Origin of the sequence: Nocardia sp. NPDC004068 (assembly GCF_042874315.1) — a bacterium.
Lineage (GTDB): Bacteria > Actinomycetota > Actinomycetes > Mycobacteriales > Mycobacteriaceae > Nocardia.
Map to the genome: position 1 here is coordinate 113,401 of NZ_JBIAMW010000015.1, position 53,791 is coordinate 167,191.

The 53,791-nt window shown below is 68.8% G+C and carries 55 protein-coding genes and 2 pseudogenes (1 of these 57 cut by a window edge); 28 read left to right on the plus strand and 29 right to left on the minus strand.

Annotation, left to right across the window (positions count from 1 at the left end):
- Positions 1 to 249, minus strand: partial view of a helix-turn-helix domain-containing protein gene (locus tag ACFYTQ_RS30780; protein WP_387368603.1) — the start only. Its footprint begins 609 nt before the window's first position; 249 of the gene's 858 nt are visible here — the first part of the coding sequence; its start codon is at positions 247 to 249; the stop codon falls past the left edge of the window.
- Positions 250 to 385: 136 nt separating this feature from the next.
- On the opposite strand from ACFYTQ_RS30780, the gene ACFYTQ_RS30785 reads away from it, so the two are divergent.
- Both ACFYTQ_RS30785 and hisN read left to right on the plus strand, forming a co-directional pair.
- Complete coding sequence (locus ACFYTQ_RS30785; RefSeq protein WP_387368605.1) at positions 386 to 976, plus strand: NADPH-dependent FMN reductase; 591 nt, start codon at positions 386 to 388, stop codon at positions 974 to 976.
- A 360-nt stretch (positions 977 to 1,336) separates the two neighbouring features.
- Positions 1,337 to 2,122 carry a histidinol-phosphatase gene (gene hisN, locus ACFYTQ_RS30790; protein ID WP_387368607.1) on the plus strand — a complete coding sequence of 262 codons (786 nt, stop codon included), beginning with the start codon at positions 1,337 to 1,339 and terminating at the stop codon, positions 2,120 to 2,122.
- Position 2,123: 1 nt separating this feature from the next.
- On the opposite strand, the gene ACFYTQ_RS30795 is transcribed toward hisN, so the two are convergent.
- Complete coding sequence (locus ACFYTQ_RS30795) at positions 2,124 to 3,551, minus strand: glycosyltransferase family 39 protein (protein ID WP_387368609.1); 1,428 nt, start codon at positions 3,549 to 3,551, stop codon at positions 2,124 to 2,126.
- Positions 3,552 to 4,120: 569 nt separating this feature from the next.
- Between ACFYTQ_RS30795 and ACFYTQ_RS30800 the strand changes: the two genes are divergently transcribed.
- Together ACFYTQ_RS30800 and ACFYTQ_RS30805 are read left to right on the plus strand one after the other, a co-directional pair.
- On the plus strand, positions 4,121 to 5,512 hold the full coding sequence (locus tag ACFYTQ_RS30800) for an acyl-CoA dehydrogenase family protein (RefSeq protein WP_387368611.1): 1,392 nt from the start codon (positions 4,121 to 4,123) through the stop codon (positions 5,510 to 5,512).
- A 27-nt stretch (positions 5,513 to 5,539) separates the two neighbouring features.
- Entirely contained in the window at positions 5,540 to 6,778 is a 1,239-nt protein-coding gene (locus ACFYTQ_RS30805) for an acyl-CoA dehydrogenase family protein (RefSeq protein ID WP_387368613.1), read from the plus strand.
- Between the two features lie 95 nt (positions 6,779 to 6,873).
- Here ACFYTQ_RS30805 and ACFYTQ_RS30810 read toward each other — a convergent pair whose 3' ends face one another.
- The 5 genes from ACFYTQ_RS30810 to ACFYTQ_RS30830 are packed head-to-tail and all read right to left on the minus strand — an operon-like array spanning position 6,874 to position 10,871.
- Positions 6,874 to 8,130: a tyrosine-type recombinase/integrase gene (locus ACFYTQ_RS30810; protein ID WP_387368615.1), complete on the minus strand. Its 1,257-nt coding sequence runs from the start codon at positions 8,128 to 8,130 to the stop codon at positions 6,874 to 6,876.
- Positions 8,130 to 8,324 (minus strand): helix-turn-helix transcriptional regulator, encoded by a 195-nt coding sequence (locus ACFYTQ_RS30815; RefSeq protein WP_387368617.1) that lies wholly within the window; start codon positions 8,322 to 8,324, stop codon positions 8,130 to 8,132. The genes ACFYTQ_RS30810 and ACFYTQ_RS30815 overlap by 1 nt, the downstream gene beginning before the upstream one ends.
- An 8-nt stretch (positions 8,325 to 8,332) precedes the next feature.
- Positions 8,333 to 10,057: a replication initiator gene (locus tag ACFYTQ_RS30820; protein ID WP_387368619.1), complete on the minus strand. Its 1,725-nt coding sequence runs from the start codon at positions 10,055 to 10,057 to the stop codon at positions 8,333 to 8,335.
- Positions 10,054 to 10,401: a hypothetical protein gene (locus ACFYTQ_RS30825; protein WP_387368621.1), complete on the minus strand. Its 348-nt coding sequence runs from the start codon at positions 10,399 to 10,401 to the stop codon at positions 10,054 to 10,056. Before ACFYTQ_RS30825 ends, ACFYTQ_RS30820 begins: the two co-directional genes overlap by 4 nt.
- Positions 10,401 to 10,871 carry a hypothetical protein gene (locus ACFYTQ_RS30830; RefSeq protein WP_387368623.1) on the minus strand — a complete coding sequence of 157 codons (471 nt, stop codon included), beginning with the start codon at positions 10,869 to 10,871 and terminating at the stop codon, positions 10,401 to 10,403. Before ACFYTQ_RS30830 ends, ACFYTQ_RS30825 begins: the two co-directional genes overlap by 1 nt.
- A gap of 126 nt (positions 10,872 to 10,997) precedes the next feature.
- Between ACFYTQ_RS30830 and ACFYTQ_RS30835 the strand changes: the two genes are divergently transcribed.
- From ACFYTQ_RS30835 to ACFYTQ_RS30845, 3 genes and pseudogenes are all read left to right on the plus strand, one after another.
- On the plus strand, positions 10,998 to 11,840 hold the full coding sequence (locus tag ACFYTQ_RS30835) for a GntR family transcriptional regulator (RefSeq protein WP_387368625.1): 843 nt from the start codon (positions 10,998 to 11,000) through the stop codon (positions 11,838 to 11,840).
- Positions 11,837 to 12,493: an HAD family hydrolase gene (locus ACFYTQ_RS30840; protein WP_387368627.1), complete on the plus strand. Its 657-nt coding sequence runs from the start codon at positions 11,837 to 11,839 to the stop codon at positions 12,491 to 12,493. Before ACFYTQ_RS30835 ends, ACFYTQ_RS30840 begins: the two co-directional genes overlap by 4 nt.
- Before the next feature lie 626 nt (positions 12,494 to 13,119).
- Positions 13,120 to 13,212 (plus strand): annotated as a pseudogene (locus ACFYTQ_RS30845) (hypothetical protein); the annotation flags it as partial.
- Between the two features lie 163 nt (positions 13,213 to 13,375).
- Here the strand turns inward: ACFYTQ_RS30845 and ACFYTQ_RS30850 are convergent.
- Entirely contained in the window at positions 13,376 to 14,293 is a 918-nt protein-coding gene (locus ACFYTQ_RS30850) for an HNH endonuclease (RefSeq protein ID WP_387368629.1), read from the minus strand.
- A gap of 180 nt (positions 14,294 to 14,473) precedes the next feature.
- On the opposite strand from ACFYTQ_RS30850, the gene ACFYTQ_RS30855 reads away from it, so the two are divergent.
- The 12 genes from ACFYTQ_RS30855 to ACFYTQ_RS30910 all read left to right on the plus strand — a co-directional run bounded on the left by ACFYTQ_RS30855 (position 14,474) and on the right by ACFYTQ_RS30910 (position 27,157).
- Complete coding sequence (locus tag ACFYTQ_RS30855; protein WP_387368631.1) at positions 14,474 to 14,812, plus strand: hypothetical protein; 339 nt, start codon at positions 14,474 to 14,476, stop codon at positions 14,810 to 14,812.
- Positions 14,813 to 14,925: 113 nt separating this feature from the next.
- Entirely contained in the window at positions 14,926 to 16,593 is a 1,668-nt protein-coding gene (locus tag ACFYTQ_RS30860; RefSeq protein ID WP_387368633.1) for an acyl-CoA synthetase, read from the plus strand.
- Positions 16,594 to 16,764: 171 nt separating this feature from the next.
- Entirely contained in the window at positions 16,765 to 18,423 is a 1,659-nt protein-coding gene (locus tag ACFYTQ_RS30865; RefSeq protein ID WP_387368635.1) for an acyl-CoA synthetase, read from the plus strand.
- 182 nt (positions 18,424 to 18,605) lie between these two features.
- A complete protein-coding gene (locus tag ACFYTQ_RS30870; RefSeq protein WP_387368637.1) occupies positions 18,606 to 19,154 on the plus strand; it encodes a hypothetical protein in 549 nt (182 codons plus the stop codon).
- 212 nt (positions 19,155 to 19,366) lie between these two features.
- On the plus strand, positions 19,367 to 20,827 hold the full coding sequence (locus tag ACFYTQ_RS30875; RefSeq protein ID WP_387368639.1) for a PepSY-associated TM helix domain-containing protein: 1,461 nt from the start codon (positions 19,367 to 19,369) through the stop codon (positions 20,825 to 20,827).
- Between the two features lie 130 nt (positions 20,828 to 20,957).
- Positions 20,958 to 21,644, plus strand: a complete 687-nt coding sequence (locus ACFYTQ_RS30880; RefSeq protein ID WP_387368641.1) for a hypothetical protein — start codon at positions 20,958 to 20,960, stop codon at positions 21,642 to 21,644.
- Between the two features lie 86 nt (positions 21,645 to 21,730).
- Entirely contained in the window at positions 21,731 to 22,201 is a 471-nt protein-coding gene (locus ACFYTQ_RS30885) for a DUF1360 domain-containing protein (protein WP_387368643.1), read from the plus strand.
- Positions 22,202 to 22,544: 343 nt separating this feature from the next.
- A complete protein-coding gene (locus ACFYTQ_RS30890; protein WP_387368644.1) occupies positions 22,545 to 23,555 on the plus strand; it encodes a hypothetical protein in 1,011 nt (336 codons plus the stop codon).
- A gap of 17 nt (positions 23,556 to 23,572) precedes the next feature.
- Complete coding sequence (locus ACFYTQ_RS30895) at positions 23,573 to 23,998, plus strand: nucleoside 2-deoxyribosyltransferase (protein ID WP_387368646.1); 426 nt, start codon at positions 23,573 to 23,575, stop codon at positions 23,996 to 23,998.
- On the plus strand, positions 23,995 to 24,588 hold the full coding sequence (locus ACFYTQ_RS30900; protein ID WP_387368648.1) for a hypothetical protein: 594 nt from the start codon (positions 23,995 to 23,997) through the stop codon (positions 24,586 to 24,588). The genes ACFYTQ_RS30895 and ACFYTQ_RS30900 overlap by 4 nt, the downstream gene beginning before the upstream one ends.
- A 163-nt stretch (positions 24,589 to 24,751) precedes the next feature.
- Positions 24,752 to 26,371 (plus strand): hypothetical protein, encoded by a 1,620-nt coding sequence (locus ACFYTQ_RS30905; protein ID WP_387368650.1) that lies wholly within the window; start codon positions 24,752 to 24,754, stop codon positions 26,369 to 26,371.
- Positions 26,372 to 26,470: 99 nt separating this feature from the next.
- Entirely contained in the window at positions 26,471 to 27,157 is a 687-nt protein-coding gene (locus ACFYTQ_RS30910; protein ID WP_387368652.1) for a hypothetical protein, read from the plus strand.
- Here the strand turns inward: ACFYTQ_RS30910 and ACFYTQ_RS30915 are convergent.
- Positions 27,135 to 27,392, minus strand: a complete 258-nt coding sequence (locus tag ACFYTQ_RS30915; protein WP_387368654.1) for a hypothetical protein — start codon at positions 27,390 to 27,392, stop codon at positions 27,135 to 27,137. The two genes, ACFYTQ_RS30910 and ACFYTQ_RS30915, sit on opposite strands and share 23 nt — an antisense overlap.
- 12 nt (positions 27,393 to 27,404) lie before the next feature.
- Positions 27,405 to 29,120 carry a sodium:solute symporter family protein gene (locus ACFYTQ_RS30920; protein WP_387368656.1) on the minus strand — a complete coding sequence of 572 codons (1,716 nt, stop codon included), beginning with the start codon at positions 29,118 to 29,120 and terminating at the stop codon, positions 27,405 to 27,407.
- Positions 29,121 to 29,525: 405 nt separating this feature from the next.
- On the opposite strand from ACFYTQ_RS30920, the gene ACFYTQ_RS30925 reads away from it, so the two are divergent.
- Positions 29,526 to 31,007, plus strand: a complete 1,482-nt coding sequence (locus ACFYTQ_RS30925; protein WP_387368658.1) for a diguanylate cyclase domain-containing protein — start codon at positions 29,526 to 29,528, stop codon at positions 31,005 to 31,007.
- Here ACFYTQ_RS30925 and ACFYTQ_RS30930 read toward each other — a convergent pair.
- A complete protein-coding gene (locus ACFYTQ_RS30930) occupies positions 31,004 to 31,783 on the minus strand; it encodes a DUF6319 family protein (protein ID WP_387368660.1) in 780 nt (259 codons plus the stop codon). The genes ACFYTQ_RS30925 and ACFYTQ_RS30930 overlap by 4 nt on opposite strands.
- Before the next feature lie 214 nt (positions 31,784 to 31,997).
- Complete coding sequence (locus ACFYTQ_RS30935) at positions 31,998 to 33,218, minus strand: oxygenase MpaB family protein (RefSeq protein ID WP_387368708.1); 1,221 nt, start codon at positions 33,216 to 33,218, stop codon at positions 31,998 to 32,000.
- Between the two features lie 96 nt (positions 33,219 to 33,314).
- Here ACFYTQ_RS30935 and ACFYTQ_RS30940 point away from each other — a divergent pair, with 96 nt between their 5' ends.
- Positions 33,315 to 34,100, plus strand: coding sequence for a DinB family protein (locus ACFYTQ_RS30940; protein WP_387368662.1), 786 nt, complete (start codon positions 33,315 to 33,317; stop codon positions 34,098 to 34,100).
- Here ACFYTQ_RS30940 and ACFYTQ_RS30945 read toward each other — a convergent pair.
- From ACFYTQ_RS30945 to ACFYTQ_RS30960, 4 genes are read right to left on the minus strand one after another with little or no spacing between them, the layout of a single operon-like run.
- Positions 34,097 to 34,513, minus strand: a complete 417-nt coding sequence (locus ACFYTQ_RS30945; protein ID WP_387368664.1) for an ester cyclase — start codon at positions 34,511 to 34,513, stop codon at positions 34,097 to 34,099. The two genes, ACFYTQ_RS30940 and ACFYTQ_RS30945, sit on opposite strands and share 4 nt — an antisense overlap.
- 50 nt (positions 34,514 to 34,563) lie before the next feature.
- On the minus strand, positions 34,564 to 35,403 hold the full coding sequence (locus ACFYTQ_RS30950) for a class I SAM-dependent methyltransferase (protein WP_387368666.1): 840 nt from the start codon (positions 35,401 to 35,403) through the stop codon (positions 34,564 to 34,566).
- Complete coding sequence (locus ACFYTQ_RS30955; protein WP_387368668.1) at positions 35,400 to 35,747, minus strand: VOC family protein; 348 nt, start codon at positions 35,745 to 35,747, stop codon at positions 35,400 to 35,402. The genes ACFYTQ_RS30950 and ACFYTQ_RS30955 overlap by 4 nt, the downstream gene beginning before the upstream one ends.
- A gap of 25 nt (positions 35,748 to 35,772) precedes the next feature.
- Positions 35,773 to 35,919 carry a ribbon-helix-helix domain-containing protein gene (locus ACFYTQ_RS30960; protein WP_387368670.1) on the minus strand — a complete coding sequence of 49 codons (147 nt, stop codon included), beginning with the start codon at positions 35,917 to 35,919 and terminating at the stop codon, positions 35,773 to 35,775.
- 116 nt (positions 35,920 to 36,035) lie between these two features.
- On the opposite strand from ACFYTQ_RS30960, the gene ACFYTQ_RS30965 reads away from it, so the two are divergent.
- Together ACFYTQ_RS30965 and ACFYTQ_RS30970 are read left to right on the plus strand one after the other, a co-directional pair.
- Positions 36,036 to 36,845: an SAM-dependent methyltransferase gene (locus ACFYTQ_RS30965; RefSeq protein ID WP_387368672.1), complete on the plus strand. Its 810-nt coding sequence runs from the start codon at positions 36,036 to 36,038 to the stop codon at positions 36,843 to 36,845.
- A gap of 30 nt (positions 36,846 to 36,875) precedes the next feature.
- Positions 36,876 to 38,168 carry a diguanylate cyclase domain-containing protein gene (locus tag ACFYTQ_RS30970; RefSeq protein ID WP_387368674.1) on the plus strand — a complete coding sequence of 431 codons (1,293 nt, stop codon included), beginning with the start codon at positions 36,876 to 36,878 and terminating at the stop codon, positions 38,166 to 38,168.
- Here the strand turns inward: ACFYTQ_RS30970 and ACFYTQ_RS30975 are convergent.
- The 3 genes from ACFYTQ_RS30975 to ACFYTQ_RS30985 form a co-directional block, all read right to left on the minus strand.
- Entirely contained in the window at positions 38,165 to 38,347 is a 183-nt protein-coding gene (locus tag ACFYTQ_RS30975) for a hypothetical protein (protein WP_387368676.1), read from the minus strand. The two genes, ACFYTQ_RS30970 and ACFYTQ_RS30975, sit on opposite strands and share 4 nt — an antisense overlap.
- A 26-nt stretch (positions 38,348 to 38,373) precedes the next feature.
- Entirely contained in the window at positions 38,374 to 38,937 is a 564-nt protein-coding gene (locus ACFYTQ_RS30980) for a hemerythrin domain-containing protein (RefSeq protein WP_387368678.1), read from the minus strand.
- Positions 38,938 to 39,038: 101 nt separating this feature from the next.
- Positions 39,039 to 40,082 (minus strand): NAD-dependent epimerase/dehydratase family protein, encoded by a 1,044-nt coding sequence (locus ACFYTQ_RS30985; protein WP_387368710.1) that lies wholly within the window; start codon positions 40,080 to 40,082, stop codon positions 39,039 to 39,041.
- A gap of 217 nt (positions 40,083 to 40,299) precedes the next feature.
- Here ACFYTQ_RS30985 and ACFYTQ_RS30990 point away from each other — a divergent pair, with 217 nt between their 5' ends.
- Complete coding sequence (locus tag ACFYTQ_RS30990; RefSeq protein WP_387368680.1) at positions 40,300 to 41,361, plus strand: glucose 1-dehydrogenase; 1,062 nt, start codon at positions 40,300 to 40,302, stop codon at positions 41,359 to 41,361.
- A gap of 160 nt (positions 41,362 to 41,521) precedes the next feature.
- Positions 41,522 to 41,995: an SRPBCC family protein gene (locus ACFYTQ_RS30995; RefSeq protein ID WP_387368682.1), complete on the plus strand. Its 474-nt coding sequence runs from the start codon at positions 41,522 to 41,524 to the stop codon at positions 41,993 to 41,995.
- Here the strand turns inward: ACFYTQ_RS30995 and ACFYTQ_RS31000 are convergent.
- From ACFYTQ_RS31000 to ACFYTQ_RS31015, 4 genes are all read right to left on the minus strand, one after another.
- Entirely contained in the window at positions 41,918 to 42,649 is a 732-nt protein-coding gene (locus tag ACFYTQ_RS31000) for an HAD family hydrolase (protein ID WP_387368683.1), read from the minus strand. The two genes, ACFYTQ_RS30995 and ACFYTQ_RS31000, sit on opposite strands and share 78 nt — an antisense overlap.
- The gene (locus ACFYTQ_RS31005) at positions 42,646 to 44,157 is read right to left on the minus strand and encodes a mannitol dehydrogenase family protein (protein ID WP_387368685.1); all 1,512 of its coding nucleotides are present in this window, start codon (positions 44,155 to 44,157) and stop codon (positions 42,646 to 42,648) included. Before ACFYTQ_RS31005 ends, ACFYTQ_RS31000 begins: the two co-directional genes overlap by 4 nt.
- 127 nt (positions 44,158 to 44,284) lie before the next feature.
- The gene (locus tag ACFYTQ_RS31010; protein ID WP_387368687.1) at positions 44,285 to 45,004 is read right to left on the minus strand and encodes a methyltransferase domain-containing protein; all 720 of its coding nucleotides are present in this window, start codon (positions 45,002 to 45,004) and stop codon (positions 44,285 to 44,287) included.
- A gap of 77 nt (positions 45,005 to 45,081) precedes the next feature.
- Positions 45,082 to 46,041, minus strand: a complete 960-nt coding sequence (locus ACFYTQ_RS31015) for a DMT family transporter (protein ID WP_387368689.1) — start codon at positions 46,039 to 46,041, stop codon at positions 45,082 to 45,084.
- Between the two features lie 127 nt (positions 46,042 to 46,168).
- On the opposite strand from ACFYTQ_RS31015, the gene ACFYTQ_RS31020 reads away from it, so the two are divergent.
- Positions 46,169 to 46,690 carry a dihydrofolate reductase gene (locus ACFYTQ_RS31020; RefSeq protein WP_387368691.1) on the plus strand — a complete coding sequence of 174 codons (522 nt, stop codon included), beginning with the start codon at positions 46,169 to 46,171 and terminating at the stop codon, positions 46,688 to 46,690.
- Between the two features lie 236 nt (positions 46,691 to 46,926).
- On the opposite strand, the pseudogene ACFYTQ_RS31025 reads toward ACFYTQ_RS31020, so the two are convergent.
- From ACFYTQ_RS31025 to ACFYTQ_RS31040, 4 genes and pseudogenes are all read right to left on the minus strand, one after another.
- A pseudogene (locus ACFYTQ_RS31025) lies at positions 46,927 to 47,064 on the minus strand (ketol-acid reductoisomerase); the annotation flags it as partial.
- A 326-nt stretch (positions 47,065 to 47,390) separates the two neighbouring features.
- Entirely contained in the window at positions 47,391 to 48,155 is a 765-nt protein-coding gene (locus ACFYTQ_RS31030; RefSeq protein ID WP_387368693.1) for an alpha/beta fold hydrolase, read from the minus strand.
- A gap of 65 nt (positions 48,156 to 48,220) precedes the next feature.
- Complete coding sequence (locus tag ACFYTQ_RS31035; RefSeq protein WP_387368695.1) at positions 48,221 to 49,219, minus strand: isopenicillin N synthase family dioxygenase; 999 nt, start codon at positions 49,217 to 49,219, stop codon at positions 48,221 to 48,223.
- Positions 49,220 to 49,341: 122 nt separating this feature from the next.
- Positions 49,342 to 50,769: an MFS transporter gene (locus ACFYTQ_RS31040; protein WP_387368697.1), complete on the minus strand. Its 1,428-nt coding sequence runs from the start codon at positions 50,767 to 50,769 to the stop codon at positions 49,342 to 49,344.
- Positions 50,770 to 50,895: 126 nt separating this feature from the next.
- On the opposite strand from ACFYTQ_RS31040, the gene ACFYTQ_RS31045 reads away from it, so the two are divergent.
- A complete protein-coding gene (locus ACFYTQ_RS31045; RefSeq protein WP_387368699.1) occupies positions 50,896 to 51,471 on the plus strand; it encodes a TetR/AcrR family transcriptional regulator in 576 nt (191 codons plus the stop codon).
- Between the two features lie 3 nt (positions 51,472 to 51,474).
- On the opposite strand, the gene ACFYTQ_RS31050 is transcribed toward ACFYTQ_RS31045, so the two are convergent.
- Positions 51,475 to 52,179, minus strand: a complete 705-nt coding sequence (locus tag ACFYTQ_RS31050) for an SDR family NAD(P)-dependent oxidoreductase (protein WP_387368701.1) — start codon at positions 52,177 to 52,179, stop codon at positions 51,475 to 51,477.
- Positions 52,180 to 52,245: 66 nt separating this feature from the next.
- The gene (locus ACFYTQ_RS31055; RefSeq protein ID WP_387368703.1) at positions 52,246 to 52,629 is read right to left on the minus strand and encodes a MerR family transcriptional regulator; all 384 of its coding nucleotides are present in this window, start codon (positions 52,627 to 52,629) and stop codon (positions 52,246 to 52,248) included.
- A 92-nt stretch (positions 52,630 to 52,721) separates the two neighbouring features.
- Here ACFYTQ_RS31055 and ACFYTQ_RS31060 point away from each other — a divergent pair, with 92 nt between their 5' ends.
- The gene (locus tag ACFYTQ_RS31060; RefSeq protein WP_387368705.1) at positions 52,722 to 53,630 is read left to right on the plus strand and encodes an MBL fold metallo-hydrolase; all 909 of its coding nucleotides are present in this window, start codon (positions 52,722 to 52,724) and stop codon (positions 53,628 to 53,630) included.
- The last annotated feature ends 161 nt before the right edge of the window (positions 53,631 to 53,791 follow it).

The following is a 53,791-nucleotide window of genomic DNA, read 5'->3' on the forward strand; positions in this document are numbered from 1 at the left end:
GTGCACGCGCTGGGCCGGGGTCATGGCCAGGGCCTCGGCGAGCGCGCCGAGCACGGCCGCGGAGGGGCGGCGGTCACGGCCCTGTTCGAGGCGGGTGAGGTATTCGACGCTGACCCCCGCCAGGGTCGCGAGTTCGGATCGGCGCAGGCCCGGGGTGCGGCGGCGCGGTCCCGTCGGCAGGCCGACCCGCGCGGGGGTGACCTGTTCGCGCACATTGCGCAGGAAGACGCCCAGATCGTTGTCGCTCACGTCTCGACGGTAGCGGAGCCGGGGACTCGGAGAGTGGCCCTGCCACTACCACTCTCGGCGCGGGCTCCCTGCCGGGTGCGCCCGGCGGCAGAGTCGATCGCGAACGATCGACCCCTTCGACCGAGGAGAATGCGAAATGTCCAGCAGCCCATTGCGTCTCGCGATCATCGTGGCCAGCGTCCGGGAGGGCCGCTTCGGTCCCGTGGTCGCCCGCTGGTTCGCCGAGCGGGCGCGCCGCCACGCCGGATTCGAGGTGACCGTCATCGACCTCGCGGAGGCGACGCTGCCCCTGGCCCTGCCCGCCACCTCCCCCAAGGTGGACCCCGACCCCGTCCGCCCCGCCGATATGGCCGCCCTCACCGAGGGCCTCACCGTCGCCGACGCCGTCGTCGTGGTCACCCCCGACATCAACCGCAGCTACCCCGCCTCCCTCAAGACCGCCATCGACTGGCACTACACCCAATGGGACCGCAAGCCCATCGCCTTCGTCGGCTACGGCGGCCTCACCGGCGGCCTCTACGCCATCTCCCACCTGCGTGAGATCTTCAACGAACTCAACGCCCACACCCTCCGCGACTACGTCTCCTTCCCCCGCTACTACGAACTCTTCGACCCCGAAGGCAACCTGCACGCCCCCGCGGGCCCCGAGGACGCCGCCACCACCATGCTCGACCAACTCGAATGGTGGGCCCGAGCCTTGTCCACCGCCCGTCAGACCGTCGCGTAATCCGCGCCCTCGAATCAACCCCACCGCCCCACCCGACGCCCTCGAACCAATGCCCGACTGACAGACGCCCTCCCCCTGCCACCCCTGTCTCGCCCACAAACACGGCCTGCACGCCCGCCGCGCCCACGCCCCTGCCTTGCATGCCCCGCCTCGTACGCGCCCTCGGCGATTGCTGGTCCCCGCCTCATATGCGACCTCGGTCTCGCTGACCCCGGTGGTGTGCGGCCTCGGCCTCGCTGGGCTCACGCACGAATCCAGCACGCTCGGAGGTCTACTCCCTCGAGCGGCTGGCTCCCCCTGTCCCTGAGCCGGCTGGCTCCCCCTGTCCCTGAGCGCAGCGAAGGGCAATAAGGTTGCCCCGTGACGCGATACACCTCGGATCTGGAATTGGCGCTGCGGTTGGCCGATGAGGCGGATGGGATCACGCGGGGGCGGTTCGGGGCGCTGGATCTGAAGGTGGACAGCAAGCCGGATCTGACGCCGGTGTCGGACGCGGATCTGGCGGTGGAGGAGGCGGTGCGGGCGAGCCTGGGGCGGGAGCGGGCGGGGGACGCCGTGCTGGGTGAGGAGTTCGGGGGGGACGCCGAGTTCCGGGGGCGGCAGTGGGTCATCGATCCGATCGATGGGACGAAGAACTTCGTGCGCGGGGTGCCGGTGTGGGCGACGCTGATCGCGTTGCTGGAGGACGGGATTCCGGTGGTCGGCGTGGTGAGTGCCCCGGCCCTGGCGCGGCGGTGGTGGGCGGCGTCGGGCGAGGGGGCGTGGAGCCGGTTCGAAGGCCAAGGGGCGCGGCGGATTTCGGTGTCGGCGGTGCGGGAGTTGAGCGCGGCGAGCCTGGCGATCTCCAGTCTGTCCGGCTGGCGGGATCTCGGGCTGCGGGATCAGCTCATCGGCCTCACCGACGAGGTGTGGCGGACCCGCGGCTACGGCGACTTCTTCGGCTACTGCCTGCTCGCCGAGGGCGCGGTGGACATCGCGACCGAGCCGGAGGTCTCGCTGTGGGATCTGGCCCCCCTCGACATCCTGATCCGCGAGGCGGGCGGGCGTTTCACCGCGCTCGACGGCGCCCCCGGACCGCACGGCGGCAGTGCCGTCGCCACCAACAGCCTTGTGCACGACCAGGTTCTGACCCGCCTGCGGTCCTGATTCAGCCCAGGCCCTTCATTCGCGGCCACGCGGTCGCCCACGGTACGCGCGGGGTGCACACGGACAACGGCGCGTGCTGTTCGTCGTTGTCGAGATCCAGTCCGTTGTCCAGGCGGCCCGCCGGGCGCAGATCCGCACACAGGGCCGTGAGCCGCTCGGCGGGGATTCCGACGGTGAGAACGGGCTCGGCGCCCGGCGGCGGACCCCACCACCAGTAGGAGTTGTGGCCGCTGTGCGGAGTCGGCAAACCGTATGCGCCGCCGAACCTTTCGATGGCGCCCGCCTCACCGTAGTTGGCGGTCAGCAGGCCCGCCGACGGCGCGTACCGGGCGCGCGCCGCGGCCACCTGCGCCACGAGATCCGGCCAACCGACGGTCTCCCCCATGTCGTAGTTCACCGCGACGATCGGTGAATGCGCCAGCGCCGCAACGGGAAACACCGGCAAGAACAACACCACGGCCATCGCCGCGTTCACCAACCCCGCGGGAACCACCGCGACCCACGCCCTCCGATGCGCGCCCAGCCACGCCGCGAACGGCACCGCCCCGGCCGCCACCAGTACCGGATACATTCCGGCGAGGTAGTAGCCCTTCCCACCGGTCACCAGGAAGACGACGAACAGCAGTACATAAGCGACGGCGAACCCGCGATACCGCGGCTCCCGCCACAACCGCCACCATCCGTACCCCCACACCGGCACCGCGAACAACCCCGCCAGCACCAACTGCACCAGCACGAACTCGAGCGGCGAATTCGAGGTCCCCGAGGACCCGCCCGCGATGGCCCGGCTCAACGCCCACTGCGGCCACCCGTGCCGCGCCTGCCACCAGAGATACGGCGCCCAGAGCACGAGCCCGATCCCGACGGCCAGCGCGAAGTACTTGGTGGCGAACATCTTTTGCGGTCCGCAAACGACGAACGCCGCCGCCAGTCCCACCACCGGGAACACCAGCAGCGCCTTGTTCATCAACCCGACCCCGACCAACGCGCCCACCACGAGCCACCACCGCGGATCCCCGTCCACGCGCAGCACCCGCAGCAGCGCGACCACGATCCCCGCCGTCGCCAACAGGTCGAAGGCGGTCGTCCCCATCAGATGCCCGGCGCCCACCAGGATCATCGACGTCCCCATCACCCCCGCCGCGAGCGCCCGCGCCCCACGACCCCCACCGAACTCGCGGGCCATCCACCCCGTGCACACGATCACCCCGGCCACCGCGAGGATCGCCGGAAACCTCAGCAGCACCAGCGAATTCGGATCGATCGCCGCCATCGCCCGCGCGATCACCGGCACCAATGGCGGTTGATCCGCGTATCCCCAGTCGAGATGCCGCCCGGCGGCCAGAAAGTACAGCTCGTCGCGGTGATAGCCGTACCGGCCCGCGAAGGCCAGCTCGATCAGCACGTACAGCGCCGCTACCCAATACACATCGCACTCCCGCCACGAGCCCTCGTCCGCGCCGTACGCGAACCGTGATCCACGATCCCGCAACGAGCCGTGGTCCGCCCGACACGAACCGTGGTCCACGCACCCACCGCGAGCCGCGATCCGCCCTCCCGACGCGAGCATGGTCCACGGCCCCGCCACGAGCCGTGCTCCCGACGCGAGCATGGTCCACGGCTCCCGTCGCGAGCCGTCGTCCGTCCTCCCGATGCGAGCCGTGATCCATGCGCACGGCGTCCGTACTCCCGACGCCGCATCGGATCGGCGGCGAGCGTGCCCACGCCCGCGGACACCCGCTCACGGTATCGGCGAGGGCGGGCTCGCGCCCGGCGGTTGGGGGGCTGTACCCCCCAACCGAAGCGCTCGCCCCATGACGGGCTGTTAGGAGCGTCGCTCCCCGGCTATACCTGGAACAGCGCACGTCGTAACACGATTTGGTCGCCCGCCGATCGCCGTGTGTATGCTGCCGCTCGACGGCGTTCTTACTCTGGAGTAAGATAGCCTTACTCGACAGTAAGATGCTGGGACCGATCACCCACCACCCGAGAAGACTGGTGATTATGAGCACTCGAGACACCGCGGAGAAGCGACGTCCGGATTCGGCCGTGGGCCTCAACCCCCAGAAGCGCGACTGGATGGGCGCGGCCATGCGGGTCATGACGACCATCACGGGGTCGGAGCTCGCCGAGAAGTACAAGCTGCGCAAGCCCATCGACCGAATCACCTACGAGGGCACCAAGACCGGCTTCCGGACGCTGGGCGCGGCCACCCGCGCGTTCGGCAAGGTCGCCGGTGGCGGTAAGCCGAAGCGCTTGCCCGCCAACGAGTCTCGCGGCAAGGACTACTTCGACCTGACGCCGAACGACGAGCAGCAGATGATCACCGAGACGGTGCGCGAGTTCGCCGAGGAGATCCTGCGCCCGGCCGCCTACGAGGCCGACGCCGCGGCCAAGGCACCGCGCGATCTGCTCGAGCGCGCCGCCGAACTGGGCATCACGCTCATCAACGTTCCCGAGGAGCTCGAGGGCGCCGCCACCGAGCGCGGCGCGGTCACCAATTCGCTGGTCGCCGAGGCCCTCGCGCACGGCGACATGGGTCTGGCCCTGCCGATCCTGGCCCCCTCCGGCGTGGCCGTCGCGCTGTCGCAGTGGGGCAGCGACGCCCAGCAGAAGACCTACCTGAGCGCCTACACCGGCGAGAACGTGCCGCAGTCCTCGGTGGTGCTCGCCGAGCCGCGCGCGCTGTTCGATCCGTTCGCGTTGCAGACCAAGGCGACTCGCTCCCCCAGCGGCTACCGCCTCAACGGCGTGAAGTCCCTGGTACCCGCCGCGGGCGACGCCGAACTGTTCATCGTCGGCGCCGAACTCGACGGCCGCCCAGCGCTTTTCGTGGTCGAATCCGACACCCCGGGTGTGGTGATCGAGGCGGATCCGAGCATGGGTCTGCGCGCGGCGGGTCTGGGCCGATTGATCTTGGACAATGTCGCGGTCCCCACCGAGGCGATCCTGGGCGACGCCGACGCCGACCAGCGCGCCGAGGACTACGCCGACGCGGTGCGGCTGGCCCGGCTGGGCTGGGCCTCGCTGGCCGTGGGCACCGGGCAGGCCGTGCTCGACTACGTGACCCCCTATGTGAAGGAACGCGAGGCGTTCGGCGAGCCGATCGCGCATCGGCAGGCGGTGGCGTTCATGGTCGCCAATATCGCGATCGAACTGGACGGCCTGCGGCTGATCACGCTGCGCGGCGCCTCGCGCGCCGAGCAGGGGCTGTCGTTCGCCCGCGAGGCCGCGCTGGCCAAGAAGTTCGCCGCCGACAAGGGCATGCAGATCGGCCTCGACGGCGTGCAGCTGCTCGGCGGCCACGGCTACACCAAGGAGCACCCGGTCGAGCGCTGGTACCGCGATCTGCGGGCCGTCGGCGTGGCCGAGGGCGTCGTCCTGGTCTGACCCCACTTCACTACGGAGAGATTTGCCATGATCAACCTCGAACTCCCCAAGAAGCTGCGGGCCAGCGCCAATCAGGCCCATCAGGTCGCGCAGGAGATCTTCCGCCCGATCTCGCGCAAGTACGACCTCGCCGAGCACGAGTACCCGGTCGAGCTGGACACCATGGCCGCCATGGTCGAGGGTCTGGCCGACTCGGGCACCCAGGACATCAGCGGCGCCACCGGCGGCCGCAAGGCCGAGGCCGGTGCGGAGGCGGCTAACGGGCACGCCACCGAGCTGCTCGGAAACACCAACGGCGGCAACATGTCCGCGCTCATGAACGCCCTCGAGACCTCGTGGGGCGACGTCGGCCTGATGCTGTCGATCCCCTATCAGGGTTTGGGCAACGCGGCCATCGCCGCGGTCGCCACCGACGAGCAGCTGTCGCGGTTCGGCAAGGTGTGGGCCGCGATGGCCATCACCGAACCGTCGTTCGGCTCCGACTCCGCGGCCGTGAGCACCACCGCGGTGCTCGACGGCGACGAGTGGGTCCTGAACGGCACCAAGATCTTCGTGACCGCCGGGTCGCGCGCCACCCACATCGTGGTGTGGGCGACGGTCGACAAGTCCGCGGGCCGCGCCGCCATCAAGTCCTTCGTCGTGCCGCGTGACGCCCCCGGCCTCACCGTCGCCCGCCTCGAGCACAAGCTCGGCATCAAGGCGTCCGACACCGCCGAGCTGCGCCTCGAGGACTGCCGCATCCCGAAGGACAACATCCTCGGCAGCCCGGAAGTCAACGTGGAGAAGGGTTTCGCGGGGGTCATGCAGACCTTCGACAACACCCGCCCCCTCGTCGCGGGCATGGCCATCGGCGTCGGCCGCGCCGCCCTCGAGGAACTCCGCAAGGTCCTGTCCGACGCGGGCGTCGAGATCGACTACGACAAGCCCGCCAACGACCAACACGCCGCCGCCGCGGAATTCCTTCGCATGGAAGCCGATTGGGAGGCCGCCTACCTCCTGGCCCTGCGCGCCGCCTGGATGGCCGACAACAAGAAGCCCAACTCCCTGCAAGCCTCCATGTCCAAGGCCAAGGCCGGCCGCATGGGCACCGACGTCACCCTCAAGGCCGTGGAACTGGCGGGCACCATCGGCTATTCGCAGCGCTCGCTGCTGGAGAAGTGGAGCCGGGACTCGAAGATTCTGGACATCTTCGAGGGGACGCAGCAGATCCAGCAGCTGATCGTCGCCCGGCGGGTGCTGGGGCTGGGGAGCGACAAGCTGAAGTAGGTTGTGGGACAAGGGAAAACCGGTGCCGATCCACCTCAGGACCCGCACCGGTTTTCTCGTCCAAGGACGCCCGTCCACGATCATGAGCCGCGCCCTCAGGCCGCCGCCAGGCCGTCACCGTCGAAACCCCACACCTTCCAGGCCGCCTCAACCGCCTTGCGCGCCCGCTCATGACTGTCGTCCAGCAGATGCGCGTACACCTTCAACGTGAACCCCGGATCGGCGTGACCCAGGTAGTCGGCCAACTCCTTCACCGAGACCCCACGCGCCAACAGCACCGAGGCATACAGGTGCCGCAACGCGTGCATCCCGTCCACTCGCGGCCGGTACTCCAACCCGGCATTGCCGAACGCCGGTTGCCACGCCACCTTCGTGAACAAGTCGCCGCTATACGCCTCACCGCTCGGACGCGTGATCAACAGCGGCACCGTCACCAGCTCCCCATCCGGCCTCCCCCACGGCAACGTCACCTCCACCGCCGGAAACACGTCCTGATACGCGTCGATCTCGCGCAGCAACGGAGGCGCGACCGGGGCATAACGGTCCTTCCCGCGCTTGGGCAGAGCGAACATCAACGTGCCCGCCACCAACTTCACTTGGCGCTGAACATGGACCACCATGCCGTCCCGATCAATGTCCAGTTCCGGCGAAAAACCGAGGATCTCCCCTTGACGCATCCCCACGCCCGCACCCACCGCCGCCGCAATCTCATGACGCGGCTGCATCCCGCCACGAACCGCGGGCAACCGGTCCTGTTTCCAAATCACGACCTTCGGGCTTCGCCGCAACGGCCGCCGCACCGACTTCGATGCGCACGGGTTCTCGCGAATCAGCTTGTCGTCAACTGCCGATTGAAGGACCCCGGACACGAGCGCGAACAAGACCGCCTTGTAGTTGTCCGAGTATTTGCGGACGTCCAGCTTTTCCACCCAATCCCTGACCTGCTCAGGTCCGATTCCACCCAGCCACATCTCGCCGAACTCCGGATACACCTGGCTGTCCAACCGACTGCGCAGCGCCAGACGAGTCGCCGGGTCCGGTGACTGCGCCTTCACCCAGCTCTCCGCCTGGTCACGGAACTTCTTCCGCGCCCCCTTCGGGTCGATGTACTTGCCCTCCCGCTTGTCCGACTCAACCTCGATCAGGAAATCGTCGGCCCGCTTCTTCTGCCGATCCGGAAACGACTTCGACCGCTCACGGCCATTCGGCGCGATATAACGCACCCGATACCGAAGGCCCTTGCCGCACAACTCCGTTGGCTCCATCACCGGCTTACCGCGGCCGTTCAACACGACCTCCCCCGTCGCCTCATCCCGCTTGGCGCGATACCAGCGATCCTCGACGTGAGCCACTACGCGGCCTCATCCCGATCCACCCAGGCACGGACCTTCACCGGGTCATACCGCAGATGCCGCCCCATCTTCCGCACCGGCGGCCCCTCACCCCGCCACTTCCACTGGTACAGCGTCTTCACCGGCAGATCGAGGAAATAGGCCACCTCCTCCACCGTCCATAGCCGGTTCTCGGGCAACTCCATCACGGCCATCTCACCCCCTACGCGACATCCGTGTCCGACGAATCCTGTTGCGGCCCAACGGTTCCGGTTTCACGTGGAACCAAAGATGATCTCTCCCCCAACGCGATCTGCGCCCTGTTGTACTGCGCCCGCTTGGACAGCTTGTCGTTCACCATCGCCAAGATCAGATGCTCACGCGGAGGGACGTTCGGGTCACCCGGCGACGCCGGGGAGATGGTCACCCGCTCCAGTTCCGGTGCCGAGATACCCGCTTCGGCGAGGCGTTGCCGAACGAAGTCGATCCGGTCGGCCTTGTGGTCGGCGAGATCCTTGCCGGTCCACTTGCGCGACACCAGCACCCGCCGCCCCCGCAGGCCGAGGGTGTCCCGGCGGTGCGCCTTGCCCTTGCACACCCCCGGCACCGTCTTCGCGCCCGCGCCCTTGGGGACGATGCCGTAGCGGAACCACAACCCGCACGACGGCGAACACGGCGTGCGCTGCAACTCCGCGTGCAACCGGTCGTAATGCGCTGCCGCACCATGGGATTGAGGTTCGATCACGTCCCCGATCGACTTCGTGAGGTACTTGGTCAGGTAGCCGATATGACGGCCCGCCTCCTCCGTGCCGCCCAGGATGCCCTTCACGTCGATCTGCGCACCGAACCGCACCACATGCGCAGGCTCCAACTCATCCACGGCGTCCATGGCGTCCAGAGCCTCATCCCACGTCGGCACCGGCACCCGCTCCCCCGTCTCGGGGTCGGTGCGGTCCGGGTCCACGAAACGACCGGCCTTGTAGTCCCAGAACGGCAACCGGCCACGCTCGTACACCTCGCGGTCGAAGTGCGGCCACCACACCTGGTGATACGTCGCCGCCGCGATCTCGCGAATCAACTGCCGCGCATCCGTGCCACGGATACCCATATGGATGTGCGGGGCACCGCGCCGTTGGGGTTCCACCGTGGCGAAGTACTGGATATCCCGCCCCGAGGCGCGCCGATAGTTCTGCACGAACCGGTCGAACAAGGCCGCGAAATGGATGATGTCGCGCGCCGCCTGCCGGTAGTCGTAGCTGGCCGGGTCCACCGGTGCCCCCTCCGGGCCGACACGACCGTAGGAGGGCAAGGTGAGGGTCAGGAACATCGAGGGCCGGTACTTGCCCGCATAGACGCGCCCGACCGTGGACTTGTCCACCCGCTTACGCGGCAGGTCCGGGACCGCCTGGCGCCGACGAGTCGAGCGTTTCCGCGCCGTGCGCTCCCGAGGCTCCAGCGGCGGGAACTTCCCGCGGATACCCGACTCCCGCAACTCGTGATCCAACTCGTCCACGAGTTCGGCGATCTCGCCCATGGCGTCCGTGTCGCCCTCGGTCTTGGCCTTGCCGTACTCGTCCACCAGCACCGCCCGCGCCCGGATGAGGTCGGTTTGCGCCTGGGTGGGTTCGTTCTTCTCCGTCACCGGTTCCTCCTCGATATGCCAGCCCTCCCGGCACTGCTGAATCCGCAACCGCAACGCCCTTTTCGCACACGCCGGACACACGCACTCCAACGTCGACTTGCACGGCGCGCCAACGTAATCCACCGAACCATCCGGGTTCGTCGCCGCCATCACCAACGGCCGCTTACACACCTCGAACCGATCCGCCGTCGCCTGCGCCAACTCCACCAAATTCAGGCGCGAACGCCGATCCGCCGCCGTCACCCGCCGCGCGTCCTCGGGTTTCGTGACATCCGAAACCGGTTCCGTGACAACCGTTTCCGTCACGCGGCCACCCCCTGGTCCCTCGCGTCCAGATCGACCGGGTTCGCTATGGTCGCCATCACCCACTCCGTCTCGGACAGATACACCAGATCCACCGCCCGATCCGAGGGCATCCACAACGAGCAATCCCGCTCCCAGTCGTAGCCCGTCGCCAGCAACCCCATCCGGTTCCACCGGCTCGCCATCTCCTGGAAGTCGATCCCCTGCGCCCGGGTGAACTCCAGGAAGTCCGCCCCGACATCCGCGCCGACCCGCACCAACCACATCAGCAACGGCCGCTCCCGCACCGGCAGCGCGTCCATCCCCAACAGCAGAAGCTTCGCCTCCAACTCGTCCAGCTTCGCCATCACAGCCCCCAACCCGGAACATGCGCCAAACCGGCAGCCGGACGATAATCCGGATCGGACACCGTCACCCGCCCCGCGCCATCCGACGGAGGACAAGCCACCAAACCCGCCGCCTCCCGCAGCTCCGCCGAAGCCTCCGGACCCAGCAACCGAGCCAGCCGCGCCGCCTCCTGCTCGGACACCTCACGCGCCGACAGTGCCGCCACGCCCGGAACCACGGCGAGCGGGACCACCGCAGCCGCGGGCTCGACCTCGGTCAGACCGCCGATGCACCAGCCGCACAACGCCACCTGGTCCTCAATGCGCTGGGTGCCGTGGCACTCGTCGCACTCCGTCCACCGCGACCGAGCGAACGCCGACACGCACCGCGCCGACTCGCACCACCGATCCCCGCAGTAGATGCAATAACCAGCGGAATTCAGCCGCTCCGGGCGAAGCGCCACCTGGGGCGCGATCTTCAGTGCCTTCACGATGACCTCCGGATATCCGATCAGCCCGTCTACCTAGCCTCCCTAGGTATCTTTGAAGGTACTCTACCTCCCTAGGTAAATCAATGCCTTCCTGGGCAACCTAGGCAGATTGGATACTCTTACTCCATGGATGCGATCGATCCCGACGACCCCCGCCCCGCCTCCCAGCAAATCGCAAACCAATTGCGGGCCGCGATCTTGACGCGCAAGATTGCGCCGGGCGAGAAGCTACCCTCAGGGCCACAGCTCGTGGAGCGGTACGGCGTCGCGAAAGCGACTGCGGAACAGGCGATTCGAATTCTCCGCGACGAGGGATTGGTCATTTCCCGCAAGGGCAGTGGCGTTTACGTCCGGGAGAGGACCGAACGGCCTGTTGGCCTTCGGCCCCATATCGAACGGGCATTTGAGGCAGCAGCCGTGACGATCGACTTCGCCGGATTCTCCGGCGAGACGCTCCATGGTGCTATCGCCGAACCTCTCGACCGCATCCGGGAAGGTCGGTTGCGGCCCGACGCGCTCACCATCCGCTTGCTCGTGCCAGACGCATCGATCCCATGGTCGCTGCCAGCTCGAACCGACGACCTCAGCGACAGCCCTGCATTCCGCCGACGGGCCACGCGGATCATGGAACGCCATGCCCTCGCGATTGTGGATGCCGTGCACGAACTCAGCGAACTGGGCCTGGTAGCCACCGCCAACGCTCAGGTTCGTGTCTTCCCTGCAGTTCCGTTGTTCAAGCTCTACGTCCTCAACGGCGAACAGGCATTCTTCGGCTACTACCCGGTCCGCGAACACAAGCTGGAACTCGACAGCGAAACGACTGCGATATGGGACCTTATGGGCAAGGACGCCACGCTGTTTCAGCACGCGACCGACGCCGATCTGGAATCCAGCAGCAGCCAGTTCGTCAAGCAGTCGCAAATGTGGTTCGAAAGCATTTGGACCTCCGTAGCTCGGGACTACCGATGAACGTTCCGACCCCTCAGTGCCTCCTGCTGGACTTCGATGGCCCCGTCTGCGGAGTCTTTGCCGGTCTACCTGCGAGCAGCGCCGCCGCCAACCTTGCTCGGACGCTAGCCCCACCGGTACCCACCGAGGTATCCAACTTCATCGATCCGTTCGACGTCCTTCGCTACGCGGCCGAACATCGCCGCGAAGAGCTCGATGAGGTCGAAAGGCATTTCGCCACAATCGAATTGGGTGCGATTCGCCAGGCCAGGCCGACCGAAGGAGCCGCGGAACTGATTCGGGCAGCGGCCAACCGGCCGTCGATGTGCGTTGCGATCGTGAGCAATAACTCAGTTCCGGCGATCAACGCCTATCTCGACGCACATGACCTCCGCACACACATCACCGGCGTTTTCGCTCGCCGCTCGGCCGACGTGTCCAGGCTGAAACCCGCTCCAGCACTCCTACTGGAGGCACTCGACGCATTGGGTTGTTCCGCCAATCAGACTGTCTTCGTGGGAGATTCGCTCACCGACATTCAGGCTGGGCACGCCGCGAACGTTCCCGTCATCGCGTTTGCCAACCGTCCGGAGAAGGCCGAACGATTCATCGCCGCAAGTCCCCTCGGGATAGTCACGAGCATGGCTCAGCTACACGACCGCCTTGCGCTGTGAGCCCCTTGCCGAATTTAGCTATATAGGATCAAGGGGCGGCGCTGGCGCGCCGCCCAGCGGTGCCGCCACGCGGCACCGCGCAGCACGGCCCGCCTCCGCTCCGCTCCGGCCGACCGTGGCCCGTTGGGCGCGTCGGCACCGCTTCGGCGACGTGGCAGAACCACCGACTTTCCCTATCTGGCTACTTTTGCAACGACCGAGCAGTGCTGGGCACGCCGAGAGCCGTACCCGGCCTGGCCTCCCGCAGTCAGCACGCCGAATCCCCGCCACCCAGCCGCGGCAACCGGCTGTGGTCCCGTTCCCTCAGCGCACGCACGAATCCCCCACCTTCCTCATGGCCCGATTATCTCGCTCCGGTCGAACGAGTCAAGGACCACCTCCGGTGTCCGCTACGCGGTGCTCCGCATCCTTGACACGCCCGCCCTCCACAGAGGACGGCCAGTATGAGGAAGATGGGGGGAAGAGAAGTCAGGGGGCGGATAGACGACCTATCCGTCGAGCGCCAGGCCGTCTACAGGCCGTCGAAGGTCGAAAACGGCCCGGAACCAGCGAGAAGCGCTGAGTACCGAATGGGCTGGTCACCAGCCATTTTGGCGGCAACGCCACAGCTCAGGCAGAACGCACGCAAGATTCTGGACATCTTCGAGGGGACGCAGCAGATCCAGCAGTTGATCGTGGCCCGGCGGGTGCTGGGGCTGGGGAGCGACAAGCTGAAGTAGGTTGTGGGACAAGGTAACCGGTGCAAGCGCGCTTCAGCGCCGGCACCGGTTTCTCGTTCGATACCGCGGCCGGCTATGGCCGTCACCACGTCGAACCGCAACTGTCATGGGCAGATGCGCGTACGCACAGATGCTGTCGCAAGCGAACAACCCGATATCACCGCTACCAGCTGGCAGTCACCTCGTTGAAATGGTCGGCCAGAGCAGGGACGTAGACACCCTGGGCGACCGAAATTCCCTCCAGCGCTTTGTAATTCGCATACCGCGCGAGGGACGGGGCGATCACAACCTTCATCGTGGTCGGGTCGACTGCCAACAACCCAGCGTCGAACAGCTGGTGGATATCGGATCGCAACAGCAGTCCATCAGCGGGATCGTGGGATTCATGTTTGGCGAACTCGCGAAGGTGGGCGGCCTGTAGCGCAGGCGCCGGACACGGCCCGGTAATCGCACAGACGAGGCCGTACATCTGGAGCAACTGCTCGCGAAACGCCGCCTGGCCGTTACGGACTTTCACCATGGCGGTACGGTGCCCGCCCTTCGGCGGAGTCGTCCGCACGGCGGGTGCCGGCGGAAGGACCGCGCGAACGCCGGCCAGCAGTTTTTCGAGTCGCTCGACATCGCAGGAGCGGATTGCATTCTGCTGCGCACGATCCAGTGCCGGCTCGATGGCAGCGAACGACAGCGCACCGTCCAGCGGTTCCCATTGCGCGCCGTAGCTCGCCACGTATTTGATCACCGGCACGTCCACTCGCCGGGGCTCATCGAACGTGTGTCGACAATCGGAGTGCCGGCACAGAAACGTCGGTGTCCTGGTCGTCCGCTTCACATAACCGGTTCGGCCGCACTTCGGGCAGCTGTACCGCACCTTCGTTCCCGGACCGGAGTCGATCCGGTCGATCCGCGAGACACCATGCACCACAGTCGAATTCCGGAGCACGACGATGTGGCCGACCGACACTTTCAGATGGTTCGCCACGCCGCTGTCATAGGCGTACTGCGAACCCAGTACGTCCTCGTAGCCCTCGTTGCTCTCCCACGTGCGGTCGTCCTGATTAGACAGCAGCGCCCACGCCTTCATGCCGCCCCTTTCGCTCGAGCTGTTTCGCGCAGATCTTCTCGGGGGTTGAGCCTACGGAGGCGCCTTCCGCGACCCACAATCGTTCTCCCATGGACATTCCCGATCGTGGCCCATACCGGTGCCAGTGGCAGTAGGTTGTTCTCGGGACCGAAAGTCTGGACAGAATCTGGTGGGGGAGTTATGAATTCGTCGAGTTTCCTCGACTGCTGTCGCGAACCGCGGCTCGTTCGGATCCGCACGCTGTCGGAGTCGAGCCATGATCTCGCGGCACTGCAACGGTGTACCTCATGCGCGGCCTATTGGCTGTATCGGTTCCACGAGTACACCGACTGGGCGAGCGGGGTCGACGATCTCACCTCGTGGTTCACTCGCCTGACCGACGAGGAGGGGACAAGGATCCTCGGCGCGGCGGAGCACGAGCAGACGGACCTGTCGTTCGTGCGGCGGCGCACGAGTTGGTTGAACGACCGGGACGGCGTACGCCGAGTCAAGGGCGCACCCCACCAGCCCTGGAGCTGAGGCCGCCCGAGTTGGCCGAATTTCTGTATCCCCCGTCACACTCCCCTGCTACCGTCCACACCACACGGCCCTGGGGAAGGGCGGAGGAAGTGGTGGTGTCGAAGGTGGTCGAGATGGCTTCTGTACTGGGTGGGCTGGGGCGCAGGGTGGCGCTGGGGGTCGAGACGGTGCGGGGGCTGGCGGTGTTGCAGCAGCGGCGGTTCATTGATCTGGGGAATCCGGCGGAGACGTTGCGGACCGTCAAAGAGGTGAAGGTGCTGGGGCCGCAGGCGACGATGGTGCGGCATGCGGCGCGGGTGTGGCCGGGGCGGGCGGCGCTGATCGATGAGCTCGGGAGCATGAGTTATCGGGAGCTGGACGAGCGGTCGACGGCGCTCGGGCGGGGGCTGCGGGGGATGGGGATCGAGCCGGGGCAGGTGATCGGGATTCTGGCGCGGGATCATCGGGGGCTGCTGCTGGCGATGGTCGCGGCGGGGAAGATCGGGGTGCGGCTGGCGCTGATGAACACCGGGTTCGCCAAACCGCAGTTCGCGGAGGTGTGCCAGCGCGAGAAGGTCAGGGCCGTGCTGCACGACAGCGAGTTCATCGGCCTGCTCGACGCGCTGCCGCCGGAGTTGCCGCGCGTGCTGACGTGGGTCGACGAGGGCGTCGAGCTGCCCGAGAACGCCGTCACCGCGGACGGTCTCATCGCCGCGAACTCCACCGAACCGCTGCCGCTGCCCGACGCGCCCGGCGGGTTCATCATCCTCACCAGCGGCACCACGGGCCTGCCCAAGGGCGCGCCGCGCAGCACGATCTCGCCGCTGTCGACCGCGCAGATGATCGACCGCATCCCCTTCCCGCACCAGGGCATGATGATGATCGTCTCGCCGATCTTCCACAGCACCGGCCTGGCGACCTGGCTCGCGGCCGCGGGCTACGGCAATACCGTCGTGCTGACCCGCCGCTTCGACGCCGAGAAGACGCTGCGCCTGCTCGCCGAGCACAAGGTCGAGATGCTGGTCGCCGTGCCGACCATGCTGCACCGGATGGTGGAGCTGGATCCGGAGATCCGCGCGAAATACGATCTGTCCGCGCTGAAGACCGTGCTGCTGGCCGGTTCCGCGCTCTCGCCGGAGCTGACCGTCCGGGCCACCGAGGCGTTCGGTCACGTCCTCTACAACCTCTACGGCTCGACCGAATGCGCGATCGCGACCGTGGCGAATCCGAAGGACCTCGCGCTCGCCCCGGGCACCGCGGGACGCGCGCCGATCACCTGCGAGGTCGCCCTGTTCGACGACCAGGACCGCCGCGTCCACGAGCGCAATGTGCCCGGCCGCATCTTCATCCGCTCGGGCGCGCCCTTCGAGGGCTACACCGACGGGCGGCACAAGCAGATCATCGACGGCTTCATGTCCTCCGGCGACGTCGGGCACATCGACGAGCACGGTCTGCTGTTCGTCGACGGCCGCGACGACGACATGATCGTCTCCGGCGGCGAGAACGTCTTCCCCCAAGAGGTCGAGAACCTGCTGCTCGAGCGCCCCGACATCTTCGACGCCGCGGTGGTCGGCGTGGACGACGCGGAATTCGGAAAACGCTTGCGCGCCTTCGTGGTTCCCGAACCCGGCGCCACCCCTGACGGCGAGGAGATCAAGTCCTACGTCAAGAGCAACCTCGCCCGCTACAAGGTCCCGCGCGAGGTGATCTTCCTCGACGACCTGCCGCGCAACGCCACCGGGAAACTGCTGCGCCGCGAGCTGATCGAGTACCGCATTCCGGCGGAGCGCGGCCCGGAATGAGATAGGGGCCACGGGCTCGGGATCACATCGCGGCGGGGTAATAGCGCTACTCTCGGTTACAGAGACGCTGACCACAGCCGGACCGCGGTGCTTGCTAGGGTTAGCGCTGCACTGGATCTCGATGTTGCGGTCCGCCAGCCACCCCCGGCGGTATCGCGGAAGGTTGTACCTATGTCAGCTGTCCTTCCGTCAGCAAGCACTGCGCTCCGTAAGGCCGGAGATCTCGCGCTGAGCGTCAACGCCATGCGCAAGCGCGGCCTGTTCAATCCCCTGCGTCCGGATCACGCGCTGCGCTCGGCGCTCAATGTCGGCAAGTACGGCCCGTTCGCGGGGGTGCTCATGCACGCCGCGCAGCTCACCCCGAACAATCCGGCCCTGCTCGACGAGCACGGCGAGATGACCTTCGGCGAGGTCGACGAGAAGTCCAACCAACTCGCCCGCGCGCTGGCCGCGCAGGGCCTCGGGCAGGGCGATGTGGTGGCGCTGCTGGCCCGCGATCACCGGGGCATGGTGCTGGCCCTGACCGCGACCGGCAAGCTCGGGGTGCGCGCGGTGCTGATGAACACCGGTTTCGCCAAACCGCAGTTCGCCGATGTCGCCGCCCGCGAGAAGGTCAAGGCGGTGCTGCACGACAGCGAGTTCGTGGAGCTGATGAGCGCCATCCCGGCCGACATCCCGCGCATCCTGACCTGGGTGGACGAGCAGGACGGCGTGGATCCGGCGACCCCGACGCTGGATTCGCTGATGGCCGGGCAGTCGGGCGCTCCGATGCCCGCGCCGGAGAAGCCGGGCGGCATGGTCATCCTCACCAGCGGCACCACCGGCACCCCCAAGGGCGCGCCGCGCGAGAAGGTCAGCCCGTTCATCTCGGCGCAGTTCCTGGATCGAATCCCGTTGCCGCGCAACGGTTCCATGGTGGTGGCCGCGCCGGTCTTCCACGCGACCGGCCTGTCGCAGTTCACCCTCGGCCTGGCCCTGGGCAACCGGATGATCTTCCAGCAGCGCCGGTTCGATCCGGAGCGGACGCTCGCCAATATCGCCGAGCACAAGGCGACCTCGCTGGTTGTGGTGCCGACCATGTTGCAGCGCATGCTCGATCTGCCCGCGGAGACCCTCGCCAAGTACGACGTGTCGTCGCTGCGGATGATCTTCGCGGCGGGTTCGGCGATTCCGCCGGACGTGGTCACCCGCAGCCTCGACTACTTCGGCGACGTGCTCTACAACGTCTACGGCTCCACCGAATGCGCGATCATCACCGTAGCCACCCCGCAGGATCTCCGTATCGCGCCGAGCACCGCGGGTAAACCGCCGGTGGGCATCCGGCTCGCGCTCTACGACGAGAACCGCAAGCGCATCACCGCGCCGCATGTGACCGGCACGATCTTCATCGAGAACGCGCATTCGTTCAAGGCGTACACCGACGGCCGCACCAAGGAGACGGTCGACGGCATGATGTCCTCCGGCGACGTGGGCCATTTCGACGAGAACGGGCTGCTGTTCATCGACGGCCGCGACGACGACATGATCGTCTCCGGCGGCGAGAACGTCTTCCCCCAGGAGGTCGAGCACCTCATCGCCAACCGGCCCGACGTCCTCGAGGCCGCCGTCGTCGGCGTGGACGACCGCGAATTCGGAAAACGCCTGCGCGCCTTCGTCGTTCCCGCGCCCGACAGCTCCCGCGACGCCCAGGAGATCAAGGACTACGTCAAGGCCAACCTGGCCCGCTACAAGGTCCCGCGCGAGGTGATCTTCCTCGACGAACTCCCGCGCAACGCCACCGGCAAACTGCTGCGCAAGCCGCTGGTGGAGATGGAGGTCGCCGCCGACTGACCGCTCCCGAACGAGTGGGATTTACGGCGTAAGCAGTCCGTTATCATCAGCGGGTGAGAATCGACCCCGGCCGCCAGCGGGCGTCGGCGCGGACGCGCCGGACGTCGGTGGCCGGGGTCGTTTCTGTGTCGGCCCGAACGCTCCGTACGTCGGCGGCCGGGGGCGTTTCACCGTCGGCCCGCATGCGCGGCGCGTCGGCCGGGGGCGTTTCGACGACGGCATGCGTGCGCGGCGCGTCTGCCGGGGCGGTTTCGGGGGCGTTGGCCGTGGCGGCGCACGGGTGGGCCTCCGAGGGGATGGGGGTGTCGTCGACGACGGTCGCGCTGCTCGTCGCCGTGGCGGCCGTCGTGGGGACGTCGGTGGCCGGGGTGGGGCGACTGCGGGATTCGGCGTTCGGACTGGTCGGCGCGCTGGTGGCGGGGCAGGTGCTCGGGCACGCGGCGTTGTCGGCCGGGATGATGTCGATGCCGCACGAGCGGTCGCTGTGGAGTCCGGCGATGCTGGCGGCGCACGTGGTGGCGGCGGTGTGCGCGGCGGTGGTGATCCTCGGGGCGGAGGGCGCCTATCGGATCGGTACGGCCGTGCTGAGGCGCGTGCTGCCGGGGCTGCCGCGGATTCCGGCCGAGGGGCCGTCGCGGCCGCGGCCGGTGCATCGGGATCGGGTCGTGCTGCGGATCCTCGCGGCCGACACCTTCCGCACGCGCGGGCCGCCGCGTTCGGTTCGAGTCTGAATTCATTCAACACCCGTCCGTAGCAACGGTTTTCGCGCGCGTCGTCGACGGCGGCCGCCGCCGGTGCCGCCGGTGAGTCCTGAGGGGCATCGGCGCTCGTCTCGCATCGGCGTCGGCTCGTCCCTCGGGTACGCCGGTGGTCGTCTGCCGGAACCACGCGTCGTCCCCGGACGACGCGCGCCGACGGGTGCCCTCGAACAGGAGCATCACCCTTGAGCATCATCGAGAATCCGGCCGTCGACGACGAATCGTCGCGGCCGTCGCCGGAACCCTCCGGTACCCCGAAAACCAAGCCGCGCAACGCCTTCGTGGCGTTGGCCCTGCGACTGCACTTCTACGCCGGTGTCTTCGTGGCACCGTTCATCCTCGTCGCCGCCCTCACCGGGGCGCTGTACTCGATCGCGCCCACGCTGGAGTCGATCGTGGATCGCGGTCTGCTGCACATGGATTCGAGCGGACCCGCGCGGCCGCTGGCCGACCAGGTCGCGGCGGCGGTCGCCACCCGGCCGGACCTCGCGCTGAACGCGGTGGCCCCGGCCCAGAATCCGGGGGACACCACCCGCGTGCTGTTCACCGATCCGTCGCTGGGCGAATCCGAGCGGCGCGCGGTGTTCGTCGATCCCGCGACCGCGCGACCGGTCGGCGACAGCGTGGTCTACGGCAGCTCCGGGGCGCTGCCGATGCGCACCTGGATCGATCAACTGCATCGGAGCCTGCATCTCGGTGAGCCCGGGCGGCTCTACAGCGAGCTGGCGGCGTCGTGGTTGTGGATCGTCGCGCTCGCCGGGCTGGTGCTGTGGTGGCGGCGGGTGCGGTCCCGGCGAGAACGGCGTTCGGTGGGCTGGCTGCTGCGGCCGGATCGGTCCCGCGACGGTCGCCGCCGGACGTTGAATTGGCATGGGGTCGTGGGGATGTGGGTGCTGTTGCCGGTGCTGTTCCTGTCCGCGACGGGCATGACGTGGTCGACCTACGCCGGGGCGCACATCGATACGCTGCGCGCGCGGCTGAGCTGGACGACTCCGGCGGTGTCGAGCGCGCTGCCCGGCGTCCCGGCCCCGCAGGGTACGGGCGGTGAGCACGCCGAGCACGGCGGTCATTCCATGCCCACCTCCGCGTCGGCGGAGCGAATCGCCCAGTTGGACAAGGTGTTCGCGGTCGCGCGCGAGCACGAGGTGAGCGGACCGCTGGAGATCTCGATTCCCGCGAGCGACGGGGTGGCCTTCGTCGCGAAGGAGCGCCGCCTGTCCGGGCAGTACACCCAGGACGCCATCGCGGTCGACGGGGCGACCGGCGCGGTGGTCGACACGCTGCGGTACGCGGACTGGCCGCTGATGGCCAAGCTCACCAACTGGGGTATCGCACTGCACATGGGTCTGCTGTTCGGGCTCGCGAACCAGCTGTTGCTGCTGGTGACGATGGTCGCGTTGCTCACGGTGATCGTGCGCGGCTATCTGATGTGGTGGCGGCGCAGGCCGACTCGCGACGGCTTCGCGGTGGGACGCGCGCCGCACCGCGGGGTGTTGCGGCGGACGCCGGTGGTCGTGGTGCTGCCGGTCGCGGCGGCGGCCGTGCTGGTGGGGTGGTTCGCGCCATTGGTCGGCGTCAGCCTGGTGGGGTTCTTGATCGTGGACGTGCTCGTGGGCGCGATCAGGGGGCGGGCCGCCACGAGTTAGCCGGAGATCTACGCGTCGTTCCCGCCCGATGAGCGGGACGACGAGCTGCCGCCGCATGCCCGGATTCGGGAGCGTCGGCATTCGCACAGCAAACATCGAAACCCCCAGACACACAAGAGGTTCCCTTCCTATGCGCACCATCCTGCTCGCCGCGGCCACCGCCCTGAGCGCGGCGATCGCCAGCACCGGTACGGCGAGCGCGGCGACCGACGGCGCGGTCGGCTACGCCCTGACCCTCGGCGGCGAATCCACCACCGTCGCAATCGATTCCGGCTCCCTGACTGCGGACGACAGTGTCCTCACGATCCGAGCCGAGGACGGCACCGTCCTCGCGGGCGCCGAATTGTCCTTCCGTGTGGACGATTTCGTCTTCCCCATCGCCGCCGACATCGCCGACCGCACCGCCACCCTCACCCCGCGCCTGGACCCGACGCACGCCGTCTACCGCCCGGTCGCGCTCCCCTTCGAGGACAGCGCGCCCTGGAAGACCCCGTACGAGCGGGAACAGGCCGCGTGGAGCCGGATGACCAGCACCATCGGCGCGGGCGCGACCATCGGCACCCTCGTCGGCGGCATCGGCGGCGCCGGAATCGGTTGCGTCCTGGGCGGAATCGCGGGCGCCACGGTCGCCGCCGCCACCCTCGTCGGCATGTTCGGCCCGTTCGTCCCCGCCGCCGTCGTCGGCTGCCTCGGCGGGATCGTCGCCGTCGGCGCCCTCGGCACCCTGCTGGGCCAGCTGTTCGTCACCGCCCCCATCGCGATCGCCGCGGCGGCACAGTACTTCACGACGATCAACCAGCCCTTCCCCGCGCGCTGACCCCGCCGGATCCCCGGTCCCGGTTTCGCGCGAGCCACGCGGGGAAGCCGGGACCGGAGGAGTTCACGACCGAAGGAGGCCGACCTGTGCGCGACGACCGAGCGAGCCTGGCGGGCTACCGCCTCGTCATGACCGTCTACGCCGCCCTGGTCCTCGCGACCGCCGCAGCGGTCCACCTCACCGGCCGCCCCCTCCCCCGCGCCATGACCCTCCGGGAAATCTTCACCACCGCCGTTGCCGCCCAGAAACTCTCCCGCCTGGTCACCAAGGCCGCCGTCACCGAACCCCTCCGCGCCCCCGTCGCCCGCCGCGCCGACGACGGCGGCCCGGGCGAGGTCAACGACGAGCCGAAAGCGGACTCAGGAGTCGAGAAAAGCCTGAGCGAACTGCTGACCTGCCCGTTCTGTTTCGACGTGTGGGTGGTGACGGCGATGACGATCGGCCATGTGTTCGCGCCGCGGACCACGCGATTGTTGGTGGACGGGCTGGCCGCCTTGGCGGGGGCGGATTTCCTGCATCTGGCCTACGCGACCGCGCAGCGGGTGGCGGAGGGCTGAAGGCCTCTGCCGAAACAGCGTCAACCCCTATATCCGGGCACAGATCGGCCGTAGGTACATCTCCCTCGCGTACAGGCATCCTTTCGACCAGGTCCCTCCGGGAAGAATGGTCCGAACATAACCTTCCCGTACGAATGAAATTTCACAGCGACCATTTCGGTCACAGCGGCAGGTTCCGGACATCCCCGCATTTCCTTGTGCAGAAGGCTCTCATCCATGACACTGAGGGCGGGAAGCCGGGGTTCCCGTAGCCGGAGTGGTGAATACAAACAGCCTGAACGCCGCCTCGGGGGTGTACGCCAAGAGTTACGCCTGAGACGTGGCTCCCTGCCGAGGATGTCCGATGCTCGACCTGCCGAAGTCATTCCTGATCAACGTGGAAAGTGAGATCATCGCACACAATTTGATGCCCGACGAAAAGTGCACAGCGGTCGCCTTTTCCGGTGGGAAGGATTCACTACTGCTCTGCCTGGCACTTCGGGAACTAGGGGTCGAGCATGTCGCGGTGACGGTGGATATGGCGTACTCGTCGGGCTGGGCGGAAAGGATCGTCCGATCGGCGCGCGAACACGACCTGACGGTGGAGGTGGTGAACGCACGTCGTCCCCGAGCCGATCACACCGCCCCCGTCACCCTCGAACTCCGCCGCCGACTCGACACTTTGGACGAACTCGGCGGCGAGACCATCATGACGGGCACGACACCGTGTACGCACTGTTACAGCGTGAAGGCCCTCGCCCTCAATTCGTTCGCGGTGATGAACGACATTCCGCGCGTGGCCTTCGGTCATCATCTGACCGACGCCTCCGCGTCGCTGCTCAAAGAGGCCCTCCTGCACATCGATCGACATGTGCTGGGGCACGAGCGATTCGAGCGGCGGCATTTCGCGGAACTGGTGGACCGCCTGTGGTCCGAGGCGAACGCCTTCGGCAGCGCGGGCACGGGGGAACTGATTCCCTGGATCGACGCTCTGGTCGGCCAGCACAGGGTGGATACCGACGAACCACCCAGGCAGCAGTTGCTCGCCAACGGCATCAGGGATGTCGAGGTCATTCGCCCGTTGCACCGTGTCACCGAATCGGACATAAGAACGATCGTCAGTCGCGCGGGCCTGCACACCGAGGGCTCGGGTTGTGGTCACGGGCTCACTGCGGCTTCCCAGACACCGCGGGAGATGGTTCACCATCGAATTCTGGATCACACCGTCGGAACCCCGTTCGCCACCTGGGTGGGCGAACTGGTCGCCCGAGGGATAGGACCGGACGGTCGCGCTTCTGTGAACGCCCGTAGTCGGAGAAGGGCGTTGTTGGGACCATCCTACAAACCTACCGGCAACGAATACGACAAAATATGAGAAAGGACCACGGACGAGTGACGACGAAGATAACCCTTTGCGGCAGCGGAAAGATGCGCACGGAAATCACCACTGCCGCAACCGAATTACGTAACCACGGTTTCATTGTTCTGGCCCCACCCTTACACAAGTTGGACACACTTTTCCGGGGGCAGCCCGAGGAGTCGTGGAGCCTGGCATGGAAGGGTGCCACCTTCGCGCATTTGAACAGGATCGCGAAAGCCGACGTCGTCTTCATCGTGAATCCCGATGGCTACATGGGTCCCAGTACGACTCTCGAACTCGGCTATGCGGTGGCGATGGAAAAGTACATCGTGGGCATGCAACCCGACAATGCCGAAATGGCGCGAACCATTCTACTCGACCACATCATCGGCACCGACAATGTGGTAGCGGCATGCAAAGAACTGGCGGACGAAATGGCGGCAGGTCACTCCCGGTGACCGGTCCTTCGAACGATGTGGCCCGCTACCTGGCAGAGGAATGGCAGGAAGTTACCGGAAGCGGCGTTGCGGCCGAAGACTTCTGGCTCTGCTGTCAAACCCTCACCGAGCGCGGACTGCTGATCGGCCAGCAGCGTGACTTGGCGGCCGTGGCGATCGGGCCTTTCAGGATCGCGATTTCGAAATACAGCGCTCCCGTCCGAGACTTCGTCGAGGCATTGGTGCCCAGTATGGCCGCATCCCTTCCCGCCGGTACCGCCGCGGCCACCGCGGTCTCCGGTATATCAGCGGCCGCGGCGACCTGCCTGGTCGAATTGCTGGATCGCGGAGTGGTCTTCGGAAGGTCGGCGGAGGATCGGTTGCGCTGGTCGATCCTCATGTACGTCAAGGCATCCGGCGACGCCGGCCGCCCACCGAGCCGATCGGACGTGCTCGTTCATTTCCGACGGTTGCGCGTGGAGCACGATGGAAGCGAAGAAGTCGAGGCAGCGTTGCTCTGGCTCCTGGGCGAGCACGCGAAATCCCTGCTCGGTTCGCCGCAACAGGCACTGCTGAGCGAGCGCGAAGGATTGTTGCACAGCGAGGTTTAGTGGAATGGCGGCACCCGGAAGCAGCCTCGAGAAGGCGACATACGTGGTTCGAGAGGCGGGAGGGACGGTTCTCGGATCGTGCTTCAGAGTACCTGTTCTCGATTCCGCGAATACGGGTTCGTATCTGCTCTCGACCGCTCATTCGATTCGACTGGGCGGTCGAGTGCGCGAAGAACTTTCGATCGAGAGCGGCACGACGGCCGCGCCGGTTCGGGTCGTCACGTGCGGACTCTCCGCCGCTTCGGACATCAGTCTGCTCCATTGCGACCAATACCTCGGCGCGCCTGTGCGATGCCGCCCGGTCACCGCTGCCGGCGCGGCCTTCGTGCGTGGAGCCGCCTGCGGAGTGGATACCCGACTCGTCACTCTGCGGGCCCGGCTGTCCGGCCTCGAACAGACCCGAGAAGGTGACTACCTCGACCTGGCGGTGGCTGAACTCGGGCAACTCGAACGGGACATGCTCGAACCCACCGACAGCATCAGCTCGGCCTATGCGGCGCTCCGCGGCCTCTCCGGCGGGCCTGTCGGAATCGCCGGCGAGGACGGAGAAATTGTGTGCGGCATGGTCTGCCGAAGAAATACGGCAGGCATCTGCAATCGCCTGTACGCCATGCCCCTGCGAAACATCGTGGAGTTCCTGCGATCACGACAGCACATCCTTCAGATCACTCGCGCACCGGAGCATCGCGACAGCTCACTCGATCTGCTTGCGGGACGATTGATAGCACGGATCGCCGCTTCGGCGGACGGCCTGCACCAATTGTGGGAAGACATGTCCGAACTCTTCTATGGCGGCGTGGCCATGGACAGTCTCCTTCGGGATATTCTCTCCCGCCCCGCGCACTATTCACTGCGAGAGCCGTGGCAATTGATCGCTGTCCGATATCTCCTGGCCAGGCTGCTGAACAAGCGGGGCGAGCCCGAGTCCGCCCTGACAACGCTCGGCGCCGCGCGGCAGATGCTTCCCCGAACGACCGACGAACACACGGCTCGACTGAAGGCCGCCATCGATCTTCGACTCACCGTCGGCCTCCTACCGAAACACGATGCGGCGACTCGGCAGGAGAGACTGTTGCGCGCGGTCGGTGAATACGAGACTGCCGAGGCGATTCCCGAGGATTTCCGCGCATACGAGATCGCCTCGGTCCTCGGCGGTGAGGCCACGGCGCTCGGTTCCCTTCCGGCACTTCGAGATTCATCACAACCCGCTCGGCGCCACTTCGAGGATCTGCAAATGCGTCACCGCAGGCTGTTGGACGAGTACCCGCACGTCTTGATCGAGAAGCAGGAGATAGTCAGCCTCGGATTGGACGCGGTCTCGCTGCTGTTCGGATTGAATCCCAACGCGTTCGGGACTACCGGCGCGGTTCTCCTGTCCGAGGTCGCGGCGCGAGGCAGAATGGCGGCGATACAACGCGGGAACGGAATATTCCTCGCCCAGATGACCCTCCTGCAAGCCATTGCCGCGAAGGAACGGAAGGCGCTCGATTACTCCTATCGGGCCCTCGTGGCCGTGGCACGCGCCTTGCAGGAGGCGGGCATCGGACTTCGCCACGAAGGCATCGCGGCCTATATGTCCTATCTGGACGGTAACGAACCGGAATTGAGCACGCTCTTCCGGGCAGTATACAACTGGGGAATCGACGACACGTCGAACGCCGTGCGAAACACCCGAATCGTACTGCCGCCAGGGGACTTGACCGCTGCGCGAGAGGCTTTGCGTTCCACCGGAGAAACACGCTCCGACCAAGGCTTGATGTCATTGCTCGCCGTGGTGGAATGACTCCCGCGCGCGGATCCCCGCACGCGTGTCGGGTAGCGCGCCCTCGATCGGACGTGGATCCTGTTCGGACACCGTTCGAAACGAACCGAGGGGAACGATGTGGCAAGCGAGACGTACGGAGGCAGCGGGGCGGGAACCGGCGATACCGCTTATCTCGCAGGACCTTTCACTTCCATGCTGGCACCGAACGGGCGAAGCGGTCTCATCGGTCAAGGCACATCCATCATTCCGGCAACGTCGCCGTGGCGACAGGCGTTGACAGCGGCCGAGGCGGCGCTGCGTTCCCTGGGGTGGCGAGTGTTCCTTCCCCACCGCGACGTCAGCGGATGGGGTGTTCGACGGGTGTCGTCCGACGTCGTCGTGCGTGAATGCCTGGACGCCGTACTGAACAGTGATCTGGTCGTCGCCTTGCTCGGGCAGAGCTTCGGAACGCATATCGAAGTGGGAGCCGCACTCGGACAACGGATTCCGACAATTGTCGTCCAGAGCGGTGATCTCCCGGCCTCGTACTTCGCCACCGGATTCGGCGGAACCTCGTCGTATGCCGCCTGTTTGACCATCGAATCCGTCGAGGATCTCCCGAATGCGCTGCGCGGAGAGGCGTTCACCGAAGCACTGAGCCGAGCCCGAATGCACGCGAGGGGGTGTGCGCAGGCGGCGGCCGGTTCGCGGCAACGGGACGCGGGGGCGGTCCGGGTGGGAGCCGGACAACGGAAACACGACGGGCGGAGCGATTCGCCCGTCGCGTCCCCGAATTCCCTTCCTACCCAGCCGTTTCCGCCGTAGGCTCCTCCGGCTTCTCCGGAGCCGCGTGCACCAGCTCCTTCACCGGACGCAAGCGAACCCAGGCGAGGAAGGCCACGCCCACGACGAGCATGCCCACCCCCGCCCACAGGTTGGTGTTCCAGCCGCCGGAGCGGGCCTGGTCGGTGGCGTCGTCGGCTACCAGGCCGGTGACGAGGAGGATGAGGCCGTAGAGGCCGAGTAGGGTGCCGACTATGGTGCGGATGTCGAAAAGCATTGCGTCACTTCCTTATCCGACGAAGATGTTCAGCGCGATGACGATGACCAGGGCTATTCCGGCCAGCAGGACCGGGCGCTGGTACCAGGGCAGGGACGCGGCGTCGGGGTCGGTGAGTTGGGCCTTGGGGGTTTCGGAGTAGACCAGGCCGACGAGTTCGGCGTGGGGTTTGGGGGCGGTGACCTGGCTGACGACGACGCTGAGGACGATGTCGACCACGAACGCCACACCGGCGGCGAGGAAGCTCGAACCCTGGCCCGACAGGTGGAACACGTCGGACTGGTGCAGCACGAAAATGACCACCGCGGACAGGGTTCCGAAGACCAGGCCCACCCAACCGGCGGTCGGGGTCATCCGCTTCCAGAACATGCCGAGGATGAACGTGGCGAACAGCGGCGCGTTGAAGAAGGAGAACAGCGTCTGCAGGTAGTCCATCATGTTCGAGAAGTTCCCGGCGATGAACGCGGTGCCGATGGCGATCACCGTCGCCCCGACCGTCGCCAGGCGGCCGATGCGCAGGTAGTAGCCGTCCGGCTTGTCCTTGACCACGTACTGCTGCCACAGGTCGTAGCTGAACACCGTGTTGAACGCCGAGATGTTCGCGGCCATACCGGCCATGAACGCCGCCAGCAGACCCGCCAGCGCCACGCCGAGCAGACCGTTGGGCAGCACGTCCTTCATCAGATACAGCAACGCCTGGTTGTAGGTGACGTCGCCCTGACCGGTCGCCTTGTAGTCGCGGATCTGCGGCACCAGCAGCGCGCTCACCATGCCGGGGATGACGACGATGAAGGGCACGAACATCTTCGGGTACGCGCCGATGATCGGCGTACGCCGGGCCGCGGAGATCGAATGCGTGGCCAGCGCGCGCTGCACCTCGACGAAGTTGGTCGTCCAGTAGCCGAACGAGAGCACGAAGCCCAGACCGAACACGATGCCGATGACCGACAGGAAGTTGTTCGAGAAGCCGGACAGCTCGTTGCCGGGCCAGGAGTGGATCTGCTGATCGCCGTCGGGCAGCGCGGTCACCTTGTCCGTCAGGCCGCCCCAGCCGCCGATGCGGTGCAGGCCGACCAGCGTGAGCGGCAGCAGCGCCGCCACGATCACGAAGAACTGCAACACCTCGTTGTAGATCGCCGCCGACAGTCCGCCGAGGGTGATGTAGGACAACACGATCACCGCGGCCACGATCACCGACACCCACAGCGGCCAGCCCAGCAGCACGTTCACGATCGAGCCCAGCAGATACAGGTTCACGCCCGCGATCAGCACCTGCGCGAGCGCGAAGCTGACCGCGTTCACCAGATGCGCGCCGGTGCCGAAGCGCCGCCGCATGAACTCGGGCACGCTGCGGACCTTGGAGCCGTAGTAGAACGGCATCATCACCACGCCGAGGAACAGCATGGCCGGAACCGCGCCGATCCAGAAGTAGTGCATGGTCGGCATGCCGTACTGGGCGCCGTTGGCGGACATGCCCATGATCTCGACCGCGCCGAGGTTGGCGGAGATGAACGCCAGGCCGGTCACCCAGGCCGGGAGCGAGCGGCCGGACAGGAAGAAGTCGATACTCGACGACACCCGTTGCCGGGCCAGCAGGCCGATGCCCAGCACGAACACGAAATAGATTGCGACGAGGACATAGTCGACGGGTGCGGCGTCCAGCCGCAGGGTGGCGCCTTCGGCCAGCACCGTATCGAAAAGACCTGGGGGCGCAGCAGCGGGCGGCATACAGCTCTCCTGTCGGGGGGATCAATCGGACGACCGGTCGGGTCGTCGTCCGGATACTAGCGGGTTGTTAGCGCTCACAGGGCCAGTTCGTCCCCCCGTCGAGCGTGTCCGCGACGATGTCGTCGATGCCGGGAGGAGCATTCCCCGCCCGGCCGGATCGAAACCCGCGACCCGCCAGACGTTTCCATCCGGAACGACAGGCGTGTCGATGGGAAATCGGCCCCGCCGCGCGGGTTTTCGTGACATGATCAAGTCGGTTGTCCAGATTCTGACGACGGTTCGACCGTCGCCGCGTCTGTGGGGACACCACCTCTCGGATCACGTTCGCGACGAAAGGGCACGTCGTCGAACGCGCGAACGTGAAAGTCGCTGTGCAGGATTCACGGAGCGGACAAGGGGGGCGCGATGTTTTTCGACGAAACACCCGTGGTCGGCACCAGCCACTTGGCCCTACCGCCGATCCACGACGGTGGCGCCAGAACCGTGACCGCCCTCGTCGTGCTCGCGACGCTGACCGTGATCGCCGTCGGCGTGCGCCGGTATCGGCCGCCGGTACCCGCGGCCTGGTACTCGCTCGCCGCCTCGGCCGCGCTGTTCGCGCTCGGCGCGCTGCCGCGCGATCGGATCGACGGTCCGGCCCATCCCGTCGCCGACGCCGCCACCCTGGCCGGGTACGCGGGCGTGGGGGTCGCGGCGTTCCTGTGGCTGCGCCCGCGCCGCAGCCACAGTTGCACGCCGGACCAGATCCTCGATTCCGGACTCATCGGGCTGGGCGCGCTGCTGGCGTCGTGGACGTTCCTCATCTCGCCGGTGCTGCACGACGCGAGCGCACCGACCGCGTCGGTGCTGCTCGGCGCGGCCTATCCGGTGCTCGACGCCCTGCTGCTCACGCTGGTCACCCATTCGGTGGTGGCCTCGAGCCGCTCGGAGATTTCGCTGCGGTTGGTGCATCTGAGCCTGCTGGCGCTGCTGCTGGCCGATGTGGTCCGCGGCCTGGTCCGGGCGGGCACGCTGCGGGCCGACACCCCAATGGTGTTGCCGCTCATGCTGATCGCGTACGTCCTGTTGGGGCTGGCGGCACTGCATCCGACGATGGTGACCCTGGGGCGGCCGCGGCGCATCCTCGCGCAGCAGTCGCGGCGGCGGGCGAGCGTCATCGCGGTGGCGCTGGTGGTGGCCTCGCTGGTGCCGAGCGTGGGTTCGCGGCTGGGCAGCATCGATCGGCTGGTGGTGTCGTCGCTGCTGGCGGTGTTGCTCATCGGGGTGCTGGTGCGCAGCGAACGGGCCATCCTGCGCAGCGCCCGCAGCGAGCGCCGCGCGCAGTATCAGGCCGACCACGACATGCTCACCGGTCTGCTCAACCGCTCGGCCCTGCTGCGCACGCCCGGCCGCAATCGGGAGCACTGGGTCGGGCACGCGCTGGCGATGCTGTTCCTCGATCTGGACGGGTTCAAGGCGATCAACGACACGCACGGTCACAGCGTCGGCGACGAGCTGATCGCCAACGCGGCGGCCCGGATTCGGCGCATCATTCCCCGCGACGACGCCGCCGCGCGGTACGGCGGCGACGAATTCGTGGTGCTCGCCGCCGCCGACCGCGCCGCGGCGACCGTCCTGGCCGAACGCCTGCTGGCCGCCTTCGCGACCCCGTTCGAACTCAGCATCGGGGAGGTGTCGGTCAGCGCCAGCATCGGCATCGCCTGCGACGGCCCGCGCGGCGACGAGCGCTCCGTGTACGACCTACTGCGCGAGGCGGATTCGGCCATGTACCACGCGAAGGCGTACGGGCTGGGCTACGCCTTCCACGACGACGCGCCCCACCCCAAACCCGCCGAGGCGGCGCGGCGGGGCTGGCGGCGCGACGCCGCGGTGCGCGACGCCGGTTAGCCGGACAGCTCGTCGAGCATCTTGCGGGCCTGTTCGAGTTCGGCCTGCAACTGTTCGACCTTGGCACGCTGGGTGGAGCGCACCGACTCGAGTACCGAGTCGACCACCTCGGCCACCTCGGGGTGCAGCAGCTTGGCGGCCTGCGCGACGGCCGAACCGGCGACGGCCAGGCCGCGCACGGTGCGCTTCTTGCCGTTGACCACGTCGACGGTCCACTCGCCGTCGGCGGTGCCGGACAGGGTGACGGTGACCTCGACCGTCTTGGTCTTGCGGGCGCCGGTCGCGGGTTTGTCCTTGGGCCGGGCGGGTGCGGGTTTGGGCGCGGGCTTGTCGGCCGTCGCGGCGGCGGGCGCGCTCGGGGCCGATTTCGGCTCGGGGACAGCGGTTTCGGCCGGAGCGGGGCTCGGCGGCGTCGGCGCCGGGGCGACGGACGTGGGCACGGTCGACGGCAGGGTCACAGCGGTGTCCTTCCTTGTTGCCTTGGTCTGCTTCGCGGGCGGTTGCGCTGCCGCGGGGGTGCGGCGGGCCGGTTTGGTCAGCGTCACCTCGGTGGGCGAGAACGACAGCACGTCCTTGGATCCGGTGGGACGGACCTGGAGGAAGTCGCCCTCGGCCGGTTCGCCGAGCGCCACCACCTTTCCCGATCGTCCCTCGGGCACGCCGACGGCCGCCGCGGTGAACCACACCATCGGCGGACGGCCGCTGGCGATCTCCGCGGCGATCCGCCGGATCTCGGTGTCCGACAGCGGGTCTGGCTTGGTTCGACGGGACGACATGGTGCACTCCGGGCGGGTTCGTAGACAGCTGCGTGTCAAGAGCATGCCCCATGCCACCGACAAGTCCACATCGCCCGGTTCCGCGGCACCGCGCCGCCCACCACGGCAACCGTTGGGTTACCCGGTCGTTCGCGCCGTTCGGCCCAGCAGGATCTTAGGCGTGGAAACGGTCTCGCGTACGCACTTGCCGGATTTGTCCGTCCCCGAAAGGGATTCAGGCGGCGTGGGTCACGTGCTGCGCGGAGTCGCCGATCACGGCGTCGCGCTCGCCGATGAGGGTGCGCAGGAACGCCTCCTGCTCCCGCCGTCCGCGCACCGCCGCCCGCTCGAATCCGCCGGGCAGCAACAACGCGGCACCGCTTCGGGTGAGGTTGACCGGGATCCGCAGCAGCGGATACCACGGCGGCATGTAGGCGGGCAGACCGAGTTGGCGCATCGCCTTCGGACCGAGGAAGGCCGACGCGATCGACAGGTGCTGGGCGCGCGCGACGCGCCCGCGCAGCCCCGCCAGATTGCGGTAGTGCCAGCCCAGCGGGTCGTCGCCCATGGGCATGGCCAGCTGCGCGGTGGTCTCGTCGGGATTGGTGATGGCGCACATGGAGTGGTAGAGGATACGCACCGCGTCGCGGAAACCGTTGGGCAGCCAGTCTTCTCGCACGCCGATCAGCCAGCCCACGTAGCGGGTGAGGTGGGCGGCGGCGTCGAGATCGCCGGGCGCGGGCACGATGCCCATCGGCATGGCGCCGACGAACGGCGAGATGAGCGCGCCGACGAGGGTCGCGGCCATATCGGTCTGATTGATGGGCACGCCCCACTCGGCCTCGTCCCAGTCGGGCAGCGCGGCCACATGCCTGCGCACGAGGGCGTGGATGAGCCGCACCCGCAGGGTCGATCGGTAGCCGACCCCGCCGGGGCGCATCCCGTCGTCGGAGGCGACGTCCAGGGCCCACTGCATGGTCTCGGCGAAGCGCTTGGCCGGACCCTTCTCCAGGGCTCCCGTGCGGATGAGGGTCTTGTTGAAGCCCGAGGCCAGATAGCCGCCCAGCAGCGCGACGTCGCGGGCGATGTAGAGCCCGTCGGTGCCGCCGACGCGAAGCACCTTCTCGGCGCGCCGAATTCGCTCCCAGTCCACCCAGTCCGGCGGGGTCTCGTAGCGGAGGAAGAACGCGCGCAGCGGTTCGGGCGCGTCGGGAACCGCGTCGACGCCCTCGGCCAGCGCCCGCTCGAACAGCGGGCGGGTGTGCGCCATGCCCTCGGCGGACATCCACTCGACAAGCCGGTCCATCGGCTCGTCACCGATCAGCAGCGCCTCCCCCAGCTCCCGCCACCGCTGGGCGTCGGGCCGTCCGATGCCCAGCAGGACGGCGAACGGACGCAGACCCGGCACCTTGCGCGGTGTCGCCGGGTGCCGGCGCGGAACGGCGGGATTCGACACTGTATCCACTGAAAGAATGTATCCAACTTTCTCTCATTGCATCAATGCGGTGTCGGTGATGCCCGTTTCCCCTCCCGAGCCGGTAACGTCCGGTCGATGAGTTCGCCGCATCTGCTCGCGATGCGCGAGGAACGCCGGGCGGTGCTCGATTTCTGCCGTGACCTGGACGCGGCGCAATGGGCGGCGCCCAGCGCCGCGACCGGCTGGTCGATCGGCGACGTCGTCCTCCACCTGACGACCGCGGCCCGCGCCCTGGTCACCCCGGCCCTCGCCGCGGTCATGACCAGCCGCGATCTGGAACGCCTCAACGACCAGTGGGTCGACGAGGCCCGCTCGCACAGCACCAAACACCTGCTCGACGACTACGCCCGCTGGAGCGAACGCGCCTGCCGCGCCCTCCGCGTCGCGACCGCCCCCGGACCCGACCTGATCCGCCTCCCCCTCGGCGAATTGGGTTGGTACCCATTGCGTCTCGCGCCCGCGATGTTCGTCGCGGACTGGCACATCCATCTGCGCCACGACATCGCTCCCGCCGTGGACCGCGAACCCCCGCCGACCGATCCGCACCGCATGCGCACGGTCCTGATCTGGCTGACCACCCTGCTCGCCCGCTCGCACCGCGAGGCCCTGAGCTGGCTCGACGCCCCCGTGGCCCTCACCCTGACCGGCCAGGGCGGCGGCACCTGGCGCATCGAACCCCGCGGCGGCCGCCTGCGGGTGCGGCCCGGTCAGGCCACCGGCGCCGCCGCCCACATCGCGGGGCTGGCCCCGGAGTTCCCGCAGTGGAGCACGCGCCGGACGCCGTGGCGCGCGTGCGCGGTCGCGGTGACGGGGGACGCGGAACTCGGTGCGCGCGTGCTGGATTCGATCAATCTGGTCTAACCGACGCCCAGCTGCCGGTACAGCCCGAGCCGGTCCTGGTACTGCCGGTCGCGCACCACCTTGCCGTCGGCGTCGAAGATCAGCACCTTGGCGTAGGCGAGTTCGAAGGCGCGGCCGGTCGCGGGCAGCAGAGTCCTTCCGCCCAAGGCGAATTCGGCCGTGGCGGTGCCTCGCCCGGACAGTTCCGCGACGGCGGTGTCGGTGGTGACGTGCACCGCGACGATCTCCTCGGTGTAGTCCGGGAAGGCCGTGAACCAGGCGCGGTTCCAGGCCAGGGTGCCCGCCAGGTCGAGGCGCAGGCCGGAGCCGGTGTCGAATTCGTAGGCCGGGGCGCAGGTGGCCGCCCAGTCGTCCCAGCGCTGAGCGCTCCAGGTGCGCTGCACCTCGTCGTAGGCCCGCCGCGTCGTCATCATCGATCCTCCTTCTGACTTCAGCTGACTCTAGCCAGAAGCGGCGCGGCCCGCTAGGTGGTCGCGAGCAGGAACTCCTCGCCGCGGAGCGGCGCGAGACCGTCCGCGCGGCCGGTGAAGTAACGATCGGCCAGATCCGTTCCGCTGACCACCTCGGCCGTGCGGAAGCCCGATTCGCGGGCGAGGCGCACGATCTCCTCGGGGGTGAAGAAGCTGATGAAGGGCGTCCCCGCCGCACGAGCCCCGCGCACCGCCGGTTCGAATTCCCGGCGCAGTTCCGGATCGAGGTGGTCCATGGGGAGCAGGAAGGTCATCGCGAGCGTGGAACCCGGTGCGAGCGAGGCGATCTGGCGCAGCATGGCGGCAATCGCCGTCCGGGTGAGATACATACTGACCCCGGTGGACGACACCACGGCCGGGCGTCGCGGATCGAAGCCGTTGTCCAGCAACCGATCCCGCCAGGAGTCGTCGGCCTCGAAATCGACCGGGACGAGCCGCAGCCGATCCGGAACGCCGTAGCCCAGTTCGACGAGCCGCCGCCGCTTCCATTGCTGGGTCTCCGGCTGATCGATCTCGAATACCGTTGTCCGCGCGGCGATCTCGGGATTGCGCTGGACGAAGGTGTCGAGCCCGGCGCCCAGCACGACGTACTGGTCCACCCCGGCGGCCGCCCGCTCGGCGACGAGATCGTCGAGGAAGCGCGCCCGGCCCACGATGCTCGCGCGGGTGCGGCGCGTCCCCTCCGGGTCCATATCGGGCCGCCGCCGCCAGTCCGGATCGGGCGCGGCCAGCGCGAGGCCGATCTCGTCGCGCAGCACGGGCGGCGGCGCGTCGACGAGCAGGTGCAGGGCCCGCCACAGGGCGGTGCGGACGGCGGTGTTGTCGGGTGTCACGGCTGCTTCCCCGGCGCTTGCAGGTTCCAGACGTTCCCGTCGGGGTCGCGGACGACCATCTCCTGGGTGCCGTAATGGGTTTCGGTGAACGGCTGCATCACCTCGACGTCCCCGTCGACCGAAAACGCTTGCGCATCGGCCACCTTCAACGCGATCTGCACCCGCGTCGGCTCGCTCGGGGGCACCTCCGCGATGAACAGGTACGGGCCGTCGCCGTTGCGGAACAGGCCCGAGTTGTGGTCGGTGGTGAATTCCGGTTCGAAGCCCAGGGCCTGGAAGAACCGGGCCGACTTTCCCCAATTGTGCGTTTCGACGAAGACGGCCTCGAAGCCCTCGGTGCTCATGGTGATCCTCCAACTGTCGGCTCGGTCATTCGTGGGCGTCCAGATACGCGCGCAACGCGTCGGCGACCAGCGCCGACAGCGAGGTGCCGTGCTCGATGGCGTGATGTTTGACCCGCTTGATCAGTCCGATCGGCAGGTAGACGTTGAACTGCTTCACTTCCTCGTCGCCCACGCGGCCGATGCTAGCATCCTAGCAAGCTAATGGCCAGGGCGCCGACGCGTCGCCGCTCCCGGCCGTCCGCGGCGCGACTAGGATGCTCGGGTACAGCAACATCAGAGGGGTTTCGAGTGGACAGGCCGGCGTGGGCGCCCGAGGGCGTGGATATGACACAGGCGAGCCCGGCGCGGATGTACGACGCCTTGCTGGGCGGTTCGCACAATTTCGAGATCGACCGCCAGGCCGCCGCGATGGGACGGAAGCTGGTTCCGGACCTGCCGCGGCTGGCGCTGAGCAACCGAGCGTTCCTGCGCCGCGCGGTCCGGTATCTGGCCGCCGCGGGCATCCGGCAGTTCCTCGACGTCGGTTCGGGCATTCCGACCGCGGGCAACGTCCACGAGGTCGCCCAGGCGCTCGACCCCGACATCCGGGTGCTCTACGCCGATATCGACCCGGTGGCCGTGACGCACGCGCGGACGATCCTGCGCGGCAACGATCGCGCCGGGGCCATCCAAGCCGATCTGCGCCGACCGGACGAACTGCTGACCCTCGCCGGGGACACCGGGCTCATCGACTTCTCCCAGCCGGTCGGGCTGCTGCTGGTCGCGGTGCTGCATCTGCTCCAGGACGACGAGCGACCCGCGGCGATGGTCGCGGCCCTGCGCGCGGCCCTGCCCGTCGGCTCGTACGTGGCCATCTCGCACCTGACCTCCGCGCAGCGGCCCGAGGACGCGGCCAAACTCGGCGCGAACTCGGCCAATGTGACCCGCGTCGGCATCCGGTTCCGCGATCGCGCGGCCATCACCGCCATGTTCGACGGCTGGGAACTGGTGGAGCCCGGCGTGGTCGAGCTGCCGCTGTGGCATCCGGAGTCCGAGCGCGACCTACACGAAACACCCGGCCGCTCATTGGGTTTGGCGGGCGTCGGACGAAGAGTCTGAGCCGGGGCCACCGAGGAGGCGGAGGGACCGATGTCGAGTGCGAAGGAGCTGGCGGCGCGCTGGGCCGACGCGCTCGACGGCATCGTGGCGCCGACCCTCACCCGCACCCAGATCGAGTCCGTGCTCGCCGGGCTCGCGGCCGAACTTCTCGCGGCGCTGACCGCCGACGACGGCGTCGAGACGGCCCGGCTGGCCGCGTCGACGCTGGTGGCCGTCAACTATCGCGACGAGGCCGCGGTCAGCCGGTCGGTGGCGTTCATCTGCCGGGATCTGGTCGCGGCGAGCTGCCCGTCCGGAGCCGATCGGGAGCGGGTGCGCGAGCGCGCGATCACCCTCGCGGCCGAATTCGCCGCCGGATTCACCGCCGCGCTGCGCACCGCGGCGCTGTCCGAACAGGAGTCGACGCTCACCGCCGCCCTGGCCGCCGTGCGCGAGGCGGAGAAGCAGCGGCAACTGTCGGAGGCCCGGTTCGAGGCGATCTTCGACGGGGCCTCGGTCGGCATCGGGACCATCGACGTGCGCACCGGAACCGTGCTCGAGGTGAACGCCGCCTTCGCCGACATGCTCGGCGTTCCCGCCGAGCGGATTCCCGGGCGCACGGTCGTCGACATCCTCGGCGTGGGCAATCTCGGGCCCGCGTTCGGGGAGTTCCAGCAGTTGCTGCTCGGGGTCAACGACCGGTTCCGGATGGAAACCGAGATCACCCGCCCCGACGGCAGCCACACCACCATCGACCTGTCGATGTCGGCGGTGCACGACGCCGAGGGCCGGATGCGTTTCCTGATCGGGGTCGCGGTCGACGTGACCGAACGCAAGGCGCTGGCCGATCGGCTCTGGCACGACGCGCATCACGACAATCTCACCGGGCTGGCCAACCGGATGCTGTTCTTCGACCGGCTCGCGCACGCCACCCCGCCGATCGGCCTGTGCTACCTGGACCTGGACGGGTTCAAGGAGGTCAACGACGACTACGGCCACACCGTCGGCGATCAGGTGCTCGCGGTGGTCGCCGCCCGGCTGCGCGCGGCCGCCGGCGGCGACGGCCTGGTGGCGCGGCTGGGCGGCGACGAGTTCATCGTGCTGGTCGAGCACTGCGCCGACGAGGATCGGCTGGTGGATCTGTCGGCGCGGCTGCTGTCCGCGCTCACCGAGCCGATCACCATTGCGGGGCAAGCGATCTCGGTGGGCGCGTCGGCCGGGACCACGCTGGTGCCGCGACGGCCCGAGGCGGTCGACGACCTCATGCACACCGTGGACAAGGCCATGTACCGCGACAAGTCGCGGCGGCAGCGGCCGAGACCGCGCTCCCCGCAAGGACTTTAGAAGTCCATTCCGCCGATGCCGCGCGGCGAGGACTCCGGTTCGCCCGGCTCCTGTTTCCCCCGCGGTTCCGCGGTGACCGAACCGTGTTCGTCGCCGACGTCGGAGCGGCGACCGGACGGCCCGGCGAGATTCGCCTTCAGCCGCTGGAATCCGTCCCGGACGGTTTCCCGGATCGACATGATGACCTCCGTACCGAAATCCGTTGTCAGCCGCGCGGTTTGGCGATCAGATCGCGCGTGCGGTCGAGCATGGCCGCGAACGGCCCGGCGAGCATGTTTGCCGCGGGCGATTCCACGCCCGGGTGCGGGCGGGTGGGCGCGGTCTTCTCGGCGAATTCGACGATGCCGCGCATCCGCTCCAGATCCTCGTGATCGAGCTGGGCGCGCAGCTGCTGGAACTCCTCGCTCTCCTCGTGCCCGGCGTGGTCGATCACGTCGTCGCGCAGTTTCGCGAGGGCGACGGTGAATTCCGGGGAGTTCACGTCGATCTTCTCGAGCTCGGCGAGGGCGCGCTTGGCCTTGTTCTCCTCCGCGAGCCGGGCGTCGACGATGTCGGAGCCGTGGTCGATGACCTTGCGGGCACGCGGGTGCACGATCTCCTCCTCGGCGGTCTCGTGCACGGCCAGCAGGCGACGCAGCTCGTAGAACTTCCGCTCCCGCTCCTCGGACGTGGGCGCGTCGGCGGTCTCGGCGAACAACTGCTTGATCCGGTTGTGCTGTTCGAGCAGGAATTCGACGACGTCGGCGGTGCTGTCGATGCGATGTGCCATTTCGTACCTCCTGGTCGGAACGGGCGGCCGGGCTGAGACCGCCCCCTCGTCGCCCTACCCGGGGCGGGCGGGGGCAAACGGTTTCGCCGCCCGACGGGTCCTCAGACGGGTGCGCCGGAGGCGAGGCCGGGAACGTATTCGGTGCCGTCGCTGGGCGGTACGCCGCGGCGGCGATCGGTGATATCGGAACCGCCTGCGCCGGAACGGAATTCGTCGATGCGCAGCGGTCCGCCGGCGGTCGCCGCGAGCGGCGGGGTGTCCGCGCCCGCGCCGGTGCGCAGGCCGTCGAGCAGCGCGGTGAGGGCGTCGAGGGAGTCGAAGCGCGGCGTCCAGCCCAATTCGGTTCGGGCGCGGGCACTGTCGAGCAGGGGCAGGTGCAGGAACGCGTCGAACAGTTCGGGCGGGGCGGGTACCAGGCGCAATCGCCACGCCGCCGCGACGGCCGCGCGGGCGGCGCGCGCGGGCACCGGCACGACCCGGGCGTGCAGCAGCTCACCCAGCCGCCGCGGGGTCACGACGGGATCGGCGGCGATATTGAACGCGCCGCGCGCGTCGCCGGTGACCGCGAGCCGGAACGCCTCGGCCACGTCCGCGGCGTGTACGGCGTCGAACCGCAACCCGGGCACGTCGGGAACGACGGGTATCACACCGGGCCGGACCAGCGGATTGGGCAGCAGCGGGCCCAGGAACAGGCGGCGTTGGGCGCTGGCCGCGGCGCGCTGGAAGATGAAGCCCGGCCGCAGTCGCACCACGCGGCGGTCGGGGTGGGCGCGTTCGAAGCCGTCCAGCAGGCGTTCGACATACGCCTTCTCCCGCGTGTAGGCGGCCGCGGGCCAGCCGTGCGTGGGCCAGCTCTCGTCGACGGGACGGTCGTCGCGCACCGGCGAGTACGCGCCCACCGAGGACGAGTACGCCAGGTTCGGCACCCCGGCGTCGGCGACCGCCCGGAACACCCGCGCGCTGCCCAGGACATTGGTGCGCCAGGTGTCCAGCGGCCGCCGCGTCGGCTGGATCATCCAGGCCAGATGGATCACCGCGCCGGCCCCGCGGAACAGTTCGGTCAGGTCGTCCCAGCGAATGTCGGCGGCGACCCATTCGGTCTTGTCGGCGGGCCGGGCCGGTTCGCGCCGGGCCAGCCCCAGAATCGACTCGACGCGCGGCTACCGCGCCAGCGCCGACACCACCGCGCTGCCGACATTGCCGGTCGCGCCCGTCACCACGACACGCATGCTCGCCTCCTGTCCTCGACCGGGCCGTTGCTCGCGGCCTACCCCCGGGGTTTGCGTCCATTCGTCCCCGGGAACGACCCGGCTGAGGAAGCGGACGCTTCCGTGAGCAACCGAATCCGGAGGCGGCCGAGACATGCGCGCGTTGACAATCGTTCCGGGCAAGGCGGATTCGCTCGCCGTCCGCGAGGTCGAGGATCCGCGGCCCGGGCCCGGTGAGTTGCTGGTGCGGGGGCTGGCGCTGGGCGTCTGCGGCACCGACCGGGAGATCGCCGCCGGGGACTACGGCTGGGCCCCGGCGGGCCGCGAGTATCTGGTCCTCGGGCACGAGTCGCTGGGCCGGGTCGAGCACGCGCCCGCGGACAGCGGATTCGCCGCGGGCGATCTGGTCGTCGGGATCGTGCGCCGCCCGGATCCGGTGCCGTGCTCGGCGTGCGCGCACGGCCGCTTCGACATGTGCCGCAACGGCCGCTACACCGAGCGCGGCATCAAGGACGTCGACGGCTACGGCAGCGAATTGTGGTGTGTGGAAACCGATTACGCGGTGCGGCTGCCGCCGGAGCTGGAACGCACCGGCGTGCTGACCGAACCGACGAGCGTCGTGGCCAAGGCGTGGGACCAGATCGACCGGATCGGGCAGCGCGGCTATTTCGCGCCGGAGCGCGCGCTGATCACGGGTGCGGGACCGATCGGCCTGCTGGCGGCCATGATCGGCGCGCAGCGCGGGCTCGACGTGCACGTGCTCGACCGCGTCACCGACGGGATCAAACCCGACCTCGTGCGCCGGCTGGGCGCGACCTATCACCACGACGATCCGGCCGAGGTGGCCGACCGGCTCGACCCCGACGTCGTCATCGAGGCCACCGGCGTCGGGCAGGTGGTGTTCGACATGATCGCGCACACCAGCCCGACCGGCATCGTCTGTCTCACGGGCGTGTCGCCGCGCGGACGCACGCTGACCGTGGACGCGGGCGCGGTGAACCGGACCATGGTGTTGGACAACGAGGTCGTGGTGGGGTCGGTGAACGCGAGCCACGACCACTACCACCAGGCCGTCGAGGCCCTCGCCGCGGCCGATCCGCACTGGCTGGAAGCGCTGGTCACCCGGCGGGTCGGGCTCGACAAGATACCCGCCGGATTCCAGGCCGAGGAGGGCGATGTGAAACTTGTTGTGGCCCTGGACGATGTTCACATGTGAGACAAATCCTCCCCCTAGCCCGCGCTCATCCCCCTAGGTTCCGCTGTATGCCGCGCGCGGCCCGCGTCACCAGCGCTTCTCCGATATGTCACAACCTCGGCCCGCAGACTTCCGTTCCCGTCCGTTGCCGCCCGCGGGCGAATCGTGCGAGATGTTGACGATGCCCCGGATCTTCCAGACTCGATCCCAGCTCGCGATCTCCGCTCCCCCCGCCGCGATCTTCGACGCCGTCACCGACCCCGACCGGTGGCCGCACACCCATCCGGTCAGCCTGAAGGTCGAGCGCGACGCCATCGGACCGGCCGCCGCCAACGACGATTTCACCGAGACCATCGCCTGCGACCGCGATACCCTCACGGTGCGCTGGCGGGTCGACAGCTGCCGCCGCCCGACCCGCTGGGTGATCAGCTCCCGCACGCCCGTGGCCGCGCATCTGGGCGGGTTCACCGCGACCATGACCGTCATCTACTCGGTGACCGAGACCGACGACCGGCGGCAGCTGCTGCGGCGTTCGATGGTCACCGCCCTGGACGTCGAATCCCGCGTCCCGCGCCCGCTATTGGACCTGTTCGACGGAAACGCCTGGCACGATGCCCATCTCGCGGCCGTCAAACGGCTCGTCGAGCAGGGGTGAGAGGTAGTCCAGCACCGCGTGCAGATCGGGGAAGGCGCGGTGGGCCAGGCGGCGGGTCTCGTCGGTGGGGGCGACCAGATCGGGGACGTGCAGGCAGCGCAGTCCCGCGGCGTGGGCGGCGCGCAGGCCGTTGGGCGAATCCTCCACGGCGACCGTGAGTTCCGGATCCGCGCCGAGCGCGGCGACGGCGGTGCGGTAGGGCTCGGGATCCGGTTTGCCGCGGCTGACGTCCGCGCGGGTCACCACCGCGTCGAAGCGGTCGGCGAGGCCGGCGGCGGTCAGGTGATGCCGGGTGCGTTCGCGGCCGGAGGAGGTGGCGATGGCGCGCGGGATCGAGCGCGTGTCGAGGGCGTCCAGCAGTTCGGGCACACCGGGTTTGGTGCGCAGGCGGCCCGCCGTGACCAGGCCCGCGAGCGTGGTCTCGTGCCGGGCGAAGTAGTCCTCGAGGGGGAAGGCCGCGCCGAACGCGGCGGCGGTCAGTTCCCGGCAGCGGTCGGCGGGCATGCCGATCAGGCTGTGGCAGAACTCGACCGGCATGTCGTAGCCGAGTTCCGCCCCGGCCAGGGTCAGCGATTCCAGGGCCAGCCGTTCGGAATCCAGTAGCAGTCCGTCCATGTCGAAGACCACGGCCCGCACGGGTGCGTCGGCGCTCATCGGTCACTCCCTTCCCAGTCGGGTCCGAGCCGTCGGCGCACGACCGTCGTGAGGTCGTCGCGGGCCAGCTCGGCCAGCGCGTCACCGACCGCGCGCACCCGCGCGTGATCCGGCGACTCGCCGAAGATATCGCCTCGGGCCAGGACCGCGCTCGCCCGGCGATGCGGATCCGGGACGTGGGCCAGTTCGATCAGGTCGGCGGCGCGGTGATCCAGTGGGGCTGTGGCGGAGGCGAATCCGTGGATCCAGGCGGCGATGACCAGCGCGGCGATCGGGGTGGGGCGGCCCGCGGCGATATTGTCGAGCATGGGCGCGACGATCTGGGGGAAGAGTTTGTCCGAGCCGTCGCGGCCGACGCGGGACAGGTCGTGACGAATGGACCGATTGCGGAAACGACGCAGCAATCGGTCCGCGGCACGGCGGATTTCGGCTTCGGGCAGCCGGACCGTCGGTCCCTGTTCGGCGCACAGGAACCGGTGGGCGAGCGCGCCGAGGGACGGATCCGCGCAGGCGTCGGCGACCGTGGCGTGCCCGGCGAGGCCGCCGAGATAGGCCAGCAGCAGATGGGTTCCGTTGAGCAGCCGCAGTTTCGCGCGTTCCCGGTCGGCGACGTCGGTGACGAATTCGGCGCCGCCGAGTTCCCAGGCGGGCCGCTCACCGTCGAAGTCCTCGATGGTCCAGGCGAGGTACGGTTCGGCGCAGACGGGGGCGCGATCCTCGAGGCCGCCCAGACAGGTCCGGGTCACGGCGATGTCGGCGGCGGTGGCCGGGGGGACGATACGGTCCACGACGCTGCACGGGAATTGGACGTTGCGATCGATCCAGCCGGCGAGCCGGTCGTCGCGCAGGGCGGCGAATTCGATTGCGGCCCGGCGCAATCGGTGTCCGTTGGCGGCCATATTGTCGCAGCTGAGCACGGTCGGCGGGCGGCCGCCGCCGCGACGGATCGCGGCCAGGCCCTCCACGAGGATGCCGATCGGACTGTACGGCTCGTGGCGGCGGCGCAGATCGTGGACCACCGGATCGCAGTCCGCGTCGAGGCGGCCGGTGGCCGGGCAGACGCAGTAGCCGCTCGCGGTGACGGTCAGGGTGACCACGTGCACGCGGGGATCGGCGATGCGGCGGGCGACGCCGAGCGGATCGGAGGGGGCGTGCACGGCCGCGCGGATCGCGCCGACCGATTCGGCGCGGACGCGGTCGCCCTCGCGGAGCAGGACGGTGTACAGATTGCCTTGTGCGCGAAGGGTTTCCACGATGTCGGGCCGCGACATGGCGACTGCGGCGATGCCCCAGCGGCGGTCCCCGGTGGCGGCGATGGCGTGCTGGGTGATCAACGCCTGGTGGGCGCGGTGGAAGGCGCCGCAACCCAGGTGCACGATTCCGGTGCCGAGTTCGGCGGGGCGGAAGGGCGGCCGCCGCACGCCCGGCGGCAGGGTGGGCAGTCGTTCGGGGGTGAGTCGGGGAACCGAATCCGGTTCGGCGACAACGGTATCGCGTGCCGTGCGCATGCGCGAGCCTCCGTCTGTTGTCGAAGGGATTTCGTCGCCCGTCGGCACTGACTCGGCAACTTTCCAGACGGTAGCTTCGGCGAGGAAGACCTCGCGAGGGTCTTGACGATTTCCTAGCGGTGCGCGGCTAATCGAAGAAGCGGGCCAATTGCCGGTCCGAGGGGGCGTCCGCGTCCGGCTCCAGGGGTTGCAGATCGGCGAACACGCTCGCGCCGTCGCAGCTCGCGTGCAGCGGATACCAGCGTCGATCGCTGTCCGGGCGGGCGCAGATGCCCTTGAAGGTCTGCACGTCCAGCAGCCGCACATGGGTGGGGTCGGCCACCGCGTTCACATATCGCCACCACGGGGAGAGCACGTGCAGCACCCCGCCCGGACGCAACACCCGATGGCATTCGTCGACCAGCGGCAGGAAATCGACGAGATGTTCCAGCACATGGACAGCGAATACCCGATCGAAGCTGTTGTCGGCGAACGGGATTCCGTATTGCAGATCGGCGACGACGTCGACGCCGGGCGCGGGCCGCATATCGATGCCGATATTGCCCGGATACTGTTTGGTGCCGCCGCAGCCGACGTCGAGGACGCAGGGTTCGGTGCCGTCGATCCGCACCCGGTCCCACACCGCGAGCACGCCCGCGAGGCGGCCGACCAGTTCGCGCACGGTCAGCAGCTGGCGGGGTTCGTCGACCCGCCCGGTCACATGCGCGACCCCGCGATCGAATTCCACGCTCACCTCGAGCCCGCGCACCCGTTCGTCGTGCCGGAGCAGTTCCTCGGCCGCCCCGGTCAACTGCTCGTCGCGCAATTGCCAACGGCGCGGGGACATCTCGGTGAACGGCAGGGTCATCGCGGGTCCTCCTTCACAGTGGGACAGGCACACACCAGCTGCCGGGTACCCCCGCGCGCACTCCCGAACCAGCCGGATCACCCCGCCCTGTCGTCCACCACCTCCGGCTCACCCCCAGCCGCACCCCTTGTTGGGATCCGCACCCTTTTCATACCTCTGAAGGGGGTGCGGATTCGAACAAGGGGTGCGGCTGGGCTGCGGAGGGTTCCGAGGATGGAGCCGAGGACGACCAAGGGGTAGCCGAGGGACATTCCGGCGGTGATCGGCTCGCCGAGCATGGTCACGCCGATGGCGAGGGCGACGGCGGGGTTGAGGTAGGTGATGACGGTGGCGCGGGCCGGGCCGACCTCGCCGATCAACGCGAAGAACAGCAGGAAGGCCGTCGCCGTGCACAGCACGGCCAGGCCGAGCACCGACCAGGCCGCGGGCGCGGTGATCCGGGCGGGCCAGCGCCATGCCACGAACGGCGCGTACATCAGGGCGGCGGCCAGCAGCGAGGCGGTCACCACGCCCATAGGCGGGAGATCGGCGAGCTTGCGGTTGACGATGATCGGGCCGACCGCGTAACCCACCGCGGTCACCGCGACCGCCGCCAAGGCCCCGAAGTCCGACAGATCGAGGTCCAGCCCGACCAGGGCGACCACCCCGCCCAACCCGATGAGCAGGCCGACCAGCCGCCGCGCGTCGAACGGCTCGAATCCCGCGGCGGTGACGACGACGATCGACACCAGCGGCGCCGCGGCCACCAGCAGCCCGACCGTCGAACTGTTCAGTCGAGTCTCCGCGTGCCCGAGCAGCAGCCACGGCCCGCTGATCTCGACGAGGGTGTAGGCCAGCAGCCAGGGCCAGCGCCGCAGCACCGGACCCAGCGAACGGCCCGACAGCGCGATCGGCAACAGCAGCAGCGCCCCGATCGCGGTCCGCCCGCCCGCGACCACCACCGGATCGAGGTCGCGCACGGCGACGCGGATCATGGCGTAGGGCACACCCCAGATCACCCCCATCGCGAGAAACAGCACCCACCCGCGTCGCGTCATCCCCGCACCCCGCCCGCTCGAGCCGTCATTCCGTCCACACGAAAGGACTATGCCGGACGGGTACGACAGCATTCCCGGCGTTCTCTCGAGAAAGTTAGCACCGGCAACTACCTATTACGCTGGACGTATGAGTTCGGAATGGATCGAAACCAGCAAGCGCACGGTGGGACTGATCTGGACCCAGACCCGCGACGGCGTCCTCGGCGCCGACGGCCGCATCCCCTGGGACCTGCCCGAGTACCGCCAACACGTGCTGGACACCGTCTCCGACTCCGCCCTCGTCATCGGCCGCAAGACCTGGGCAGCGCTGCCCGAGCTGTTCGGCCCCCTCCCGCACAACCGCAAGATCGTCCTCACCCACGACCCCGACTGGTTCGCCGACGGCGCCGAACGCGCCGGCTCCCTGGACGAGGCCCTCGCCCTCACCGACCCCCAGGAGGTCTGGGTGCTCGGCGGCGCCGAAACCTTCAGCGCCGCACTGGATGTCGCAACGGTCATCGCGGTGACCGAGGTGCAGTCCGAATACCCGGGCGACGCGCACGCACCCGTGATCCCGGCCGATCGGTTCATGATGACGTACACGATCGGCAACCGGCGCTCGGGCAACGGGCGCGACGATTTCGTGTTGCGGAGTTACGCGCGCAAGTGAGTTTGCACAGCCGGGTTGATGCGGAGTTCCGCGCGAGTAGCCCTCACATTCGGCCGATTCGGAGTTCCGCGCGAGTAGCCTTCACACTCGGCTTATGCGAAGTTCCCCGCGCGAGTAGCCCCTCACCCGGCTGACGCCGAGCTCCGCGCGCGAATGGCCCCTCACACCCGGCTGACGCCGAGTTCCGCGCTAGTGGCCCCTCGCACCGGCTGATGTGGAATTCCGCGCGAGTGGAGCGTGGTCTTGCTGACGTCCGCGCGGGTGCCGCCGACGCCCTTGGCGTAGGAAGCGCCAAGGCCTGGCCCTCGCGCGGGAACGCCTCTGCCGTCGACGCACTGGCGGCGCACCAGGTGACCGGGGCCTCTGGGGGCGACGGGCCCCGCACCGGGCTGATACCGAGCTCCCCGCGCGAGTTGCCCCTCACCCCCGGCTGAGCAGAGTTCCGCGCGCGAATGGCTCCCTCGCATCCGACTCAGCGGAGTTCCGCGCACGAGCGGCCCCTCGCACCCGGCTGATACCGAGTTCCGCGCGCGAGCGGTCCCTCGTACCCGGCTGTGCGGAGTTCCCCGCGCGAGCGGCCCCGCACACCCCGCTGAGCGGAGTCCCCGCACGAGCGGCCATGCATACCCGGCTGAGCGGAATTCCCGCGCGAATGGCCCCGGACACCCGGCTCAGCGGAGTTCCGCGCGCGAATGGCCCCTTACACCCGCTGATCCAGAAAGGCCGCGATGGCCGACTTCGTGCGTGGGTCGAACAGGGCCGAGGTGTGGCTTCGGCCGCGCAGGAGGAGTAGGCGGGCATCGGGGAGGGCGGAGGCGGTGCGGCGCACCAGCTCCGGGGGGAAGATCGTGTCGCGGGAGCCGCCGATCAGGAGGGTGGGGATGGTGATCTCGGGGAGGCGGTCGGTGACGTCCCAGTCCTGTACCGCGTAGACGAGGGCGGCTTCGCCGGGGGCGCGGGGATGGCTGCGGCGGGTGAGGAAGTTGACCAGGGTCAGCAGTCGGAGGGGCCCGTCGGCGATGAGGCGGCTGCCGCTGCGGGCGGCGGATCGGCCCAGGCCCTCGCGCTCGATGATGTGGCGGAGTTCGCGCTTGCCGTGCTCGCTGACGGTGCTCGCGGTGACGCAGAGGGCAAGGCGGCGAACGGTTTCCGGGTGGTCGAGGGCCAGTTGCAGGGCGGTGATGCCGCCGCCGGAGACGGCCATGACATCCACCGGTTCGCCGAACCGTTCGGCCAGCGCGGTGGCATGCCACCCGGCCAGATCGGCGACGGTCATATCTGCGGGCGGGGCGACGGGACGATGGATGAGATGGATCCGGCGCTTCAGTCCCGTGGCGAGCGCGCTGTTGGACCAGGCGGCCACGCGCGGCACCCGCACCGACAGATCGGCGCCCTGCCCCAGACCGGGCAGCACCACCAGCGGCGGCCCGGACCCCACGGCCACCATCGACAGACCGTCGTTCAACTGTTCACCGCGCACGCTGGCCCCGATCCCGCCGGACAATCCCCCGCGACGGTATCAGCCGCCGATCACGAGGGGAGGGAAGCCGACCACCAGCGCCGCGCCACCTCCGGATGCGACCGCAGCCAGCCGCGCAGCGCGTTCTCGCCGTACCGGGCGTGCAGCGGATTGTCGGCCTCGTCGCTGACCCCGCGGGCGCGCGCCGCCAATTCCGGTGGCAGCGTGAGCGGTTCGACCACCGCGTCCAGGCGCGGGCCCAGGAAGAACGGCACCGAGTACCGGTCCACCCCGGCGGGCGGGCTCACCACCCGATGCCGGGTCGCGAGAAGGTAACCGCCCGTGGCGATTTCGAGCATCTCGCCGATATTGAACACGAAGCTGCCGGGCACCGGCACGGCGTCGATCCACCCGTCCGGCCCCTGCACCTGCAAGCCGCCGACCTCGTCCTGTTGCAGCAGCGCGAGATACCCGTAGTCCTTGTGCGCGCCCACGCCCTGATCCGACTCCCCCGCCGCGCGGCCCGGGTAGTGGATGATCTTCACGTGGGCCGACGCCTCCTCGTCGAACCACCGGTCGAAGTACCCCTCGTCCTGCCCGAGCGCGGCGGCCAAGGCCCGCAACACCTCTCGGCTCACCCGCAGCGCCTCGGCCTGCCAGGCGAGGGTGATCTCCCGCAATCGCGGCAGCGCCGCGGGCCACTGGTTCGGCCCGATCAGACGCAACCAGGGCGGATCGTCGGGGCCGAGCTCGAGGGCCGCGCGCTCGGGGCCGATATCGATCTGCTCGCGGCGATCCGGCGCACCGCCGGTGTACTCGTTGCCGGTGACCGTGTAGCCCCGGAACTGCGGCGAGCGCACATTGTCGATCTCACGCCGCTGCGCCAGCGGCAGCGCGAAGAACTCCCGGGCCACCTCGAAGACGCCGTCGGTCAACGACTTCGGCACACCGTGGCCGACGACGTAGAAGAATCCGATCTCGTGCGCGGCCACGCGGAGTTCGGCGAGGAACTCGGCCCGATCCGGACCGCGGAATCGGGAGATGTCGATGAGCGGCAGACGGGCGGTCATGGGCGGATCCTAGGGTTCGGGGATGGGTCTCGGACAGGGTTGCGCTCGGGCTGATTCGGACGGACCGCCTCGGCGGGAGCGGGTTCCGGTGCACCTGCGCGTCGGAACCCGCTGCGCCCCAGTCAGTTCGGCTGCCGCACCTTCGGGAAGGTGAGCGCGACCAGGAAGGTGAGAACCGCGATCACCGCCGCGGCGGCGAAGGCCGCCGTGGTTCCGCTGACCAGCACCTGGGCGGGTGAACCGGAGGCCGAGCGGGCGGCGGTGCCGAAGACCGTCACCAGGATGGCCAGCCCCAGCGCCCCGCCGGTCTGCTGCAGGGTTTGCAGCGCGCCCCCGGCGGCACCGGCCTCGGCCGGCGGCACGGTGGCCATGATGATCACGTTCAGCGGGGAGAACGCCAACCCGATCCCGCAGCCCATCAACACCATCGCGGCCAGCAGGAGCGGGAAGTAGCCGCTGTCGGTCGTCAGCCGGGTCAACAGCAGCAGTCCGGCCAGCATCGCGAGGGTGCCGATCACCGTGAGCGGTTTGGGGCCGAAGCGCGGCAGCAGACGGGGAATGAGACGGATGATGGCGAACATGAGCACGGCCGTGGGCAGGAACGCGAAACCCGTTGCGAGCGCGCTCATTCCACGCACCTCTTGCAGGTACTGGGTCAGGAAGAAGAACATCGACATCCCGGCCATCGGCCCGAGGAACATATTGGCGTAGGCGGCGGCGCGGGACCGGTCGGCGAACAGGTGCAGCGGCAGCAGCGGCGCGGCGGCCCGCCGCTCCACCACCAGGAACGCCAGCAGCAATACGACCCCGGCGCTCAGCGACAGCGCGGTGGTGAGATTGCCCCAGCCGTCGGTCGCCGCGCTGATGAAGCCGTAGACCAGCGCGCCCACGCTCGCTGTGGCCGTCACCGCGCCCGGCAGGTCCAGCGCCGCAGGCCGGCGCGGCGCGTCGGGCAGATAGCGCAGTGCCAGCGCGACGACGACCAGCCCGAAGGGCACGTTGATGAACAGCACCGACCGCCAGCTCAGCCATTCGGTGAGCAGCCCGCCGAGCAGCAGGCCGACCGCGAATCCGGCGCTGGACATGCCCGAGAACAGCGCGAGCACCCGGATTCTCGCCTTGGGTTCGGTGAATGTCGTGGTCAGCAGGGCGAGGGTGTTGGGCGCGGCCATCGCGCCGCCGATCCCCTGCGCCACCCGGGCCGCGATCAGCCACCCGGCCGTCGGCGCCAGGCCGCCCGCGAGGGAGGCGACAGTGAACACGACCGTTCCGGCGAGGAACAGCCGTTTGCGGCCGAACAGGTCCCCGGCGCGACCCCCGAGCAGCAGCAGTCCGCCGAACACCAGGGTGTAGGCGTCCATGACCCAGGACAGTCCGGTGGGGCTGAAGTCGAGATCGGCGCGGATGCGCGGCAGCGCCACGTTCATGACGGTGACGTCGAGGATGATCATGAGCTGGCAGGTCAGCAGCGTGACCAGCGCGATTCCCGGGCGGACCCGGGGTGAGCCGGTGTCCGCGCGGGGCGGGGCACTGAGCGTGGTGGTGGTCAAAGGGGGCTCCAGCGGTCGAGGAATCAAACGGAGACAGTCTCCGTTTCCGATGGAGTTAGCATATGGAGAAGACCTCCGGTTGCGCAAGACTAAGCGGAGAGTTCATCCGTTTCCAGTGGAGGAGCAGTGGACGCATCGCCGACGCAGCGACCCATGCGCGCCGACGCCCGGCGCAACTACGAGCGCATCGTGGCGGTCGCGCGGGAAGCCTTCTCCGAACACGGTCCGGAGGCGCCGCTGGACGACATCGCGCGCCGCGCGGGCGTGGGCGCGGGCACGCTGTACCGGCACTTCCCCAATCGGGAGGCGCTGATGGAGGCGGTGTACCGCTCGGCCGTGGAGGGGCTCGCCCAGCGCGCCTACGAGTTGGTCGAAACGTGCCCGCCCGATGAGGCTTTGGAGCAGTGGATGCACGCCCAGATCGACTTCGTCTGGCACCAGCGCGGTCTCGCGCTCACCCTCAAGGCCGCCATCGATCACGGCTCCCCCACGTTCCAGCTCTGCTCGTCGCTGGTCGGCGAGGCCGCCGCGGCCGTGCTCAAACCGGCCCAGGAGGCGGGCGTCGTGCGGTCCGATGTCGAACCGCGCGACATCTTGCGGCTGGGCCACGGCATCGGGGCGTCGTGCGAATCCGCGGGGCGCGAGGCGGCGGACCGCCTGCTGGCCGTCGCCATGGACGGTTTGCGAACCACCAAACGCTGAGTCCTACAGCGCGTCGAAGACCTGTTCGGCGTGGTCGCGGGCGCGGTACAGCTCCCAGGCCGCGTCGGCGATGTGATCCGGATCGAGCGTATGCCCTTGCGCGGCAGCGGCTTTGGCGGTGTCGGCGGTGACCATCGCATGGATGTCGCCGCGTTCGACCAAGCCGCCGATGGTGAGCGTGCCCGCGTAGACGCCCTGGTCGGCGAGGGCGGCGTGCAGGGTCAGGGCGTAATTGCGCAGGGCCGCGGCGGCCAGGGCCAGCTGCCCGAGCATGGGCATGGGCCGCACGCTGGACAGCCCCCCGGCGATCAGGAAGCCGCCGCGGCCGCGACGCGTCATCCCGGGCAGCACGGCGTGGGCGAGTCGAACGGCGGGCCAGACCCAGGTGAACGCGGATTGCGCTGTGGGAACGTCGATTTCGGCGATCGGGACGATGACGGTATCGGTGGGTCCGGGACCGTAGTAGGCGAAGTCGACCTCGCCGACCCGCGCCAGCACCCGGTCGAATGCGTCGGCGTCGGTGACGTCGGCGGCGTGGGCGGTGGCCTCGATCCCCGCGGCGGCGAGTTCGGCGAGGTACCTCTCGTGCCGCGCGGCGTTGCGGGAGACGAGCGCCACGCGGAAACCCTCGCGGCCGAGGCGGTGGGCCATGGACATGCCGAGGCCCGGGCCGACGCCGATCACTACCGCGGTCTTGTTGTCGGACATATGCTCTCCAAAGTTGAGTGGTATCTCGACTTTGGAGCGTAGCGCTAAATTGAGCCTCTTCTCAACTTAATTCCGGCGACCGGCGAAGGTCGCGCAGTCCGGGCAGTCGGCGATGACCGGGTGACGGCATTCCAGGACGTGCGCGAGGAAGCGATCGGTGGCTCGCAGCAGGGTGAGCCGGGTGTGCAGTTCGGCGCGTTTGGCGGCGACCAGCGCGAGGCGGTCGGGTGGGTCGGCGCGGGACAGGTCGCGGATCTCGGGCAGCGACATCCCGGCGCGCTGAAGGGTCCGGACGAGCCGGGCGCGATCGAGGGTGTCGCGGTCGTAGGCGCGGTGCCCGGACGGGGTGCGCGCGGGAGTGAGCAGGCCCACCGATTCCCAGTGTCGCAGCACGTGCGCCTCGATGCCGAGTTCCGCGGCGGCGTCGCCGATCTTGAACGCTTCGGTCATGGTCCACCTCTTTACTTCATGTCGACCTGAAGTATTACGGTGCCACGGTTCCCGGCGACGGTCCAGGTTGCCGGTGGAGAACAGGAGGATTCATGTCCGATCCGGTGCGCCGTCCTTCGCTGCTCGAATGTTGCGGGGCCGCAGTGGGTTTCGTATCCGGCATGGCGCGGCCGCGGCGACCCGACGAGCGGTTGCTGCGGTCCATCACCAACGCCGGTCTGCCCGCCGTCTCGGCGACGGTGACGGTGACCGCGCTCCCGCAGACCCCGCGGTGGGTGCCGACGGCCGCGGTGGTGGAGGGCCGCTTCCGGCCGCCGCGCATCGCGAACGCGTTGACCTCGTTCGTGATTCGGCATCCCGAGGCCACGTTCGTCGTCGACCCGGCCGTCTGCCGCGACGCCGAGCACCGTGCCATCGCCCAACTCCCCGCGGTGCTGCGCGTCGCCGTGCGCCCACCCGCCGACACGATCCCCACGATCGACGCGCTGGGATCGATCGTCCCGGATTTCGCGCTCCCCACCCACGCCCACTGGGATCACGTGTGCGGCCTGCTCGACCTGCCGAATCTCCCGGTCCACCTGCACCGCCCCGAACACGACTGGGTCATGTCCGGCCCCGTCGCCCCCGTCGGCGGCGTCCGCGACTCCCTACGCGACCGCCCCCTGATCCGCTACGACCTCGACGGCCCACCCGTCCTCACCTTCCCCCGCAGCCACGACCTGTTCGGCGACGCCAGCGTCACCCTCGTCGACCTGGCCGGCCACACCCCCGGCAGCATAGGCATCCTCGCCCACACCCCCACCGGCTGGATCCTCCTCGCCGGCGACGCCGCCTGGCACCACCTCCAAATCGACGACATCCGCCAAAAATCCGCCTACCCAGGCTATTTCGCCGACCACAACCGAGACGCCACCTACCAAACCCTCCACCGCCTCCACCTCGCCCGCCCCCACATTCGCATAATCCCCACCCACGACCACACCGCCGCCCAGCAACTCTGACCAACCCAGCCGCCCAAATGCGCACGCCCACTGGTCGGGGCAACCCAGCCGCACTCTTTATTTGGAGGGACTGTCTGAGATCTTGTGGGTCGGATGGTGATCGGAGAAGCTGGGGCGGTTTGTCTCAGCGGAAGGGATCATCGTGTCGGAGGAGTCGAGGC

Coding starts and splice junctions, on each gene's coding strand:
- ACFYTQ_RS30890 (WP_387368644.1), top strand. CDS start 22,545: ATGCTCGACCTGCCGAAGTCATTCCTGATCAACGTGGAAAGTGAGATC.
- ACFYTQ_RS30815 (WP_387368617.1), bottom strand. CDS start 8,324: ATGGCCGTGATGGAGTTGCCCGAGAACCGGCTATGGACGGTGGAGGAG.
- ACFYTQ_RS30840 (WP_387368627.1), top strand. CDS start 11,837: ATGAACGTTCCGACCCCTCAGTGCCTCCTGCTGGACTTCGATGGCCCC.
- ACFYTQ_RS31010 (WP_387368687.1), bottom strand. CDS start 45,004: ATGACCCTGCCGTTCACCGAGATGTCCCCGCGCCGTTGGCAATTGCGC.
- ACFYTQ_RS30835 (WP_387368625.1), top strand. CDS start 10,998: ATGGATGCGATCGATCCCGACGACCCCCGCCCCGCCTCCCAGCAAATC.
- ACFYTQ_RS30980 (WP_387368678.1), bottom strand. CDS start 38,937: ATGGCACATCGCATCGACAGCACCGCCGACGTCGTCGAATTCCTGCTC.
- ACFYTQ_RS30805 (WP_387368613.1), top strand. CDS start 5,540: ATGATCAACCTCGAACTCCCCAAGAAGCTGCGGGCCAGCGCCAATCAG.
- ACFYTQ_RS31060 (WP_387368705.1), top strand. CDS start 52,722: ATGTCCGATCCGGTGCGCCGTCCTTCGCTGCTCGAATGTTGCGGGGCC.
- ACFYTQ_RS30995 (WP_387368682.1), top strand. CDS start 41,522: ATGCCCCGGATCTTCCAGACTCGATCCCAGCTCGCGATCTCCGCTCCC.
- ACFYTQ_RS30920 (WP_387368656.1), bottom strand. CDS start 29,120: ATGCCGCCCGCTGCTGCGCCCCCAGGTCTTTTCGATACGGTGCTGGCC.
- ACFYTQ_RS30955 (WP_387368668.1), bottom strand. CDS start 35,747: ATGAGCACCGAGGGCTTCGAGGCCGTCTTCGTCGAAACGCACAATTGG.
- ACFYTQ_RS30925 (WP_387368658.1), top strand. CDS start 29,526: ATGTTTTTCGACGAAACACCCGTGGTCGGCACCAGCCACTTGGCCCTA.
- ACFYTQ_RS30940 (WP_387368662.1), top strand. CDS start 33,315: ATGAGTTCGCCGCATCTGCTCGCGATGCGCGAGGAACGCCGGGCGGTG.
- ACFYTQ_RS31015 (WP_387368689.1), bottom strand. CDS start 46,041: ATGACGCGACGCGGGTGGGTGCTGTTTCTCGCGATGGGGGTGATCTGG.
- ACFYTQ_RS30825 (WP_387368621.1), bottom strand. CDS start 10,401: ATGGCGAAGCTGGACGAGTTGGAGGCGAAGCTTCTGCTGTTGGGGATG.
- ACFYTQ_RS31005 (WP_387368685.1), bottom strand. CDS start 44,157: ATGCGCACGGCACGCGATACCGTTGTCGCCGAACCGGATTCGGTTCCC.
- ACFYTQ_RS31000 (WP_387368683.1), bottom strand. CDS start 42,649: ATGAGCGCCGACGCACCCGTGCGGGCCGTGGTCTTCGACATGGACGGA.
- ACFYTQ_RS30945 (WP_387368664.1), bottom strand. CDS start 34,513: ATGATGACGACGCGGCGGGCCTACGACGAGGTGCAGCGCACCTGGAGC.
- ACFYTQ_RS31020 (WP_387368691.1), top strand. CDS start 46,169: ATGAGTTCGGAATGGATCGAAACCAGCAAGCGCACGGTGGGACTGATC.
- ACFYTQ_RS30970 (WP_387368674.1), top strand. CDS start 36,876: ATGTCGAGTGCGAAGGAGCTGGCGGCGCGCTGGGCCGACGCGCTCGAC.
- ACFYTQ_RS31055 (WP_387368703.1), bottom strand. CDS start 52,629: ATGACCGAAGCGTTCAAGATCGGCGACGCCGCCGCGGAACTCGGCATC.
- ACFYTQ_RS31035 (WP_387368695.1), bottom strand. CDS start 49,219: ATGACCGCCCGTCTGCCGCTCATCGACATCTCCCGATTCCGCGGTCCG.
- ACFYTQ_RS30850 (WP_387368629.1), bottom strand. CDS start 14,293: ATGAAGGCGTGGGCGCTGCTGTCTAATCAGGACGACCGCACGTGGGAG.
- ACFYTQ_RS30785 (WP_387368605.1), top strand. CDS start 386: ATGTCCAGCAGCCCATTGCGTCTCGCGATCATCGTGGCCAGCGTCCGG.
- ACFYTQ_RS30930 (WP_387368660.1), bottom strand. CDS start 31,783: ATGTCGTCCCGTCGAACCAAGCCAGACCCGCTGTCGGACACCGAGATC.
- ACFYTQ_RS30915 (WP_387368654.1), bottom strand. CDS start 27,392: ATGCTTTTCGACATCCGCACCATAGTCGGCACCCTACTCGGCCTCTAC.
- ACFYTQ_RS30865 (WP_387368635.1), top strand. CDS start 16,765: ATGTCAGCTGTCCTTCCGTCAGCAAGCACTGCGCTCCGTAAGGCCGGA.
- ACFYTQ_RS30975 (WP_387368676.1), bottom strand. CDS start 38,347: ATGTCGATCCGGGAAACCGTCCGGGACGGATTCCAGCGGCTGAAGGCG.
- ACFYTQ_RS30880 (WP_387368641.1), top strand. CDS start 20,958: ATGCGCACCATCCTGCTCGCCGCGGCCACCGCCCTGAGCGCGGCGATC.
- ACFYTQ_RS30855 (WP_387368631.1), top strand. CDS start 14,474: ATGAATTCGTCGAGTTTCCTCGACTGCTGTCGCGAACCGCGGCTCGTT.
- ACFYTQ_RS30990 (WP_387368680.1), top strand. CDS start 40,300: ATGCGCGCGTTGACAATCGTTCCGGGCAAGGCGGATTCGCTCGCCGTC.
- ACFYTQ_RS31050 (WP_387368701.1), bottom strand. CDS start 52,179: ATGTCCGACAACAAGACCGCGGTAGTGATCGGCGTCGGCCCGGGCCTC.
- ACFYTQ_RS30870 (WP_387368637.1), top strand. CDS start 18,606: ATGCGCGGCGCGTCGGCCGGGGGCGTTTCGACGACGGCATGCGTGCGC.
- ACFYTQ_RS30860 (WP_387368633.1), top strand. CDS start 14,926: ATGGCTTCTGTACTGGGTGGGCTGGGGCGCAGGGTGGCGCTGGGGGTC.